Origin of the sequence: Roseibium sp. (assembly GCF_048260565.1) — a bacterium.
Lineage (GTDB): Bacteria > Pseudomonadota > Alphaproteobacteria > Rhizobiales > Stappiaceae > Roseibium.
On sequence record NZ_JBLXGP010000013.1, the window covers coordinates 112,784 to 170,454 of the forward strand.

The 57,671-nt window shown below is 62.1% G+C and carries 46 protein-coding genes (2 of these 46 running past the window's edge); 35 read left to right on the forward strand and 11 right to left on the reverse strand.

Annotation, left to right across the window (positions count from 1 at the left end):
* The 9 genes in view from ACN0SO_RS22030 to ACN0SO_RS22070 are tightly spaced (at most 24 nt apart) and all read left to right on the forward strand, a layout consistent with a single transcriptional unit that may run on beyond the window.
* Positions 1 to 765, forward strand: partial view of an alpha/beta fold hydrolase gene (locus tag ACN0SO_RS22030; RefSeq protein ID WP_417681135.1) — the 3' portion only. It extends 51 nt beyond the left edge of the window; the window shows 765 of its 816 coding nt (coding positions 52-816); its start codon lies beyond the left edge, outside the window; its stop codon occupies positions 763 to 765.
* Positions 766 to 789: 24 nt separating this feature from the next.
* Positions 790 to 1,704, forward strand: coding sequence for a VOC family protein (locus ACN0SO_RS22035; RefSeq protein WP_417681137.1), 915 nt, complete (start codon positions 790 to 792; stop codon positions 1,702 to 1,704).
* Positions 1,704 to 2,492, forward strand: a complete 789-nt coding sequence (locus ACN0SO_RS22040) for an SDR family oxidoreductase (protein WP_417681139.1) — start codon at positions 1,704 to 1,706, stop codon at positions 2,490 to 2,492. The genes ACN0SO_RS22035 and ACN0SO_RS22040 overlap by 1 nt, the downstream gene beginning before the upstream one ends.
* A gap of 10 nt (positions 2,493 to 2,502) precedes the next feature.
* Complete coding sequence (locus ACN0SO_RS22045; RefSeq protein ID WP_417681141.1) at positions 2,503 to 4,176, forward strand: thiamine pyrophosphate-binding protein; 1,674 nt, start codon at positions 2,503 to 2,505, stop codon at positions 4,174 to 4,176.
* Positions 4,177 to 4,179: 3 nt separating this feature from the next.
* Complete coding sequence (locus ACN0SO_RS22050; protein ID WP_417681143.1) at positions 4,180 to 5,004, forward strand: aspartate dehydrogenase; 825 nt, start codon at positions 4,180 to 4,182, stop codon at positions 5,002 to 5,004.
* A 10-nt stretch (positions 5,005 to 5,014) separates the two neighbouring features.
* Positions 5,015 to 6,511 (forward strand): aldehyde dehydrogenase, encoded by a 1,497-nt coding sequence (locus tag ACN0SO_RS22055; RefSeq protein ID WP_417681144.1) that lies wholly within the window; start codon positions 5,015 to 5,017, stop codon positions 6,509 to 6,511.
* Positions 6,508 to 7,764 (forward strand): FAD-dependent oxidoreductase, encoded by a 1,257-nt coding sequence (locus tag ACN0SO_RS22060; RefSeq protein ID WP_417681146.1) that lies wholly within the window; start codon positions 6,508 to 6,510, stop codon positions 7,762 to 7,764. The genes ACN0SO_RS22055 and ACN0SO_RS22060 overlap by 4 nt, the downstream gene beginning before the upstream one ends.
* Entirely contained in the window at positions 7,761 to 8,228 is a 468-nt protein-coding gene (locus tag ACN0SO_RS22065) for a flavodoxin domain-containing protein (protein ID WP_417681148.1), read from the forward strand. Before ACN0SO_RS22060 ends, ACN0SO_RS22065 begins: the two co-directional genes overlap by 4 nt.
* On the forward strand, positions 8,228 to 8,827 hold the full coding sequence (locus ACN0SO_RS22070) for a pentapeptide repeat-containing protein (protein WP_417681150.1): 600 nt from the start codon (positions 8,228 to 8,230) through the stop codon (positions 8,825 to 8,827). Before ACN0SO_RS22065 ends, ACN0SO_RS22070 begins: the two co-directional genes overlap by 1 nt.
* Before the next feature lie 12 nt (positions 8,828 to 8,839).
* Here ACN0SO_RS22070 and ACN0SO_RS22075 read toward each other — a convergent pair whose 3' ends face one another.
* From ACN0SO_RS22075 to ACN0SO_RS22085, 3 genes are all read right to left on the reverse strand, one after another.
* The gene (locus tag ACN0SO_RS22075) at positions 8,840 to 9,658 is read right to left on the reverse strand and encodes an IclR family transcriptional regulator (protein WP_417681152.1); all 819 of its coding nucleotides are present in this window, start codon (positions 9,656 to 9,658) and stop codon (positions 8,840 to 8,842) included.
* 113 nt (positions 9,659 to 9,771) lie between these two features.
* Positions 9,772 to 10,914, reverse strand: coding sequence for an FAD-dependent monooxygenase (locus ACN0SO_RS22080; protein WP_417681153.1), 1,143 nt, complete (start codon positions 10,912 to 10,914; stop codon positions 9,772 to 9,774).
* Between the two features lie 153 nt (positions 10,915 to 11,067).
* Positions 11,068 to 12,015, reverse strand: a complete 948-nt coding sequence (locus tag ACN0SO_RS22085) for a cupin domain-containing protein (RefSeq protein WP_417681155.1) — start codon at positions 12,013 to 12,015, stop codon at positions 11,068 to 11,070.
* Between the two features lie 131 nt (positions 12,016 to 12,146).
* Between ACN0SO_RS22085 and ACN0SO_RS22090 the strand changes: the two genes are divergently transcribed.
* Together ACN0SO_RS22090 and ACN0SO_RS22095 are read left to right on the forward strand one after the other, a co-directional pair.
* Positions 12,147 to 12,947, forward strand: coding sequence for an IclR family transcriptional regulator (locus ACN0SO_RS22090; protein WP_417681157.1), 801 nt, complete (start codon positions 12,147 to 12,149; stop codon positions 12,945 to 12,947).
* Positions 12,948 to 13,149: 202 nt separating this feature from the next.
* Positions 13,150 to 13,941, forward strand: a complete 792-nt coding sequence (locus ACN0SO_RS22095) for a sulfite exporter TauE/SafE family protein (RefSeq protein WP_417681241.1) — start codon at positions 13,150 to 13,152, stop codon at positions 13,939 to 13,941.
* A gap of 73 nt (positions 13,942 to 14,014) precedes the next feature.
* Here ACN0SO_RS22095 and ACN0SO_RS22100 read toward each other — a convergent pair whose 3' ends face one another.
* From ACN0SO_RS22100 to ACN0SO_RS22125, 6 genes are all read right to left on the reverse strand, one after another.
* Entirely contained in the window at positions 14,015 to 15,343 is a 1,329-nt protein-coding gene (locus ACN0SO_RS22100; protein WP_417681159.1) for a TRAP transporter large permease, read from the reverse strand.
* The gene (locus ACN0SO_RS22105) at positions 15,340 to 15,903 is read right to left on the reverse strand and encodes a TRAP transporter small permease subunit (protein ID WP_417681161.1); all 564 of its coding nucleotides are present in this window, start codon (positions 15,901 to 15,903) and stop codon (positions 15,340 to 15,342) included. The genes ACN0SO_RS22100 and ACN0SO_RS22105 overlap by 4 nt, the downstream gene beginning before the upstream one ends.
* Positions 15,904 to 15,993: 90 nt before the next feature.
* Positions 15,994 to 17,049, reverse strand: coding sequence for a C4-dicarboxylate TRAP transporter substrate-binding protein (locus tag ACN0SO_RS22110; RefSeq protein ID WP_417681163.1), 1,056 nt, complete (start codon positions 17,047 to 17,049; stop codon positions 15,994 to 15,996).
* Positions 17,050 to 17,096: 47 nt separating this feature from the next.
* Entirely contained in the window at positions 17,097 to 19,478 is a 2,382-nt protein-coding gene (locus ACN0SO_RS22115) for a xanthine dehydrogenase family protein molybdopterin-binding subunit (protein WP_417681165.1), read from the reverse strand.
* A complete protein-coding gene (locus tag ACN0SO_RS22120) occupies positions 19,475 to 19,975 on the reverse strand; it encodes a (2Fe-2S)-binding protein (RefSeq protein ID WP_417681167.1) in 501 nt (166 codons plus the stop codon). Before ACN0SO_RS22120 ends, ACN0SO_RS22115 begins: the two co-directional genes overlap by 4 nt.
* The gene (locus ACN0SO_RS22125) at positions 19,972 to 20,805 is read right to left on the reverse strand and encodes an FAD binding domain-containing protein (RefSeq protein ID WP_417681169.1); all 834 of its coding nucleotides are present in this window, start codon (positions 20,803 to 20,805) and stop codon (positions 19,972 to 19,974) included. The genes ACN0SO_RS22120 and ACN0SO_RS22125 overlap by 4 nt, the downstream gene beginning before the upstream one ends.
* Positions 20,806 to 20,956: 151 nt before the next feature.
* Between ACN0SO_RS22125 and ACN0SO_RS22130 the strand changes: the two genes are divergently transcribed.
* The 12 genes from ACN0SO_RS22130 to cysG all read left to right on the forward strand — a co-directional run bounded on the left by ACN0SO_RS22130 (position 20,957) and on the right by cysG (position 38,017).
* A complete protein-coding gene (locus ACN0SO_RS22130) occupies positions 20,957 to 21,586 on the forward strand; it encodes a TetR/AcrR family transcriptional regulator (protein ID WP_417681171.1) in 630 nt (209 codons plus the stop codon).
* A gap of 210 nt (positions 21,587 to 21,796) precedes the next feature.
* Positions 21,797 to 22,384, forward strand: a complete 588-nt coding sequence (locus tag ACN0SO_RS22135; RefSeq protein ID WP_417681173.1) for an ANTAR domain-containing response regulator — start codon at positions 21,797 to 21,799, stop codon at positions 22,382 to 22,384.
* 62 nt (positions 22,385 to 22,446) lie between these two features.
* Entirely contained in the window at positions 22,447 to 23,631 is a 1,185-nt protein-coding gene (locus ACN0SO_RS22140; RefSeq protein ID WP_417681175.1) for a CmpA/NrtA family ABC transporter substrate-binding protein, read from the forward strand.
* Between the two features lie 357 nt (positions 23,632 to 23,988).
* Entirely contained in the window at positions 23,989 to 25,371 is a 1,383-nt protein-coding gene (locus ACN0SO_RS22145) for a CmpA/NrtA family ABC transporter substrate-binding protein (protein WP_417681177.1), read from the forward strand.
* Positions 25,372 to 25,459: 88 nt separating this feature from the next.
* The gene (locus tag ACN0SO_RS22150; protein WP_417681179.1) at positions 25,460 to 26,542 is read left to right on the forward strand and encodes an ABC transporter permease; all 1,083 of its coding nucleotides are present in this window, start codon (positions 25,460 to 25,462) and stop codon (positions 26,540 to 26,542) included.
* 10 nt (positions 26,543 to 26,552) lie between these two features.
* Positions 26,553 to 28,313, forward strand: a complete 1,761-nt coding sequence (locus ACN0SO_RS22155) for an ABC transporter ATP-binding protein (protein ID WP_417681181.1) — start codon at positions 26,553 to 26,555, stop codon at positions 28,311 to 28,313.
* A gap of 27 nt (positions 28,314 to 28,340) precedes the next feature.
* On the forward strand, positions 28,341 to 30,791 hold the full coding sequence (nirB, locus tag ACN0SO_RS22160; RefSeq protein WP_417681183.1) for a nitrite reductase large subunit NirB: 2,451 nt from the start codon (positions 28,341 to 28,343) through the stop codon (positions 30,789 to 30,791).
* A 5-nt stretch (positions 30,792 to 30,796) separates the two neighbouring features.
* Positions 30,797 to 31,114, forward strand: a complete 318-nt coding sequence (gene nirD, locus ACN0SO_RS22165) for a nitrite reductase small subunit NirD (RefSeq protein ID WP_417681243.1) — start codon at positions 30,797 to 30,799, stop codon at positions 31,112 to 31,114.
* Positions 31,115 to 31,198: 84 nt separating this feature from the next.
* Positions 31,199 to 32,044, forward strand: coding sequence for a formate/nitrite transporter family protein (locus ACN0SO_RS22170; RefSeq protein ID WP_417681185.1), 846 nt, complete (start codon positions 31,199 to 31,201; stop codon positions 32,042 to 32,044).
* A gap of 65 nt (positions 32,045 to 32,109) precedes the next feature.
* Positions 32,110 to 33,843, forward strand: coding sequence for a protein kinase domain-containing protein (locus ACN0SO_RS22175; protein ID WP_417681244.1), 1,734 nt, complete (start codon positions 32,110 to 32,112; stop codon positions 33,841 to 33,843).
* Positions 33,844 to 33,852: 9 nt separating this feature from the next.
* Positions 33,853 to 36,546: a molybdopterin-dependent oxidoreductase gene (locus ACN0SO_RS22180; protein WP_417681187.1), complete on the forward strand. Its 2,694-nt coding sequence runs from the start codon at positions 33,853 to 33,855 to the stop codon at positions 36,544 to 36,546.
* The gene (cysG, locus tag ACN0SO_RS22185) at positions 36,521 to 38,017 is read left to right on the forward strand and encodes a siroheme synthase CysG (RefSeq protein ID WP_417681189.1); all 1,497 of its coding nucleotides are present in this window, start codon (positions 36,521 to 36,523) and stop codon (positions 38,015 to 38,017) included. Before ACN0SO_RS22180 ends, cysG begins: the two co-directional genes overlap by 26 nt.
* A gap of 132 nt (positions 38,018 to 38,149) precedes the next feature.
* Here the strand turns inward: cysG and ACN0SO_RS22190 are convergent, their stop codons facing one another.
* Complete coding sequence (locus ACN0SO_RS22190; RefSeq protein ID WP_417681191.1) at positions 38,150 to 38,848, reverse strand: cyclic nucleotide-binding domain-containing protein; 699 nt, start codon at positions 38,846 to 38,848, stop codon at positions 38,150 to 38,152.
* 258 nt (positions 38,849 to 39,106) lie between these two features.
* On the opposite strand from ACN0SO_RS22190, the gene ACN0SO_RS22195 reads away from it, so the two are divergent.
* The 9 genes from ACN0SO_RS22195 (at position 39,107) to can (ending at position 50,868) form a co-directional block, all read left to right on the forward strand.
* Positions 39,107 to 40,474 (forward strand): MFS transporter, encoded by a 1,368-nt coding sequence (locus ACN0SO_RS22195; protein ID WP_417681193.1) that lies wholly within the window; start codon positions 39,107 to 39,109, stop codon positions 40,472 to 40,474.
* A 62-nt stretch (positions 40,475 to 40,536) separates the two neighbouring features.
* Entirely contained in the window at positions 40,537 to 41,931 is a 1,395-nt protein-coding gene (locus tag ACN0SO_RS22200; RefSeq protein ID WP_417681195.1) for a NarK family nitrate/nitrite MFS transporter, read from the forward strand.
* A 33-nt stretch (positions 41,932 to 41,964) separates the two neighbouring features.
* Positions 41,965 to 45,720: a nitrate reductase subunit alpha gene (locus tag ACN0SO_RS22205; RefSeq protein WP_417681197.1), complete on the forward strand. Its 3,756-nt coding sequence runs from the start codon at positions 41,965 to 41,967 to the stop codon at positions 45,718 to 45,720.
* Positions 45,717 to 47,255: a nitrate reductase subunit beta gene (gene narH / locus ACN0SO_RS22210; RefSeq protein WP_417681198.1), complete on the forward strand. Its 1,539-nt coding sequence runs from the start codon at positions 45,717 to 45,719 to the stop codon at positions 47,253 to 47,255. Before ACN0SO_RS22205 ends, narH begins: the two co-directional genes overlap by 4 nt.
* On the forward strand, positions 47,255 to 47,968 hold the full coding sequence (narJ, locus tag ACN0SO_RS22215) for a nitrate reductase molybdenum cofactor assembly chaperone (protein WP_417681200.1): 714 nt from the start codon (positions 47,255 to 47,257) through the stop codon (positions 47,966 to 47,968). Before narH ends, narJ begins: the two co-directional genes overlap by 1 nt.
* Before the next feature lie 11 nt (positions 47,969 to 47,979).
* Positions 47,980 to 48,699 carry a respiratory nitrate reductase subunit gamma gene (gene narI / locus ACN0SO_RS22220; RefSeq protein ID WP_417681202.1) on the forward strand — a complete coding sequence of 240 codons (720 nt, stop codon included), beginning with the start codon at positions 47,980 to 47,982 and terminating at the stop codon, positions 48,697 to 48,699.
* A 4-nt stretch (positions 48,700 to 48,703) separates the two neighbouring features.
* Positions 48,704 to 49,621, forward strand: a complete 918-nt coding sequence (locus ACN0SO_RS22225) for a peptidylprolyl isomerase (protein WP_417681204.1) — start codon at positions 48,704 to 48,706, stop codon at positions 49,619 to 49,621.
* 16 nt (positions 49,622 to 49,637) lie between these two features.
* On the forward strand, positions 49,638 to 50,219 hold the full coding sequence (locus ACN0SO_RS22230; RefSeq protein WP_417681206.1) for a hemerythrin domain-containing protein: 582 nt from the start codon (positions 49,638 to 49,640) through the stop codon (positions 50,217 to 50,219).
* Entirely contained in the window at positions 50,200 to 50,868 is a 669-nt protein-coding gene (gene can / locus ACN0SO_RS22235) for a carbonate dehydratase (protein WP_417681208.1), read from the forward strand. The genes ACN0SO_RS22230 and can overlap by 20 nt, the downstream gene beginning before the upstream one ends.
* Positions 50,869 to 51,112: 244 nt before the next feature.
* Here can and glp read toward each other — a convergent pair whose 3' ends face one another.
* A complete protein-coding gene (glp, locus tag ACN0SO_RS22240; protein WP_417681210.1) occupies positions 51,113 to 52,378 on the reverse strand; it encodes a gephyrin-like molybdotransferase Glp in 1,266 nt (421 codons plus the stop codon).
* Positions 52,379 to 52,842: 464 nt separating this feature from the next.
* Between glp and ACN0SO_RS22245 the strand changes: the two genes are divergently transcribed.
* The 3 genes in view from ACN0SO_RS22245 to ACN0SO_RS22255 are tightly spaced (at most 29 nt apart) and all read left to right on the forward strand, a layout consistent with a single transcriptional unit that may run on beyond the window.
* Positions 52,843 to 54,999 (forward strand): 4Fe-4S binding protein, encoded by a 2,157-nt coding sequence (locus ACN0SO_RS22245; protein WP_417681212.1) that lies wholly within the window; start codon positions 52,843 to 52,845, stop codon positions 54,997 to 54,999.
* 29 nt (positions 55,000 to 55,028) lie between these two features.
* Positions 55,029 to 56,939: a TAT-dependent nitrous-oxide reductase gene (gene nosZ / locus ACN0SO_RS22250; RefSeq protein ID WP_417681214.1), complete on the forward strand. Its 1,911-nt coding sequence runs from the start codon at positions 55,029 to 55,031 to the stop codon at positions 56,937 to 56,939.
* A gap of 2 nt (positions 56,940 to 56,941) precedes the next feature.
* Positions 56,942 to 57,671, forward strand: the 5' portion of a protein-coding gene (locus ACN0SO_RS22255; protein WP_417681215.1) for a nitrous oxide reductase family maturation protein NosD. It continues 560 nt past the right edge of the window; 730 of the gene's 1,290 nt are visible here — the first part of the coding sequence; the start codon lies at positions 56,942 to 56,944; its stop codon lies beyond the right edge, outside the window.

Sequence of the window (57,671 nt, forward strand, 5' to 3'; positions counted from 1 at the left end):
GGGCAGAGCGACGACCCGGTTCTGGTGCTGCTCCACGGCATCGGCAGCAATGCGACGTCGTACGAACCCTTTCTCGATCACATCGCCCCGGACTTCCGGGTGATCGTCTGGAATGCGCCGGGCTATGGCGGATCGGAGCCTCTGGCAAAGGACTGGCCTCAGGCCGCCGATTATGCCGAGGCTCTGAAGAGCCTTCTGGACCGTCTCGGACTGGACCGGGTGCTGCTCGTCGGCCATTCGCTCGGAACCCTGATCGCTGCGACCTTTGCAACCGCTCATCCGGACCGCGTGGCGCATCTGCTGCTGGCATCGCCCGCTCTCGGTCACGGCGTAACGCCGGGGAGCCCTTTAAGCGCGGCGGCCCAGAAGCGGCTGGATGATCTTGCCGCACTTGGGGCCGAGAAATTCGCCGAAGCGCGCGCTGCCCGGCTGGTGTTCGAACCGGATGCCAATCCGGATCTGGTCGCCCGTGTCCGCGATGCCATGTCCCGGGTCTCCAGCCCCGGCTACGACATGGCGGTGCGCATGCTGGCATCCGGCCGTCTGCTCGACGATGCCTCCCGGCTGGCCGTACCGACCGATGTGATTGTCGGGTCGGAAGACGTGGTGACGCCGCCGGAAGCCGCCCGCAAGACCTATGCCGCCATTCCGGAAGCCGTACGCGGCACGTTTACGGAAGTGCCGTCGGCGGGACACGCCCTTTATCAGCAGGCGCCTGAGGCTTTCGCCTTGGCGCTGGCTTCAATGACTTCGCCCGTATCGTGACGGGCCGGAACAGGAGACTGGAAAATGTCTGATCCGATACGCGTCGGCGCTCTGCGCGGCATCATGATGCGCGGACCCGGTATAACCGAGACGCTGCCGTTCTACGAAGACATGTGGGGTCTCGACCTGTCGCACAAGGGCAATGACGAGGTTCTCCTGCGGGGTACCGGCACCGAGCCTTTCCTCTACGGCCTCAAGGATGCCCCGGTCTACGGCATCGAATATGTCCACTTTTCCATGCCCGACCGGGCCTCGATGGACGCCCTCCATGCCCAGGTCACGGCAGCGGGTGCTTCCGTTGTCGGCGATCCGGCGCCTTTCCCGGATTTCTGCGGCGGTTATGGCTTTGAGGTGCTCGATCCGGACAACCGCCGCCTGCGCTTCCGCACCGAGGCCAAGGAACTGGAGCCGAAGAATGACTGGGCGCGTCCGCGCAAGGTGAGCCACGTGGTGCTCAACACGCCGGACATGGAAGGCGTTCAGGACTGGTACTGCAAGGTGCTCGGCTTCCGGGTGTCCGACTATTCCGCCGACCAGATGGTCTTCCTTCGCTGCAACACGGACCACCATTCGATCGCCCTGGTGCGCGCCCACTATCCGAGCGTCAATCATGTCGCCTTCGAGATGCCGACGCTGGACGAGTTCATGCGCGGCATCGGCCGGATGAAGCAGAAGGGTCATGTCCCGACCTGGGGACCGGGCCGGCACGGACCGGGCAACAATCCTTTCGCCTATTTCGTTTCTCCGTCCGGTTTCGTGATCGAGTTCACCTCCGAGCTGCAGCAGATCGACGAGGCGACCCATGAAGCCAAGGTCTGGCCGCGCACCGATCCCGAAGCGATGGACCGCTGGATGACGGCCGGCCCGCCAACCCCGGCGCAGCGCGCGGTCATGCAGGGCCGTCCCGATCCGGGCTTTCCGGAACTGAGGAAGAACTGATGCATTACGGCTACGACGGCCGGGTCGCGGTGGTGACCGGCGGATCTTCAGGCATCGGGTTGGCGACGACGCGCCTGCTTCTGGCAAGCGGTGCGAACGTGGCGATCTGTGCCCGCAATGAAGAGCGGTTACAGAAGGTCGCTTCGGAACTGACCGCCGAATTCGGTGAGGGCCGGGTGCTCGCCAAGGCGCTGAACGTGCTCGACGAGGCCGATGTCCAGGCCTTCGCGGTCGACGTTCAGGACCGGTTCGGCCGGTGCGATCTGCTGGTCAACAACGCCGGACAGGGCCGGGTGTCGACCTTCGCCGAAACGTCCGATGAGGACTGGCGCGCCGAATACGAGTTGAAGGTGTTCAGCCAGGTCCGCCCGGTGCGCGCCTTCAAGGCGATGCTCACGGAAGCGAACGGCTCCATCGTCGTGGTCAACTCGCTGCTCGCCTATCAGCCGGAGGCGCACATGGTGTGCACGTCTTCCGCGCGGGCCGGCGTTCAGAATCTGGCGAAATCTTTGAGCGTGGAACTCGCGCCGAAGGTTCGGGTCAATTCCATCCTGCTCGGCCTGGTCGATTCCGGCCAGTGGCAGCGCCGGTTCGAAGCCCGCGAGGACAAGAGCCAGAGCCGCGAAGACTGGTACGCCGATCTCGCTTCTAAAAAACGTATCCCGCTGGGACGGCTGGGGCAGCCGGAGGAGGCCGCCGCGGCGATCTGCTTCCTGGGCTCGCCCGCCGCCAGCTACATCACCGGCGCACAGATCGAGGTCTCGGGCGGCGTCTCCCGGCATATCTGAGGGAACAAAAATGAAAATGGAAAAGATCACGATCACTGAAACGGTCGGTGACTTCATCGCCCGCTACCTCGCCGAAATCGGCGTCACCACCGTGTTCGGGGTCATCTCGATCCACAATATGCCGATCCTCGACGCGATCGCCCGCCAGGAGCGCATCCGCTTCGTGCCGGCGCGTGGCGAGGCCGGCGCCATGAACATGGCCGATGCCTATGCCCGCGTGTCGCAAAGCCTTGGCGTGGTCATCACCTCAACAGGCACGGCCGCCGGCAATGCAGCCGGCGCACAGGCGGAAGCGCTGACCGCCGGGTCGCGGGTCCTGCACATCACCACCCAGGTCGATATCGAATTCGCAGACCGGGACCGCGCCGCCATTCACGACGTGCCGCGCCAGCCGGATATGCTCAAAGGCGTCTCCAAGGCCTATTTCCGCATGTGGGACGCGCGCAATGCGGTCGGTACCCTGACGGCGGCCGTTTCCTCTGCGTTGAGCGCGCCGACGGGTCCGGTCAGCCTGGAAATCCCGGTCGATGTCCAGCGCACCCAGGCCTGCGAGACCGGAGCGATCCACGCACCGGTGCCGATGACGCCGCGTGCGCCCGATGCGGTCGTCGAGGAAATCGCCGAGCGGATCAAGTCGGCAAAGCGTCCGCTGCTGTGGCTCGGGGGCGGTGCCCGTGGGGCTTCCAAGGAAGCAAGTGAACTGCATCGTCGCGGCCTCGGCATCGTCACCAGCACCAACGGTCGCGCCATCGTCTCCGAAGAACAGCCGGGCAATCTCGGCGCCTTCAACATGACGCCGGAGGCCCAGGAGCTTTACCGTAAATCCGACCTGATGATCGTCGTCGGCTCGCGTCTTCGCGGCAACGAGACCCATAACAACGCGATGGTCCTGCCGTCGCCGCTGGTCCAGATCGACGCGGACGCCACCCAGGGCGGCCGCAACTACCCGGTCGAGATCTTCGCCCACGGTGATGCCGCCGACACGCTCGGCCGGATCCTCCAGCTGCTGCCGGAAAAACTCGATGTCGATCCGAACCAGGCCTTCGATATTGCCACGGCGCGCGCGACCGCCGAAGGGCGCATGCGCGACGTTCTCGGCCCCTATCGGGTCATCGCCGACGAACTGGCAGTTCGGGTGTCCGATGGTAAACATCCCTGGGTGCGTGATGTCACCATTTCCAATTCCACCTTCGGCAATCGATATGTCCGGATCGCAGAGCCCCGGCACGGTGTTCACGCCCTCGGCGGCGGCATCGGTCAGGGCGTGGCCATGGGCATCGGCGCCGCCCTGGCTTCGCCCGAGGCCAAGGCTGTGACCCTGCTTGGCGACGGCGGCACCATGCTCGGCATCGCCGAGATGATCACGGCAGTCGAAGAAAAGGCCGGCCTGGTCTACGTTCTGATGAACGACAAGGCCTATGGCGTCATCCAGAACATCCAGGATGCGCAGTATGACTCCCGCCGACACTATTCCGCTCTGGCGACGCCGGATTTCGCCACCTTCTGCGCTTCCATCGGTATGCCGCACCGGGTCGTCGGCTCGGTGGACGAGTTCGCGGACGCCTTCGAGGAAGCCGTTTCCGTCGAAGGGCCCAAGGTGATCGAGGTCGACATGTGCGCCATCGGTCCCTTCGCCCAGGCCTTTTCCGGTCCGCCCGCGGGAGCCGCAGGAAACAGGACCTGATCCATGCGCCTGGGACTGATCGGATACGGCAATATCGCCGGGACGCTGCTGCGGCTGATTGCGGAAACCCCGGAAATCAGGCTGGAAGCGCTCACGGTGCTCGGACTGCCGGAGAAAACGGACGCATTGGTCCAGGACCTTGAAGCCACTCATGGCGGTCTGGGCTGCAGCTTTGCGGCTGTCTCCAGCGCCGAAGGTCTGCTTGCGGCCAAGCCCGATCTGGTTATCGAATGTGCCGGCCATCAGGCCGTCGTCAGCCATGTGCCGACGATCCTGAGGGCCGGTGTCGATGTGGTGCTCGTGTCGATCGGTGCCTTTGCGCACCGGGAGCTGGAAGCCGAGCTTCGTGCAGCAGCCGAGGACGGTGGAGCGCGGATCGTGCTGCCGGCCGGTGCGGTCGGCGGGATCGATCTGCTGGCCGCCCTGCGCCCGGCCGGACTGACATCGGTCATCTACCAGGGCTGCAAGCCGCCTGCGGCCTGGGCCGGAACGCCCGCGGAAGCCGCGGTCGATCTCGATGGGCTCACGGAAGCCACGGTGTTCTTCTCCGGCTCGGCCCGCGATGCGGCCGCGCAATATCCGAAGAATGCAAATGTGGCGGCGACCATCGCGCTTGCCGGACTCGGCTTCGACGACACCAAGGTCGAGCTGATCGCCGACCCGGCCGCGTCCGGCAATACCCACGAATTCACCGCGGTTTCCGGCGTCGCACGCACGTCGATCCGCATCGAGAACCTGCCGTCGCCCGGCAACATCAAGACGTCCGTGACCACGGTGTACAGCGTTCTGCGCGAGCTGCGGAACCGCGTCGCTCCAGTCGCGATTTGAGGAGACCCGGATGATCGACCTTCCTGAAGGCAAACTTTTCGTCGGCGGCGTGTGGGAAGAGGGCACGGGCCCGGAAATCACCTCGATCTTTCCAGCGGACGGCACGGTCAACCGCGTGTTGCGCGGCGCGTCGCAGGCCGACGGTCTGCGCGCCATTGAGCGCGCCCGCGCAGCACAGGCCGATCCGGCCTGGCGCAATCTGAAAGCCCATGATCGGGCGAAGTACCTCTATGCCATCGCAGACGGCATTGAAGCGAATGCAGATCGGATTTCCTTTATCCAGACCCGCGACACCGGCAAGACCCTGAGGGAAACCAAGGCGCTGGCGATGTCGGCGGCCGGAACCTTCCGCTACTTCGGCGCGGTTCTGGAAACCTCCGACGAGGCGCTGACCGTTCAGCGCGGCGACGCCCTGACCCTGTCGGTCTACGAGCCGCTCGGCCTCGTCGGTGCGATCACGCCATGGAATTCGCCGATTGCATCGGACGCGCAGAAGGTGGCGCCCGCCCTTGCCGCCGGAAACGCGGTTCTGCTCAAGCCCGCGTCGTGGTCGCCGCTCGTCAGCCTGGAACTGGCGCGTATCGTGGAAGCGGCCGGTCTGCCGAAGGGATTGTTCTCAGTGCTGCCGGGTGCCGGCCGAGAGATCGGCAACCTGCTGGTCGATCACCCGGACATCGCAAGGGTCAGCTTCACCGGCGGTACCACCACCGGCCGCCAGCTTGCCCGTCAGGCGGCGGAAAAACTGATGCCGGTGTCGCTGGAACTGGGCGGCAAGTCGCCGACCATCGTCTTTGCCGATGCCGATATCGACCAGGCGATTGCCGGTGTCCTGTTCGGCATCTTCTCCTCCACCGGTCAGAGCTGCATCGCCGGCGCGCGCCTGTTCGTCGAGCGCCCGATCTACGACCGGTTCGTGTCCCGTCTGGTGGACGTCACCAAGCGTCTCAAGGTCGGTAATCCGTTCGAGGCGGACACCCAGGTAGCGCCGCTGATCCACTTCGATCACCGCGAGAGCGTGGCCGAACACGTGGAGGCCGCCCGCGCCGACGGCGGCGAGATCCTGTGCGGCGGCAGGGCCCCGGAAGGCGCGGACTACGCCAAGGGCGCCTATTACCTGCCGACGATCATTGCCGGCCTGCCCAACACCGCACGCCTGTGCCGCGAGGAAGTGTTCGGGCCGGTTCTGGCCGTGCTTCCCTTCGACAGCGAAGAGGACGTGATCGCCCAGTCCAACGACAACAGCTACGGCCTTGCCCTGGGTCTGTGGACCCGGGACTTCCCGAAGGCCTGGCGTGTCGGCCGGGCCATCAGCACCGGCACGGTCTGGGTCAACACCTACAAGCAATTCTCTATCTCTACCCCGTTCGGCGGCGAGAAGGACAGCGGCATCGGCCGCGAAAAGGGCAGGGAAGGCATGCGCGCCTATATGGCGCAGAAATCGATCTACCACGACCTCTCCGGCAAGCCGCATCCCTGGGCCCTGCCGGCCATGGAGGGAGCCGCATGAGCGCATCCGTTGCCATTATCGGGGCCGGACCGTCCGGATGTTTCCTGGCACAGGCCCTGCTCAAGGCCGATCCGGAACTCAAGGTCGACCTGATCGACCGCCTGCCGGTGCCTTATGGTCTGGTGCGTTACGGCGTTGCCGCCGATCATCAGGGCACCAAGGGCATTACACGCCAGTTCGAGCGGGTCTTCGAACGCATGGGCGCGACTTTCATCGGCAACCTGGCCATCGGCGAAGATGTGTCCCTGGACGACTTGCGTGCCTGTTACGATGTCGTCGTTCTGGCGGCCGGCCTGCCGGGAGACCGGTCGCTCGGTATTCCGGGCGAGGATCTGGACGGCGTGATCCGCGCCGGCGATCTGACCCGTGCGCTATACGAACATCCCGATGCCCACCCCTTGCCGAAGCTTGGCAAAAGAGTCGTCATCATGGGCAACGGCAATGTCGCCATCGACCTGCTTCGCATCCTCGGAAAGACGCCCGACGAATTGGCCGGATCTGATTTCGGTGCCGGGCCGAGTGAATGGCTTGCGGCCAACGACATCGAGACCATCGATATCGTCGGTCGTTCTGCGGCCGAAGCCGCCAAGTTCGATCCGGTGATGATCAAGGAGCTCTCCAAGCTCTCCGGCGTAACCATTCGCGTCGAAGAAATGGGATCTGCCGAGAGCGACAACGGTCAGAAGAAGCTGGACGCGTTGGCGACGGTTGACGGTCACGGCACTGGTCCGCGCCAACTGACGTTCCGCTTCGGCCTGACGCCTGAGGAGATCACGGGCGAGGGCGGCAACGTGACCGGTGTCCGCTTCCGGAATGCAAGTGGCGAAGCGGTCGAACTCGCCTGCGATAGCTTCATCACGGCCGTCGGGTTTGCCGCGGCCGGCCATTTGGGCCGGGACGATCTGGTTGCCTCGGCCGAAGACGTGGAGGCAGGCGCCCTGGCGCCGGGTCTCTATGCGACCGGCTGGTTCCGGCGCGGCCCGCGCGGCACCATTCCGGAAAACCGTGCGGACGCGCAGGCGCTTGCCACCCGTATATTGGCGGATCTTGACGCGGCCGGCGCGGATGCCGGAAAAGGCGAGCGAGACGGACTGACAGCCGGACGCGCCGATCTGGTCGACTACGCCGGCTGGAAGCGGATCGACGAAGCCGAAACGGCCGACCTGCCGGCGGACAGGACCCGCCGCAAGATCGCCTGCCGGCAGGACATGCTGGCTCTGGCCCTGCAAAAATCTGAGGAGATCAACGGATGAAGATCACTGTTCTCTACGGTACCGAAACCGGGAACGCCGAGATGCTGGCGGAGGACATCGTCTCCAGCCTGGAAAGCAACCACGAGGCCGAAGCCGTCAACCTGTCCGATTTCGCGCCGGACGACTTCGAGGCGGGCGGGTTCTATCTCGTTGTCTGCTCCACCTATGGCGACGGCGAACTGCCGGCCTCGGCGAAGCCTTTCGCGGAAGCCATGGCTCAGTCCGATGCCGATCTTTCCGGTGTTAGTTTCTCCGTCTTCGGCCTCGGCGATTCCGAATATGATGAGACCTTCAATCACGGCAGCAAGCGCATTGCCGACCTGCTCGCCAAACACGGCGCGACCCAGCTCGGCGATCGGCTGACCCATGATGCGTCCGGCAGTGACATGGCCGACGATCTGGCTCTGCCTTGGGCAGAGGAAATGGTTGCTCTCGCCGTAAAACAGGCTTCAGAGGCAGCCTGATGCTCGCCCGGGAAATCCGCGACCGTCTGTCGACGCCGTGGCATCACGGCGAACGCATCGATCTCACCGGGATCGAATGCGAAGGCCGGCTCGATCTGTCCGGCCTTGAACTTGCTGGCGTCGACTTCCGGAACGCGCGGTTTCCCGACGGCATCGATGCCCACGACGCGGTGTTCCAGGGCCTGTCCTGGTTCGGCGGAGCGATCTTCGGCGGGGAGGTCTCCTTCTCAGGCACCTCGTTCCGCAACGATGCACGGTTCGAGCAGGTAACCTTCTCCCGCAAGGTGTCCTTTGCCGGTTGCGAATTCCGCGGCATCGGCAATTTCAACGGCGCCGTTTTCGAAGGCGATGCGGAGTTCGCGGGCGTTGTCGCCTATGGCAACTTTTCGCTGGAAGGCGCGAGCCTGCGCCAGCAGGCGGATTTCTCCGGTGCCGAGTGGCTGGGCGGGCTCTGGTGCGATGGTGTCCGGCTTCCGGAAAACGCCGATTTCACCGACACCCAGATCCACGGCCGCCTGTGGCTGCGCCGGGCCCTGACCGGCAACAGACCGCTGACCGCGGACCGGTTCGGCCTGTCTTTCGGTTATACCTACGACTGATTTTTTCGAAATTTAGGCCCTGCGGGCGGTGCGCGACGTGTGACCGAGCGCTTCGGAAATCCGGTTCGCGGCGGTCTTGATCGCGCGTTCGATCACGCCGGCCTCGTCCGTGCCCGGCGTGAACACGCTGTCCTGCCCGGTCACGTTGATGCCGCCGACAGCGCGGCCTCGGTCGTCGTAAACGGCGACTGCGCAGGAGCCGATCCCCGGCTCGAAGTTGGCGACGCTCCAGGCAATCCGGCCCTTGCGGTCTTCGGCAAGCTGGGCTTCCAGTTCCTCCAGGGAGGTTCTGGTCTTGTCCGTATAGGCATCGAGTTTCACGTGGTCGTAAAGCTTGTGCAGCGCCTCGGGAGCGAGTTCGGACAGCAGAATACGCCCGATGGTGGTCGCATGCGCCGGCAGCCTGGTGCCGACGCGCACGTTGCTGACCAGATAGGAGTTCGGCGTTTCCCGGGCCAGGTAGACGATCTCGAGGCCGTCGAGAATGCCAAGGTGCGCCGACAGGTTGAGTTCGGCTGCCAGGTCGGCAAGGATCGGCCGGGCGATCTGGACCACATCCCGGTCGGCGATGGCTTCGGAGGCGAGTGCGATCAGCCCGGTTCCGAGCCGGTAGCCGGCGCCTTCGTCGATCTCCTCGATCATGCGCTCGTCTTCCAGCGTATGAATGAGGCGGATCAGGGTGGTGCGGTTGATGCCCAGTTCCTTGGAGGCCGAAGAGATGTTGCGGCAGCGGTTGCCGGCTCCGATATAGCGCAGGAGCGCGATCGCCCGCAGAACCGGCGGAACCGAATAGCCCGTCTGTTCCGCGTCCTTGTCGGATGCCAACGTCATGCTGCCCCCTGATCCAGGTCTCATACTTTCAAACGAAATCGGGATGATTTCAAAAAGCTGATCTAATGTGAACGATATGTCACATATTGATCATTTTCTCAATCGTCGTTTCGTCACGCAGCCAGGTCGTCCAGACCCACTTCCCAGGCATGATAGCCATAGACCCAGTCGGCATTGCCGCGGTCTTTCAGCCATTCATTGGCAAGGGAACTTTCCTGGACGTGGGCGGTGCGGGGCTTTCGTGCGGTCTCGTAGGTTTCGAGTGCGGCCGGCACCTCTGCGGGTGTCTTGCCGTCCAGAGAACGCGCCAGAACGACGGCGTCTTCGATCGCCATGCACGCGCCCTGGGCCATGAACGGCACCATCGGGTGGGCGGCATCGCCGAGAATGGTGATCCGGCCCTTCGACCAGTGTTCCATCGGCGTGCGCACATGCAGGGCCGAACGGGTCACGGTCTCGCAGGCCTCGAGCAGGGCACGGGCCTGCGGATGGAAATCCTTGTAGACCGCGCGCAGCTCTTCGATGTCGCCGGGCAGGGTCCAGCCTTCCTCGGCCCAGTCGTTCTGCGGCGTGGTCGCGAAGACGAAGATCTCTTCGCCGCGGGTCAGCGGGAAGGTGACGATCTGGTAGTCGCTGCTCGGGCCCCACCATTTGGTGAAGGCGTCGAGATCCGGAATGCCGGCGCCCTTGGAGCGCGGGAAGACCGCGCGGTAGGACACCAGCCCGGTGAACTTCGGGTCGTCCTTGCCGAACAGCGCGGTACGGACGACGGAATGGATGCCATCGGCGCCGACGACAACGTCGAAGTCGGCATGACTGCCGTCCGCGAAGCGGATGGTCGCCTTGGTGCCGTCCTGTTCGACACCGGTGACTTTGCAGCCGAAGAGAATCCTGTTGGCCGGAAGGCGATCGGTCAGGGCGTTGAGAAGGTCGGCCCGGTGGATGGTCAGCTGGGGCGAGCCGTAGCGTTCCTCGGCGGCCGTGCTCATCGGCAGGCGGGAGGTTTCTTCGCCACTGTCCCACTGGCGGCTGATCCGGTGCGTGGGCCGTGCCGCGGTTTCGCGCAGCCGCTCGCCGACACCGAGCCGGTCGAGGGCATGGACGGCGTTCGGGGTCAGGTTGATATCGGCGCCGACGCGGCCGAACTCGGAAGCCTGTTCATAAATCGTCACGTCGTGGCCCATGTCGGTCAGCGCGATTGCCGCGCACAGACCACCAACACCGCCACCGCAGATCCCTACCTTCAAAACGGCCATTTCAGTCCCTCGGAAAGATCATATTTGAACTATTCGTTCAATTGTTGTCGTTTATGGATTGCCCGTCAACCGGATAACTACGTAATCGGGGGCGTTTCGGGCTCTATGGAGATGAAGGAGGCGAAGGCCGCCCCCTTCATGTGCTTTGCGGCATCAGGCCTTTTCGAACTTGACCGTTTCCGGCTCGGCGGAACCCACCACATACCAGACGGTTGCAGGCGCGGCGCTGTTGTTGCGGAACCAGTGCTTGCGGCCGGCCGGGGTCTTGATCAGGTCGCGCGGTCCGAGTTCGACTTCGGTGGTTTCACCGTTTTCTTCCCATCCGACAGTCAGGGAGCCCTCAAGCACGAAGAAGGCGTCTTCCACGTCCCGCGTGAACGGTTTGACGCCGACCTGCGACGGAATGCCGAGCATTTCCTTGCGGCAGGTGTCGGTCTCCACGCCGCCCGGGCCGCAGTAGACCTTGCGGGTGAAGCCGGCATCGTCCCAGGTCGTTTCCAGCTCGTTGTGGCGCGCGACGTATTTCGCCATCAGCTTTTGCAGAGGATGGGAGCCGTTCGGGTCGAACGGCATGGTCTTGCCCGGCTGGGCGCCGAAGCTGCGGGCCAGTTCCGGCGCATGTTCCTTCGGGTGGTAGTGGTAGACCGGTGGCAGCGGCTTGCCGACGTCAACGGAAATCGACATCAGGACCGGCTCGACGCCGTCGACGCGGAAACCATGGCCGATCTCGCGGGCGTTCAGGATCATGTCCTTCGGGCCGAGGTTGACTTCAACCACTTCGCCGTCCTTTTCCCAGCCGACGATCAGGCTGCCGTCGATGATCAGGAAGCTTTCCTCGATCTCATGGCTGTGGCAGGCGGCGTATTTGCCCGGCTCTTTGTAGATCAGCGACAAGGTGAAGTGATCCGGCTTCAGGGTCGAGGTGTCGCCGACCTTCGGCGAACCGCCGGCGCCGATATAGCGCATCTGGGCGCGGGAGAGGTCGGGAAAGCCGATGTTCGACGGGAAGGCTTCCCAGTCGAAGCGCTTGTCGACAAAGCGGCCGGTATTGGCCTTCAGAGCTTCCTTGAGGGTTTTGAATTCCTGGTTCTCGATGTTCATGTCGGCGTCTCCGTCCTCATACGCGATTGAAGTGAGCCGATCCTAGACCCATCTTGTTTTACGGGTGAGGCTGCGTTTTACTGGTGAAACGCAAACCGATTTTACTCCGGGGAACAGGAAGATGAGAGAACATGGCGGCTGACGAGGATCGATACCTGGTCCCGGGCCTCGTGCGCGGATTGAAGGCGTTGCAGTGTTTTACCCCGGAAACGCCGAACCTTTCCCTGAAAGACATATCGGAACGTCTGGGGATCACGCGCTCCGCAGCGTTTCGTACGGTCTACACACTAGCTGAGATGGGATGCCTGATCCACGACCAGCGTACCAACACCTACTCCGTCGGTCCCGGTATCCTGCGGCTCAGCTACGGTTATCTGGCCACGCGCGAGATCGTCGAGATCGCCCAGCCGGAACTGGAACGCCTGCGCGACGAACTGAACTGGTCCGCCCATATGGGCGTGCTGGACGGCACTTCCGTTCTCTATGTCCTGCGGGTGCCTGCGCATTATGCCGATGCCTCCATCGTTCACGTCGGCAGTCGCCTGCCGGCGCGCAACACCGCAATCGGCCGGGTGATGCTCGCCGACCTTGGAGAAGACAGCCTGCTGAGCCTGTTTCGCAGCGACAATGCCGGCGTTGGCCAGACGGCGGCCAATCCTGCGGAGGTTCTTGCGCAGGCGAGGGCGGATCGTGGGGCGGAGGCAATCGTCCACGCCGGTCATTTCGAGGCCGGCATCGCGTCGGTCGCTGCCCCGGTCCGCGACATGACCGGTCATGTCGTCGCCGGGATTAACGTCACGGCGCCGATTTCCGAACATCGGCTCGACGAGTTGAACGGCCCGGTACGGGCGAAACTGATCGAGACCGCGAGCAGGATCTCCAGACTGCTCGGCTGGCAGGTGCCTGAGGGCGGCGGTACGAACGAGCGCTGAATTCCCGGAAACGCGGTGTGCCGGACGGCCGGCACGGCCCGAAAATGATCATATTCATATTTCATATTGTATGAATGTAGTCTGCCGACTATGGTCCGGCCGGAAAGCGACGACCGCGTTGCGGGGCCGCCGAAGAGCGCCTTAGGCGACTGGTGTCGAACAGAACAGGTGGACCGGCCGAAAAACGGTCGGCGAACAGATGATGTATCTTGATCCGGTACAATACGGTCTCGGGGTTCTCTCGGGCGGACTTGTGGGTTTCACGCTCGGCATGTTCGGCGGCGGCGGGTCGGTTCTGGCCGTGCCCTTGATGGTGTATCTCGTCGGCGTTCCCAGCGCCCATCTCGCCATCGGAACAAGTGCCTTCGCCGTCGCGGCCAACGCCTTTGCCAATCTCCTGAGCCATGCCCGGCTCGGCAACGTCAAATGGCGGTGCGCGGCCGTTTACAGCGTCGCCGGTATTGTCGGCGCCTTCATAGGCTCCAGTGTCGGCAAGATCGTCGACGGACAGAAACTCCTCCTGCTGTTTGCCCTGCTCATGTTCGTGGTCGGCGGCCTCATGTTCCGCAAGCGCGGGGCGGAGGGAAATCCGGGGGCGCAATGCTCCCGCGAGAACGTGCACAAGGTTCTGGGCTTCGGCGGCCTGACAGGCATTTTCTCCGGCTTTTTCGGAATTGGCGGGGGCTTCCTGATCGTGCCGGGCCTGCTTGCGTCGACCGGCATGCCGATCCTTTTCGCGATCGGTTCATCGCTTGTCGCCGTCACCGCATTCGGGCTGACGACGGCCTTGAATTACGCCTTTTCCGGCTATGTGGACTGGGTGCTTGCGGCGGTCTTCATCGGCGGCGGTGTGTTCGGCGGTCTCATCGGCGGAATGCTCGCCAAGCGCCTGTCGACACGAAAAGGCACGTTGAACACCCTGTTTGCCGGCCTGATTTTCGTGGTCGCCAGCTACATGCTCTACCGAAGCATCGGCCAGATGTTGCAGTCCTGAAGTGCTGATCGTGGAAACCGCTGTCCGGTCTTCCTTATCGAACCGGCCATCGGTCCGGATTTCGGTCCCGCGATCACAGGAAGACGGTTGCGATCCCCGGGATCAGAATGACGAGCAGCAGGACACACAGCATCACCCCGATAAACGGCAGCGTGCCGGCAAAGATCTGCTCGACCGACACGGCCGGATCGTTGAGCGTGTTGTGCACCGTAAAGACCGAGATCCCGAAGGGCGGCGTCAGCAGGCCGATTTCCACCGCGATCACGATCGCGATGCCGAACTGACTGAGGTCGATCCCCATGCTTTGCGCGATCGGGGCTGCGATGGGAACCATGATCAGAAGGATCGACGTGCTGTCCAGGATCATGCCCATGAGGAGGATGAGGCCGGCACAGAGCACCATGAAGCCCATCGGACCGAGACCGCTCTGGTTGACCAGGCCGGCAATCGCGTTGGGCAGCCCTGCAATCGAAAGCATGCGCGAATAATAGCTCGCCGCGATCAGCAGGAGCAGGATCGAAACCGAGATCACGCCCGTCTGCTTCATCACCTGCCAGAGATTGTGACGGTCGAGGGAGCGCCGCGACAGGGCGACAAGCAGCGCGCCGAAGGCGCCCACGCCACCGGCCTCGGTCGGAGTGAAGAAGCCCGAGTAAAGGCCGCCGAGAACCAGGATGACGAGCAAGATGATCGGCACCAGCTTGGCGATCATCCGCCCGACCGGCATGGTTTCGAAGTCGCGGTCCAGCCGGCGCATTTTCGCGGCTTCCGGATCGGTCATCACGAAACCGGGAAAGAGCAACGTCACGGAGATCAGCATCGCCACGAACCCGCCCGCGAGCAGCAGGCCGGGCACGATGCCGGCGATGAACATGCCGCCGATGGAGACTTCCGCAAGCACACCGTAGATGATGAGCAGGAGGCTTGGCGGGATCAGCATGCCAAGCACCGAGGAGCCGGCGACTGTCCCGGCTGAAAACGCGGAGCGATAGCCGTGGCGTTTCATTTCCGGAACGGCGACACGGGTAAAGACCGCGGCCGACGCAATGGAGACACCGGTCACGGCGGCAAAGATCGTGTTGGCGGCGACGGTCGCGACACCAAGTCCGCAGACGACGCGGCGAAGCAGTTCCTCGGCGACTTCGAACGTGTCGCGCCCGACGTTCGAGACGCTGACCAGAAGCCCCATCAGCACGAACAGCGGGATGGTCGCGAAAAGATAGTCCGCAATCCCGCTGTAGGCGGTCAGTTCCAGCATGCGAAAGGCGAGATCGAGATTGTGGCGGATGATCCAGATGCCGGCGAAGGCCACCAGGAACAGCGCATAGGCGATCTGCATCCCGAGCAGGACAAGAAGGATCAGCGCACCGACTAGCAGGAGCCCGATGGTGAGGGTCGTCATGGAAGGCTCCGGAACTTGCGGATTTCATCTTGCGCGCGGTAGAGCGCTGCGAGGACCGCTGCCGCGGACCCCAGGACAGTGATGCCCCTGAAGGGCCATGTCGGTATGGTGAAAACGCCCTGGACGCCGAAGAATTCCGATGTCGCCCAGGCGCTCGCAAGCTTCGGCCAGGACGCCCAGACGATCAGGGCGAATACGATCATCCCGGCAATGCAAAACAGCGCTTCGACCAGGCAAACGCCCTTTGGCGAAACGCCCTGAAGACGACGGATCAGAAAATCGGCGCGGGTCAGCCGTTTCTGCAAGATCGCGGCGGCTACCTGCAGGAAGACGATGGCGACGACGGCACGTCCCGCGATTTCCGCCACACCGGTAATCGGTGCGTTGAAGAAGTTGCGTCCCAGAACATCGGCCACGATGAGCACCATGAGCGCTCCGATCGCGAGCGTGCCGATCGATGACATGATCGCGGCTAGACTGCCGAGGGCCGCGCCGAAGGGCGCTTCCGAGAAAGCCGGGACGTATGCGTCATCGCTTTCGGCATTGGTGTCATCGGTCATCTTCGCATCCACTTCGATCTGCAAACACCCGCCCGGACGGACCCCGGGCGGGTGGAGAGTGCTGTTATCGCCTAAGGCGCAAGGTCGATCCTAGAGGCCTTCGTCCCATGCCCTCAACGGCTCGGCTCCGCGAGCGCGCAGCGCATCGAAATAGGCCTTCAGGACCACGCGCCCGGCATCGCCGGTCTGTTCCAGCCACGGCTCCACGATATTGGGCAGGCCGTTGACCCAGGCAGCCTTTTCCGCTTCCGGCAATTCGTGGATCGTCAGGCCCGCAGCCTGCATTTCGGTCAGCGCGCGCTTGGCAAGATCCTCCACATACTGGCCATGGGCCTGGGAGGTTGCCTTGGCCGCTTCACGGAAGGCTTTTTGGACCGGCTCCGGCAGGCCCTCGAAGAAATCCTTGTTGGCCGCGATGCCGCCGAAATACATCGAGCCGATGCCCACGCGGGTGAGTTCCGGCGCGACTTCGTAGACACGCGTCGGCAGAATGCCGGACGCAAACGACAGTGTGCCTTCGGTCACGCCCGTCTGGATGTTCGTGTAGTAGGTGGTGAGCGCGCCATCGACCGGCGTGGCACCCGTGCCGCGCAGCCAGTTCGCCGACGTTCCGGGTGCGTTCAGCTTCCGGTTAGCGAGGTCACCCATCGAATTGACAGGGAAGGTCGCGTAGATGTCGTAGCTGTCGGTGATCAGCGACGAAAGGTGAACCATGCCGTTTTCGGCCCAGCTGTCGCGAAGCTCGGGCAGGTTTTCGGAAAGATCATCGAAAATCTCGATGATCATCTTGTGGTCTTCGGTGGCGAAGGGCGTGAAATAGGTCACGTTCTGGAGCGGCATGTTGGCGCCTTCCCAGACTGTGCCGACCATGCCGACGTCGACGATGCCGTCCATGACGGCTTCACGGGTATCGGTGAACTTGTAGAGCGTGCCGCCGTAGGATTCGACCCAGTTGATCTTGTACTCGCCCGCGGCCTCCAGGATGCGGTTCACTTCCGGTTCGAAGGTGTTCTTCATCGCATAGACCCAAATGTTCTGTTCCGGGTGCGATGAGCCGATATTGACCGTGATGGTCTGTTGCGCGGCGGCGAAGCCGGCGGAACAGGCGACGATGGCCGTCGCGGTCGCCAAGGTAATGAACTTCATGATTTCCTCCCAGGTTACGGGGCTCTTCCTCCAAAGCCCCATTCGGTTCAGTCCTCCAGGGCCCCAAGTGCCCGAAGGATCCGTTCAGGCGTGAACGGCATCTCGGTGACCTGCGCGCCCATGGGCCGCAAGGCATCGTTGATTGCATTCATGACGGCAGCCGGAGACCCGGCCGTTCCGGCTTCCCCGGCGCCCTTGGCGCCGAGCAGGCTTTCCTGCGTCGGGGTCTCCACGTGACCGATGACCATGTCGGGCATCTCGGCCGCCATGGGGACCAGATAATCCGCCATGGATCCGTTCAGGAGCTGGCCGTCGGCGTCATAGTGGATTTCCTCAAACAGCGCGCCGCCCAGCCCCTGGACGATCCCGCCGCGGATCTGTTCGTCGACGAGCTGCGGGTTGATCACCCGCCCGCAATCCTCGACGCACCAATGCTTGAGAAGCTTCACGATCCCGGTGTCGGTATCGACCTCCAGATAGGAGGCCTGAATACCGTTGGTGAAGGCAAACGGATAGTCGGAGGTGATGTAGTGCCGGGTCTGGACCAGCTCGCGCGGCAGTCCCTTCGGCAGCGTATCGCCGCGGAAATAGACGATCCGGCCCAGTTCCTCCAGCGGCATCCGTGCCTCGCCCGTCGCACTGTCGACCACGGCGCCATCCCGGATATCGAGCTTCGATTGTTCCGCCTGGAGCATAGCCGCCGCCACTTCGAGGATCGAGTCGCGAAGCGCTCGGGCCGCCTGCAGGGCGGCCTCGCCGCCGATGCCAGCCCCGCGCGAGGCCCATGTTCCGCCGCCGTAGGGCGTGACCTGGGTATCGCCGGTGATCACGCGGACCCTGGAGGGCGATACACCAACTCCCTCGGCCACGACCTGGCTCAGCATCGCCTCGGTTCCCTGTCCCTGTTCGGTCACGCCGGACAGGGCCACGATTGAACCGTCGGGATCCATCCGCACCGTGCATCCGTCCTGTGCGGAGATCCGCGCGCCGCCGATGCCGTACATGAACGGGGAGGGGTTGGTCAGCTCGATAAAGCTGGCAATGCCGATCCCGCGATGGATGCCCTGCTTGCGCAGCTCCGCCTGCTCGGCCCTAAGACCGTCGTAATCCATCAGCTCCAGGAGCTTGTTCAGCGAGGCGTGGTGCGACAGGCCCTCGAACCGCATGTTGGCGGGCGAGGTCGCCGGATAGGCGTCGTCCCGGAACAAGTTGCGCCGGCGGATTTCGACCGGGTCCATCCCGATCTCCGCAGCGGCCATGTCGACAAGCCCTTCCGTGATCGCAACCGCGATCGGATGTCCCACCGCACGGTACTGGCAGGTGGGTGTCTTGTTCTGGAAGACGACCGTCGTCTTCGCGCGGTAGTGCTTGAAATCGTATGGGCCGCCGCAGAGGTTCACCACCTGGTTGCCCTCGATGGCGGAGGTGCGCGGATAGACCGAATAGGCGCCGATCGCCGTCCAGTCGTCCACGTCCATGGCGACGATCGTGCCGTCTTCCTGGACCGCGATCTTCGCCTCGATTTCGTGATCGCGGGCGTGGATGTCGCTGGTAAAGCTCTCCAGCCGGTCGGCCACGAACTTGACCGGTCGGCCCATGATCTTTGCAATGGCAGCGGTTGCCACTTCGTCCGGATAGACATGGACCTTGATGCCGTAGGATCCGCCAACATCCTCGCAGATGACCCGGACACGGCCTTCCGGCAGGCCGAGATGTTCCGCCAGAACCGTCTGGATCATGTGCGGTGCCTGGGTCGCATGATAGGCGGTCATCTGTTCTTCGGCCGGGTTCCAGTCGACAAGGATGGAGCGCGGTTCCAGGGTCACGCCCGTGTGCCGGCCGGTGACGAACCGTGCCGATATCACCTTGTGGGCGGACTGCATGGCCGCATCGACATCGCCTTGCTCGTGCAGGCGCTGGAAGGCGAGGTTGTCGCCCATGTCCGCGTGCAGCACGGGGGTATCGGCATCGAGCGCGCTCATCATGTCGGTCACGACCGGAAGCGGTTCATAGTCCACGTCGATCAGGGCGGCGCCGTCTTCGGCGGCGGCGCGCGAGGTCGCGACCACGGCCGCCACGGGCTCGCCCACCCAGCAGGCCCGGTCGAGAGCGATCGGATATTCGGGCGGGGACTTGAGGCCTTTCAGGTGCGCGAGAACCGCCACCCAGGGCGTGCACACCTTTGCAATGTCCTCCCCGGTGAAGACCCGCAGAACGCCCTTCACGTTCAGGGCCTCGGCGGCATCTATGCCGTTGATCTTGGCATGCGCAAACGGGGAGCGGACGAAGGCGACGTGGACCAGACGGGGCAGCACGATGTCGTCCACATATATGCCGCGTCCCTGCACGAGCCGCTTGGCGTTCGGACGGGGAACCGTCTTGCCGATGTAGGAATTGGGCCGGTCCGGATTTCCGAATTGAATGGTCATGCCGCCCCCCTTTCGGCGCGCGCGCGCGCCACGGTCTCGACCGCATCCACGATCGCTTCATATCCCGTGCAGCGGCAGTAGTTCCCGGACAGGTGTTCCCGGATGTCGGCGCGGGAGGGGACGCCTCCGCCTGCGAGCAATTCTTTCGCCGCGACAAGCATTCCAGGGGTACAGAACCCGCACTGGAGCGCATTGCGTTCCACGAACGCCTCTTGCAGATCGTTGATTTCGGCCGTGTCGGACAGGCCTTCCACGGTCCATACCTCGGAGCCGTCGGCTTGCGCGGCAAGCATCAGGCAGCCGCGCACCGCCTTGCCGTCGACCTGCACGGTGCAGGCGCCGCAAACACCGTGTTCGCAACTGGCATGGGCCCCGGTCAGGCCGAGTGACGTGCGCAGGAAGTCCACGAGATGCTGGCCGGCCGGGACGCGTGCCTCGACCGGTTCGCCGTTCACCGTGAGGCCGATATCGACCTTGTCCCGAAACATGTCCGTCATTCACTTTCTCCCCGGATCGATGCCGCGGCGCGGCGCAGCAGGATGCCGGCAAGATGACGGCGATAGGTGGCGGTTGCCTGTGTGTCGGACGACGGATCGATGTCTGCCTGCAGCGCGCGGACAGCGCCTTCGATGTCGCCCCGGTCGAGTTCCGCCATCGCCTGCACGGCCAGAACCGGTTTGGGAGCAACGGAAAACAGCGAAAGCCTGTGTTTGCCCGAGCGCTGTACCAGGCAGACGCCGGCAAGCGCGTAATCGCCGGACCGGCGGGCGACTTCGGTGATCGTCTGCCGCTCGTCCGGCCCGGCCTTCGGGATCGAGAGGCCCGTCAGGATTTCACCGTCCTGGATGGCCGTTTCGAAGAGGTCATGGAAGAAATCTTCAGCCGGGATGTCGCGGCGTCCATTCAATCCTTCCACATGAAGGGTCGCGCCGAGCGCAAGCACGCAAGCCGGAAACTCCGCGGCCGGATCCGCATGGGCGAGCGCCCCTCCGATCGTGCCGCGGTTGCGGATCGCGGCATGGGCGATAAACGCAACGGCCTGGGAAAGGAGAGGGGCGTGATCCCGGATCAGGGCGTTGCGCCCGATCTCCGCATGGGGCGTCAGCGCCCCGATCCAAAGGCTGTCGGACGTTTCCCGGACACCGGCCAGTTCTCCGATCCGCGAGATATCGATCAGGATGTCGCCTGTGGAAAGCCGCATGTTCATGGCGGCGATCAGGCTCTGGCCGCCCGCAAGAACGCGACCGCTACCATCGCTGGCGGCAAGCATTTCCAAGGCCTGCCGCACGTCGGATGCACGAGCATAGCCGCCCGCCGATGCCTTCATGGCGTCTCCCTCCCTTGTTGCGACGCCTCCTCGCGTCGCTTATTGAGCAGATGCTCACTATTATTGAGCAAATGATCTATAAAAAGCGAGAGATTGCAAGTAGAATATTGCGTGACGTATGACGGGGCGCCGAAAGAGGGATGCGAACGGAATGGCAAAAGTCGATGAATGTGACGAGCGGTCGAGCCGCCGGAGGTTGCCTCCCGGCGAGCGCCGCCAGCAGATCGTCGACGGTGCCGTCGCCTTCTTCGCGGAGGTCGGACTTGAGGGGAATACGCGCGACCTCGCCAAGCGGCTCGGGGTGACACAGTCGCTTCTGTTCAACTATTTTGCGACCAAGGACGACCTGATCGAGGCGGTTTACGAGCAGGTCTATCTCAACCGCCTGTCGCCCGACTGGCCCGCTCGCCTGACCGACCGCTCGGTCTCGCTCAGGCAGCGGCTGCTCGACTTCTATACCGAGTACAGCACGCTCATCTTCCAGTATGAGTGGATGCGGATCTTCATGTTTTCCGGTCTCTACGGCGCGCAGCTCAACCGCCGCTATCTCAAGCATCTGGGCGACGTGATCCTGCGGCCGTTGCTTGGCGAAATCGAGTTCGCGGCGCAGTCGGACGAAGTTCCGGTGATGGAAGACATCTGGAACCTGCACGGCGGCATCGTCTATATCGGCATCCGCCAGCACATCTACCGCATGCCGTGCCCGGACGACCCGTCCGAGGCCATATCGAGAGCTGTGGACCGTTTCCTGTTGTCGTTCGGGGTCGAGCACGGCGATTGATCCGACCGGCGCGAAACGAGCGCTCCATCGCGGAGGTGTTTTGTACCTGCAATCCGTACGTGCCGCAGTGGCGGATTACCCATGCGGATCGAAGCGGTTCACGGCCGGATTCGAAAGGGATGCTAATCGTTTGTTGTTTTTTGCCGGTAGAGAGGTTACCGCAGTGCAATATTGATTTGCACAAAATATGAACATGCGCATAATTACGCCATGAGCCCTTCGCTTTCCATTCTCGTGATCGACGACAACAGGATCCGTGCCTCTATCATCGAGCAGGGGTTGCGCGATGCCGGGCACGATAAGGTCATTCTGATCGATCAGATGGATGGCCTGGTGCGCCAGATCACCGATATCGATCCGGATGTGATCGTTATCGACCTGGAAAATCCGAACCGGGATCAGCTTGAGCATATTTTCCAGATTTCCCGCGCCGTTCGGCGGCCCATTGCCATGTTCGTCGACAAATCCGAGAGCGGCTCCATCGAGGCAGCGGTCGACGCGGGTGTGTCGGCCTATGTGGTCGACGGTCTGAAGAAAGAGCGCGTGAAACCCATTCTCGATATGGCGATCAGTCGTTTTCGCGCCTTTTCCCGGCTGACGGATGAACTGGAGGAAGCCAAAAACGAATTGGCCGACCGCAAGACGATCGACCGGGCGAAGGGCATTCTCATGAAATCCAGAGGCATATCGGAACCGGAGGCCTATGACCTCCTGCGCCGGACCGCCATGAACCAGAGCCGCAAGATCATCGATGTGGCCCAAAGTCTGATAATCGCGAGCGGATTGCTCGAAGGGTAGGCCGTTGTGACCGAAAGAAAAAAGATGGGTTGGTTGCGCCAGGCGAGACGGGATAGGGGCAAATGACCTCTACATCCGCAAAAACAGTGATTGCCGGCTTCATTCCCCTGCTGGACAGCGCCTTGCTGGTGGCCGCCGCCCGGTTCGGGTTTGCCGAAGAGGAGGGCATTGAGCTCAAGCTGGTACGGGAAACCTCCTGGGCAAACATCAGGGACCGGATCTCCATCGGTCACTTCGATGTTGCTCACATGCTGGCGCCCATGCCGATCGCGGCAACGCTCAATCTGACTTCCCTGGCGGTTCCGATGCTGGCGCCGATGACCCTTGGACTCGGCGGCAATGCCATTACGGTTTCCCTGTCGCTATGGGTCGAGATGAAGGGGGAAGGTTCGGATGGCGCGGGAGATCCCGCGTCCACCGGTAAGGCGCTGGCAAAGGTCATTTCCATCCGTCGGTCCAGGGGAAAAGAACCGCTCCGGTTCGCCGTGGTGCACCCCTTTTCCGGTCATGCCTATGAATTGCGCTATTGGCTCGCCGCCGCCGGGATCGATCCCGATCAGGATGTGGAAATCACCGTCTTGCCGCCGCCCTTGATGCCGGACGCATTGGCGGCCGGGCGGATAGACGGATATTGCGTCGGCGAGCCCTGGAACACGATTTCGGTTCAAAAAGGTCAAGGACGCATCGTCACCTTCAAGGATGCGATCTGGCCGTCCAGTCCCGAAAAGGTCCTCGGCACGAGCCAAAGCTGGGCGGATAGCAATGGGGAGACGCTGCAGGCATTGATCCGCGCCCTGGTGAAGGCTGCCGGCTGGTGCGCGAATTGGGATAACGCGGAGGAGTTGGCACGTCTGCTGGCCGATCCGGAGTATCTGGATTGCTCTCCCGAAACCTGTATTCCCGCTTTGACGGGCAAGCTGCAGTTGGAGGCGGACGTCTCGCTGGATGTGCCGCGGTTCATGTCTTTCGCCGCCCCGGATGCTTTGTGTCCGGTAAGTGCCGATGGCCTGTGGTTCTATTCCCAGATGGTTCGGTGGGGACAGGCTGTCTATTCGAAACGGGACGCTGAGAAGGTTGTCGGCACATTCGATGACGGGCTCTACAGAAAGGCGCTGGGGGGCGAAGGTTTCGGCTCTCGTGCGTCACAGGCGCCAAAACAGTTTTTTGACGGGGTCGAATTCAATCCCGTCGATCTCGGTAGATATATCGAATCCTTCCCGACCCATTCACGCCGAACCGAAGTCTAGGTTTATTGTGCATTGCGCAATTTTTCATCAGATTGATTGCATGCTGCGCTGAAAATTAGAGCAGCGTCCGGAAACGATGAAGATTCAGAATTTTGATAAGATGCTGAAATAAAATAATAAAAAGCGAAACAACGAAACTGGCACGCTCCCTGCAGGGTTGGTAGCGAGCCAAAGATGGCCTTCCAGAGAGTTACGTCCGACGCAGGACGTTCAGGCAAAGCCGCCGATGCGACCGAAACATGCACCTCCCGCATGTAGGTCCGTCGGCGGCTTTTTTTGTTTTTCGACATGGCCCTGAGAAGGGTGCTTGCCAGATAGAGGGATCAGCAAGTGACCAGGAAACAGCAGACATTGACGATGACCCGACGCGCCGCACTGGGTGTGCTGGTCGCAGCAGGCCTGACCGGGGTGTCGGGTGCGGCTCAAGCCGACATGCTCGACGTGGAAAAGGACGAACTGAAATTCGGCTTCATCAAGTTGACCGATATGGCCCCGCTCGCCATTGCCTATGAGAAGGGCTACTTCGAGGACGAGGGTCTTTATGTGACCCTGGAACCGCAGGCGAACTGGAAAGTCCTGCTCGACCGGGTGATCACCGGCGAGCTCGACGGTGCGCATATGCTGGCCGGGCAACCGCTGGCGGCCACCATCGGTTTCGGCACAAAGGCGCATATCGTCACCCCGTTCTCCATGGACCTCAACGGCAACGGCATCACCGTTTCCAACGAGGTTTTCGAGATGATGAAGCCGCACCTGGAAATGGGCGCGGACGGCAAGCCGGTCCATCCGATCAAGGCAACCGCCCTGAAGCCCGTGGTCGACAAGTTCAAGTCCGAAGGCAAGTCCTTCAACATGGGCATGGTGTTCCCGGTCTCCACCCATAACTATGAGCTGCGCTACTGGCTGGCATCCGGCGATATCAATCCCGGCTTCTATTCCAAGACCGACATTTCCGGGCAGATCAAGGCGGATGCACTGCTGTCCGTCACGCCGCCGCCGCAGATGCCGGCAACGCTCGAGGCCGGCACGATCTACGGCTACTGCGTTGGCGAGCCGTGGAACCAGCAGGCCGTGTTCAAGGGGATCGGCGTCCCGGTGATTACCGACTACGAGATCTGGAAGAACAACCCGGAAAAGGTCTTCGGTCTCACCAAGGAGTTCACCGAGGAATATCCGAACACCACGCTGGCGATCACCAAGGCGCTGATCCGGGCGGCCAAATGGCTGGATGAGAACGACAACGCCAACCGTATGGAAGCGGTCGAGATCCTGTCGCGCTCCCAATATGTCGGCGCGGACAAGGAAGTCATTGCCAACTCCATGACCGGGACCTTCGAATACGAGAAGGGCGACAAGCGTGACGTTCCCGACTTCAACGTCTTCTATCGCTACTTCGCGACCTACCCCTACTACTCGGATGCCGTCTGGTATCTGACCCAGATGCGCCGTTGGGGCCAGATCGGCGAGTACAAGCCGGACAGCTGGTACGACGAAGTCGCCAGGTCCGTCTATCGCCCGGAGATCTACCTGCAGGCCGCGAAGATGCTGGTCGAGGAAGGCCTCGTGGACGAGGCGGACTTTCCCTGGGAAACCGACGGTTACCGCGATCCGACACCGGCGTCCGACATCATTGACGGCATTCCCTACGACGGTCGCACACCCAACGCCTACATCGACAGCCTGCCGATCGGCCTGAAAGGCAACCAGATGGTCGACGGCAACCAGGTGGTCGGCGGCTAAGGCCGCCGGCAGCAGGGGCGGCGGGCAATCCTCACAGTCTGCCGCCCCCCCGATCCGACTTTTGGTTTCAAGACAAAGGACCATCTCCATGGCCAATGCCGATACAGCCGCCACGCAGGAGATTACCCGCGCCGAGCGCCGCGAACGGCTATTCACGCGGATCAACAAGGCTTCGGGCTGGCTGGACGCACTCGGGTTTTCCTGGCTTGTCCCGCTCCTGAAAATAGCCGCCGGCGACAGCGTCCGCGAACAGATGCATGAGTTGAAGCGCGTGCTGCTGATCCCGCTGATCGGCATCGCCGCCTTCCTGGTTCTCTGGGGCGTCCTGGCTCCGCAGATCCAGACCTCTCTCGGCGCCGTTCCGGGGCCTGCGCAGGTCTGGACGCAAACGGTCAATCTGTGGAAGGACCACGTCCGTGAGCGCGAGAAAGCCGCCGCTTTCTACGAGCGCCAGGAAGATCGCAACGCCAAGCTGGAAGCGGCGGGCAAGACCGATCGGGTCAAGTGGCGCAGCTATACCGGCAAGCCGACTTATATCGATCAGATCGGCACCTCGCTGAAAACCGTCGGCCTCGGTTTCCTGATCGCGACCATCATCGCGGTTCCGCTCGGGATCGCCTCCGGCCTGTCGCGCAGCTTCAACGGCGCGATCAATCCGCTGATCCAGATATTCAAACCGGTTTCGCCGCTCGCCTGGTTGCCGATCGTGACCATGATCGTATCCGCGCTCTATGTCGATCCGGTTGATTGGCTGTCCAAGTCCCTGCTGATCTCAGCCGTCACGGTGACGCTGTGTTCCATGTGGCCGACCCTGATCAATACCGCGCTCGGTGTGGCCTCTGTCGACAAGGACCTGATGAATGTCGGCCGGGTGCTGCAACTGCCGACAATGAAGACCGTCACCAAACTGGTGCTGCCGTCGTCGTTGCCGCTGATCTTCACCGGCCTGCGTCTGTCGCTCGGTGTGGGCTGGATGGTGCTGATCGCCGCCGAGATGCTCGCCCAGAATCCGGGCCTTGGAAAATTCGTCTGGGATGAATTCCAGAACGGGTCCTCCCAGTCGCTCGCCAAGATCATGGTCGCCGTCTTCACCATCGGCATCATCGGCTTTGCGCTCGACAGGCTGATGTATGCCCTGCAGCGCGCCTTCACTTTCTCGGCAAACCGGTAGGGAGAGGCAGATGGCGTATCTCGAAATCTCCAATATCTCCAAATCTTACGGTGAAGGTGCGAGCCGCACCGACGTCCTGGACGATATCAACCTGAAAGTGGAAGACGGCGAATTCATCGCCATCGTCGGCTTTTCCGGCACCGGTAAAACGACGTTGATTTCCCTGCTGGCCGGCCTGATCGAACCGGATACGGGCGGTATCGTCTTCAAGGGAAAGGAAATCGACGGCCCGAGCCCTGAGCGCGGCGTCGTATTCCAGTCCTATTCGCTGATGCCGTGGCTGACGGTTGCCGGCAACGTCGGTCTCGCCGTCGATGCGGTTTTCAAGAAGAAGCCGGCGTCCGAGCGCAAGGCCATCGCCGACAGGTATATCGAGATGGTCGGTCTGGCCCATGCACGGGACCGCAAGCCGGCGGAACTCTCAGGCGGCATGCGCCAGCGGGTTGCGGTGGCCCGGGCACTGGCCATGCAACCGGACCTTCTCCTGCTCGACGAGCCGCTGTCGGCGCTGGACGCGCTGACGCGGGCCAAGCTGCAGGATGAGTTCGCCGCCATTTGCGAGCAGGAAAAGAAAACCATTTTCCTGATCACCAATGACGTGGACGAAGCGATCCTGCTCGCCGACCGGATCATCCCGTTGAAGCCGGGCACCAAGGCGACCCTGGGTCCGGAATTCAAGGTGCCGTTTGCCCGGCCGCGCGATCGGTCCGAGCTTAATCACGACGACGATTTCATCAGGCTGCGGGCCGAAGTGACCGAGTATCTGATGGAAGTCGGTGCCGAGCGCGGTGCGGATCTCGAACGGGATATCGTGCTGCCGAACATCGTGCCGATCACGCAAAAACCTTCGAAAAAGGATGACAGACTTCCTGAAGCCTACGAGCGTGTCGCCCAGTCGCCGATCGAGGACCGTTATCTGGATTTCAGCCAGTTGAAGAAGGTCTATCCGACACCGAAGGGGCCGCTCACGGTCGTCGACGGTTTCGATCTGAAAATGAAGAAGGGCGAGTTCGTCACCCTGATCGGCCATTCCGGCTGCGGCAAGTCGACGGTTCTTTCCATGGTGGCCGGGCTCAATCCGATCACGGAAGGCGCGATCGTGCTGGATGGCACGCATGTCACCCAGGCCGGTCCGGACCGCGCGGTGGTCTTCCAGGCGCCGTCCCTGATGCCCTGGCTGACGGCTTACGAGAATGTCGAGCTTGGTGTCGACAAGGTCTATCCGGATGCGTCGAAGTCCGAAAAGAACGATGTCATCGAGTATTACCTGTCGAAGGTCGGCCTCGGGGATTCCTTGCACAAGCCGGCGGCGGACATGTCCAACGGCATGAAGCAACGTGTCGGCATTGCCCGCGCCTTTGCCCTGTCGCCGAAACTGCTCCTGCTCGACGAGCCCTTCGGCATGCTCGACAGCCTGACCCGCTGGGAACTGCAGGACGTGCTGATGGACGTCTGGACCCGCACCCAGGTGACGGCCGTCTGCGTCACCCACGACGTGGACGAGGCGATCCTGCTCGCCGACCGGGTGGTCATGATGTCCAACGGTCCGAACGCGAAGATCGGCAACATCATGGACGTGGACCTGCCGCGTCCGCGCTCGCGCAAGGCGCTGCTCGCCCACGCCGACTACTACGCTTATCGCGAGGAACTGCTCGACTTCCTCGAAGCTTATGAGGGCGGGGCAAACCCGAGCGAAACACAACTCAAGTCCATTCAGGAAAAGCGCGCCACGCGGCTGGCCCGCCAGAAGGCCGGCTCTGCCGCCGCCTGAAAGCGACACCCTCTCAGGGAGAACGAAATGACAAAACAAAAGCTGGTCATCATCGGCAACGGAATGGCTCCCGGGCGGATGCTCGAACATCTGCTGGAAGCCGCACCCGACGCCTACGACATCACCATTTTCAATGCCGAACCGCGGGTCAATTACGACCGGATCATGCTGTCGCCGGTGCTGTCCGGTGAGAAATCCTACGAGGAAATCGTCATTCACGGCGATGGCTGGTACATCGAGCACGGCATCATGCTCTACAAGGGGCACAAGATCGTCGGGATCGACCGGGAAGCCAAGACCGTCACCTCCGATCATGGCGAAGTCGCCTCCTACGACAAGCTGGTGATTGCGACCGGGTCCGTACCGTTCATCATTCCGGTGCCGGGCAAGGACCTGCAGGGCGTCCTGAGTTATCGCGACCTGGACGACGTCAACGCCATGCTGCTGGCCGCCCAGAGCCGGGAAAGGGCGGTGGTCATCGGCGGTGGACTGCTCGGGCTTGAAGCCGCAGCCGGCCTGCAGGCCCGCGGGATGGAGGTTACCGTTCTGCATCTGATGCCGACCCTGATGGAACGGCAGCTTGATCCGTCCGCGGGGCACCTGCTGGAGAAGGCGCTGGAAGCCCGCGGCATCAAGGTGATCACCAAGGCCAATACCAAAGCGATCCTCGGTGATACGAAAGTCGAGGGCGTTGAGCTTGAGGACGGCACGGTCATTCCGGCCACGCTTGTGGTGATGGCGGCCGGGATCCGCCCGAATGCCTGGCTTGCCACGGAAGCCGGTCTGGAGGTCAACCGGGGGATTGTCGTCGGGGACGGCATGCAGACCAGCGATCCCGATATCTATGCGCTTGGCGAATGCGCCGAGGTTGGCGGTCAGGTCTACGGCCTGGTCGCACCCCTTTATGAGATGGCGCGGGTTGCCGCGAACCATCTGGCCGGCGAGGGGACGGCCTCTTTTGTCCACGCCGACACGCCGACCAAACTCAAGGTCACGGGTATCGACCTGTTCTCTCTAGGAGATTTCGCCGAAGGCGAGGACCGGGAAGAAATCGTGCTCCGCGATGCGGCCGCCGGCGTCTACAAGCGCCTGGTTCTGCAGGATAACAAGATCATCGGCACGGTGCTCTACGGAGAAACCGCCGACGGTGCGTGGTTCAACGATCTGAAGAAGAAGGAGACGGACGTCTCCGACATGCGCGATACCCTCATCTTCGGCCAGGCATATCAGGGGGGCGAACCCCTGGACCCTACGGCGGCCGTTGCAGCCTTGCCGGATGATGCGGAAATCTGCGGCTGCAACGGCGTATGCAAGGGCAAGATCGTCGGCGCGATCAGGGAAAAGGGCCTGACAACGCTCGACGACGTGCGTGCACATACAAAGGCATCCGCTTCCTGCGGCACCTGTACCGGGCTTGTCGAGAACCTGATGCTGGCAACGCTTGGCGATTCCTATAATCCGGCCGCGGTCAGCCCCATGTGCGGCTGTACGCCCCTCGGGCACAACGAGGTTCGCCGGCTGATCAAGGCCAAGGAACTGAAGACCATTCCGGATGTCATGCAGGCGCTCGAATGGAAATCCTCCGGCGGTTGCGCCAAGTGCCGGCCGGCGTTGAACTACTATCTCGTCAGCGACTGGCCGGATGAATATGCCGACGACTACCAGTCCCGGTTCATCAACGAACGCGTCCACGCGAACATCCAGAAAGACGGCACCTATTCGGTCGTTCCGCGCATGTGGGGCGGCATGACCTCGTCCACGGAACTGCGCGCCATCGCCGACGTGGTCGACAAGTACAACATCCCGGCGGTGAAGTGCACCGGCGGCCAGCGCATCGACATGTTGGGCATCAAGAAAGAAGATCTGCCCGCAGTCTGGGCCGATCTCGGCAAGGCCGGTTTCGTGTCGGGTCATGCCTATGCCAAGGGGCTGCGCACGGTGAAAACCTGTGTGGGATCCGACTGGTGCCGGTTCGGAACTCAGGATTCCACTGGTCTTGGTGTCCGGCTGGAGAAGTTCCTCTGGGGATCCTGGACGCCGGCCAAGGTCAAGCTCGCCGTCTCCGGCTGTCCGCGCAACTGCGCGGAAGCCACCTGCAAGGATGTTGGCGTCATCTGCGTCGACAGCGGTTTCGAGATCCATTTCGCCGGAGCCGCCGGCCTCGATATCAAGGGCACGGAAGTGCTTGGCCAGGTGAAGACCGAGGACGAGGCCGTCGAATACATCACCGCTTTGATCCAGATGTACCGCGAACAGGGCCATTACCTGGAGCGGATCTACAAGTGGGCCAAGAGGATCGGTTACGACGAGGTCCGCCGCCAGATCATGGATGATCCGGACAGGCGCAAGGCCTACTACGACCGTTTCGTCTTCTCCCAGAAATTCGCTCAGGTCGACCCGTGGTCGGAACGCGTGTCCGGCAAGGACAAGCACGAGTTCAAGCCCATGGCGACGCTTCTTCCGGAGGCTGCAGAATGAACGCGATGACAGGAAGCTGGGTCGCCATCGGCTCGATCGAAGACGTTCCGCGCCAGGGCGCGCGGTGTGTGAAGAACGGCGACATGACCATCGCGATATTTCGCACCGCGGACGATCGGGTCTTCGCACTTGAAGACAAGTGTCCGCACAGGAACGGACCGCTGTCGCAAGGGATCGTCCACGACGGTTGCGTCACCTGTCCGCTGCACAACTGGGTCATCAACCTGGAAACGGGCGCAGCCCAGGGGGCGGACGAAGGCGAAACACGGGCATTCCCGGTGAAGCTGGAAGGCGAGACGGTTTTTCTCGCTCTCGGGGCCTGATCCCGGGCCGAGTTCAGGAGGAAACGCCCGAGGGGGCAGCATAAGCCGATAACGGCCATCACCATTCAGTCAAGGGGCTAACAGATGTCATATGTAACGCCACAAGAATTCGCCACAAAGATGATCGACGCCGGCGAGTCGAAGATTTTCATGTCCACGAAGGATACGCTGATCCGTGCCTACATGGCCGGCGCCATCCTGGCCCTTGCAGCCGCCTTTGCGGTCACGATTGCCGTGAATACCAGCGACTTTCTCGTGGCGTCGATCCTCTTTCCGGTCGGCTTCTGCATGCTTTACCTGCTTGGTTTCGACCTTTTGACCGGGGTTTTCACCCTGGCGCCGCTGGCCGTGATCGCCAAGCGTCCCGGCTGCACCTGGGGCGGTGTGCTCCGTAACTGGGGCCTGGTGTTCTGCGGCAACTTCGCCGGGGCCCTGACCACGGCCGTCTTCATGGCGATCATCTTCACCATGGGCTTCAGTCAGGAGCCGAATGCCATTGGCCAGAAGATCGGCAAGATCGGTGAAGCACGGACCCTCGGTTATGCCGCGGCCGGCTGGGCGGGTCTGCTGACCGTCTTTATCCGCGCCGTGATGTGCAACTGGATGGTCTCCACCGGTGTGGTGGCCGCGATGATGTCCAACTCCGTCTCCGGCAAGATCATGGCCATGTGGATGCCGATCCTGGTGTTCTTCTACCTTGGTTTCGAGCACTCGATCGTGAACATGTTCCTGTTCCCCTCCGGGATCATGCTCGGCGGCAACTTCACCTGGTTCGATTACTTCGCATACAATGAAATTCCCGTTGTGGTCGGCAACCTTGTCGGCGGTCTGACCTTCGTAGGCGGCATGATCTACGCAACCCATTACAAGACCTCCCCCAAGCGCAACGTCGGCTACGAAACCGCCAAGGTATCCGCGCCGGCTGAATAAGCCTTCGATCAAGTCGGTTCCGCCATACAGGCGGGACCGGCCCCAAAGGGATGACTTCCGTGCTGATGCAAGTCCTAAGTCCAAGACTGTCTGTTTCGATCGGCCAACATTCGTCGCCCGGACGGAAGGCATCGAACCAGGACTTCTGTGGAGCAATGGTTCCGGTCGGGCAGCCGCTTGTTCTCAAGGGAGCGGCTCTCGCGCTGGCGGATGGAATATCAACGAGTGACGTCAGCCGGTTGGCCGCGGAAACGGCGGTCAAATCCTTCCTGGACGATTATTATTGCACCTCGGATGCATGGTCGGTCAGGACGGCGGCTACGCGCGTCATATCCGCCGCCAATTCCTGGCTTCATGCGCAGAACGATCCGGATCTGCCGCAGGACCGGGGCCATGTGTGCACCTTTGACGCCATCGTGTTCAAAGGCCGCCGGGCTCATCTCTTTCATGTGGGCGACGCACGTATTTGGCGCATTTCCGGCGACACGCTGGAACAGCTGACCACGGATCACCGGATTCAGGTCTCTGAAGGGACAAGCTATCTGGCGCGCGCCATCGGGCTCGGCGGTATGCTCGATATCGACTACCAGGACCTGAACCTGTCGACCGGCGATACTTTTGTTCTCACCACCGATGGCGTGCATGACTTTGTGGCGCCGAAAACCATCGCGTCCCTGATCGCGGCAAATGACGATCTGGATGACGCGGCGAAAGCAGTTGTCCAAACTGCATTGGACGCCGGCAGCGATGACAATCTGACCATTCAGATCGCCCGGATCGACCGATTACCTGACGTCGATGCAACCAACATTCTGGAAGGGGAAGACACCCGTCCGCCGGCGCCTCTGTTGCAGGCATCTTCGGACTTCGAAGGCTATCGCATTCTCCGCGAGCTGCATGCCAGCAGCCGCAGCCATATTTATCTCGCTGCCGACGAAGAGACAGGCGTCAACGTCGCCCTCAAGGTGCCGTCCATAGACCTGCGTGGCGATGCCGGGTACCTGCGTCGCTTCGCCATGGAGGAATGGGTCGCGCGGCGCCTGAATTCGCCGCATGTGCTGAAGGCTGTGCCCGTTACCCGTGACCGGGAACATCTGTTTGTCGTCACGGAGTATGTCGAGGGCCTGACCCTGCGCCAGTGGATGACGGACAATCCTCAACCGGACCTGGAAACCGTTCGCGGCATCATCGAACAGATCGCGGCGGGCCTGCGTGCCTTTCACCGCCAGGGCATGTTGCATCAGGACCTGCGACCGGAAAACATCATGATCAGTTCGGACGGAGTGGTGAAGATCATCGACTTCGGGTCCGTTCTGATTGCAGGCGTTCTGGAAGCTGCGCCCGGTCTGGACGACAGGGAAATTCTTGGAACCCATCAATACAGCGCCCCGGAGTATTTCCTCGGGTATCGGGGCACGGAACGGTCCGACCAGTTCGCGCTCGGCGTCGTCGCCTATGAAATGCTGACCGGCAGACTTCCCTACGGAGACAAGGTCTCCAGGGCCACCAGCCAGAAGGCGCAGAATGCTCTGGTCTACCGGTCCGCGGCCTCCCAGACGGCGAGGGTGCCGGATTGGGTGGATGGTGCACTGGCGCGCGCCGTGCACGTCGATCCCGGCAAACGCTACGAGGCGTTGAGCGCATTTCTTGAGGACATTCGCCGGCCGAACGCAGGTCTCCGTCCGGACAGAATGGTTCCCTTTGCAGAAAGGGACCCGGTGCGCTTCTGGCAAATCATCTCCGGGGTCATGGCGATCCTGTGCATCGCGCTCCTTTTTCAACTTCTGGGCAAGTCATGAGGCAATCGGATGACCAAGTCTGAAAACCAGATCAAAACGACATGCCCCTATTGCGGCGTTGGCTGCGGTGTCATTGCGACGAAAAAGGCCGATGGCACGGTGACGATCAAGGGTGATCGAAATCACCCGGCAAATTACGGCCGGCTGTGCTCCAAGGGCTCTGCACTTCACGAAACCCTGTCGCTTGATGACCGTCTTCTATATCCCGAAATCGATGGCGAGCGGGCCGCCTGGAATGAAGCGCTTGATCTGGTGGCGGAAACCTTCTCCGCCACGATTGCCGAACACGGTCCGGACAGTGTCGCCTTCTACGTTTCCGGCCAGATCCTGACGGAAGATTATTACGTCGCCAACAAGCTGATGAAAGGCTACATCGGCTCGGCCAACATCGACACCAATTCGCGTCTCTGCATGGCCTCTTCCGTCGCGGGGCATCGGCGCGCCTTCGGTTCCGACACGGTTCCGGGCACCTACGAGGATCTGGACCAGGCTGATCTGGTCGTTCTGGTCGGGTCCAACCTCTCCTGGTGCCATCCGGTGTTGTTTCAGCGTATCGAGGCAGCCAAGGCTCGGAATCCGGCCATGCGGATCGTCGCGATCGATCCGCGCCGTACCGCCACCTGCGAACTGGCAGATCTCCATCTGGCCTTGGCGCCGGATACGGATGTCGCACTTTTCAATGGCCTGCTCGCCTTCTTGCGGGAAACCAATGCCATCGACAGCACCTACATCGAGCGTCACACCAAGGGGTATCAAGATGCCCTGAAAAGCGCCGGGCCCTGCGACATTTCGAAGATTGCCCGGATCACGGGCCTGTCCCGTCAGGACATCGCAACCTTCTTTGCAATGGTGGCGCGGACGGAAAAGACGGTCACCGTCTACAGCCAGGGCGTCAACCAGTCGGTGTCCGGTACGGACAAGGTCAATGCGATCATTAACACCCATCTGGTGACCGGGCGCATCGGGCGACCGGGAATGGGGCCGTTTTCCGTGACCGGTCAGCCAAACGCCATGGGAGGCCGCGAGGTCGGCGGCCTTGCCAACATGCTGGCCTGCCACATGAATATCGAAAATCCGGATCATCGAAATCTGGTGCAGAGGTTCTGGAACAGCCCGGCCATGGCCGAGCGCGCCGGGCTGAAAGCCGTCGACATGTTCAAGGCCGTGCGCGATGGACGGATCAAGGCGATCTGGATCATGGCCACCAATCCGGTCGACAGCCTTCCCGATGCGGATGAAGTGGCTCTGGCCTTGAAGTCCTGCCCCTTTGTGGTTGTCTCGGACGTTACGAAAGAAACCGATACGGCAGCCTATGCCGATGTGCTTTTGCCGGCCGCCGCCTGGGGTGAGAAGGACGGCACGGTCACCAATTCCGAACGCCGCATCTCCCGGCAAACGGGTTTCCTGCCGCATCCCGCAGCGGCAAAACCGGACTGGTGGATTATCGCCGAGGTCGCCAGGCGCATGGGCTTTGCGGAGGCCTTCGACTATTCGGGCCCGCACGGGATCTTTTCCGAATATGCAGCCTTGTCGGCCTATGAAAACTATGGCTCGCGCGATTTCGACATCGGCGCTTTCGCAGGGATCGACGCGGAAGCCTATGACAGGCTTGAGCCGGTTCAATGGCCGCGTCCAGCCGGCGAAACCGCCCGTGACAAACGCTTCTTCGCCGGTGGCGGGTTCTACACCGAAGACCGCAAGGCGAATTTCGTCGCGGTCGAGTTCACCGAACCGCGCAAGCTGGCGCGCAAGTTTCCCTTCGTGCTGAACACCGGGCGGATCCGGGACCAGTGGCACACAATGACCCGAACCGGCAAAACGCCGCGCCTGTTCGCCCATATCGCGGAACCCTATGCCGAACTGCATCCGGAAGACGCTCAGGCGATCGGTGTTCGGGATGCGGAACTGGTTGAAGTCGCAAGTCCGCACGGCAAGATCGTGGTACGGGCCCTGATCAGCGAAAAGGCGAACATGGGCTCGGTCTTCGTACCCATGCACTGGACCGATCAATTCGCTTCCAATGCGCGGGTGGATGCGGTCGTGGCGCCGGAAACCGACCGGTTCTCCGGGCAGCCGGGATCGAAGTTCACCCCGGCCGCAGTCAGCAAGGTCGAGTGTGCCTGGTATGGCTTTGCCATTTTCAAGGACAAGCCGGGTACTATCGGCACGGATTATTGGGCGCTCGCACAGGCTGACGGTGGTTGGCGGCTGGAGCTGGCGGGCCTTCAGCGCGGTGATTTCGAAGACCTGTGTCGCTCGCTTTGTCCGGGCGCGAGGGATAACGAAACAGACCTTTTGAGTTACGTCGACGAGCGTGGTGGGTCCGCCCGTTATGCCATCTGGCAAAACGATCAACTGATCGCGGCCTTCTTCTTCGCGTTATCCCCGGTCGAAGTTTCCCGCCAATGGGCCTGTAACCATCTGGGCAGCAAGCCGGCCAACGCCGCCGACCGGTATCGCATCCTGGCGGGACGGCCATCCGCGGACCGGCCCGACTGCGGGGCCATCGTCTGCTCCTGTTTCCAGGTCGGGGTCAACCAGATCATCGAAGCCGCGAAAAACGGCGCAACCGGAGTTGCCGCGATCGGCGAAACCCTGCAGGCCGGGACCAACTGCGGCTCCTGCCGCTCGGAAATCAATTCTCTCCTGAATGACCTTGCCGCGAAAGGAGCGCACGATGACGACATCGCGAAAGCCGGTTGAGGTAAAACCCTCCCGCCAGCCGGCCCGAATGGGTGAACTCGCCTGCCTGCCGGTCTTCTTTCAGCTCCAGGCGCGAAAGGCGCTTGTCGCCGGCGGTACCGAAGCGGCAGCCTGGAAGGCGGAACTCTTGGGCGCGGCAGGCGCGGAAGTGCATGTCTACGCCGATACTTTGGACCCGGCGATGGAAAAGCTACTGCTCGCGGGAAGCGTCAGTGGTTCCTTCGTTCACCATGCCGAAAAGTGGAACGCGATCAGTTTCGTCGAAATGACTCTAGCCATCGCCGATGCGGAAACGGAAGAAGAGGCCAGGGCCTTTTACGATGCCGGTAGGGCGACCGGTGTTCCGGTCAATGTCATCGATAACCCGCCTTATTGCGACTTCCAGTTCGGCTCCATCGTCAACCGTTCGCCCGTTGTGATCGGCATTTCGACCAACGGCGTTGCGCCCATCCTGGGCCAGGCGATCCGCCGCCGCATCGAGACGCTTCTGCCTTCCGGTCTCGCCGGCTGGGCGAAACTGGCGGGCCGGGTTCGGGCCGGTGTCATGGAACGCCTGTCTCCCGGGCCGCAGCGTCGGCGGTTTTGGGAAGCCTTCACGGAGTTGGCTTTTTCCGAAAAGGCAGCTCCGGAAGCCGACGGCGGGATGGCCGACCTGATCGGCGAGACAGGTCTTGCCCAGCCGGTAAATCAGGGCCGGGTGACCCTTGTCGGCGCGGGACCGGGATGTGCGGAGTTCCTGACATTGAAGGCCGTGCGGGCATTACAGGGCGCGGATGTCATCCTGTTCGACGACCTTGTTGCCGACGAGGTCCTGGAACTTGCCCGCCGTGAGGCCAGGCGCATGCTGGTCGGCAAGCGTGGCGGCCGCGAAAGCTGTCGCCAGGAAGACATCAACGACATGATGGTGTCGCTTGCCAAACAGGGAAAGAATGTCGTTCGTCTGAAATCCGGAGATCCGATGATCTTCGGTCGGGCGGGCGAGGAAATCGAACGGCTGAAGACAGAAGGCATTCCGGTGTCCGTGGTGCCGGGCATCACCGCCGCCTCGGCCATGGCAGCCGAACTCGGCATTTCGCTGACACATCGCGATCACGCCCAGTCCGTGCGGTTCGTCACCGGACATTCGCGCAAGGGAGACTTGCCGCAGACAGTGAACTGGTCGGGCCTGACCGATCCGGCAACGACGACAATCTTTTACATGGGCGCGCGTATGGCTGGACGGATCAGTGCGCGGCTGATGAGGGAGGGCGCCTCAGCCGACTTGCCCGTTGTGGCTGTTTCGGGAATCTCCCGTCAGAGTGAACGGCGCTGGGCGGGGCGGCTTGAAGATCTTGCGGCGGGCGTGTCGACACTGGATACCGGTGAACCGGTGCTGATCGGTGCAGGAAGCGTATTCCATTCAAGTTTAGCGGCAATTGTCGAAGAAACATCCGCTCCCGTCATGGACAGCCCCATTCGCGTCAGCCGATAAACCTGCGCGCTGCTGAATGGAGGGGCCCCCTCGAGCCTGGCGGGAATCGCGACGCTTCACCCGATAAAACATGCACCTGCGGATGAAGGCCGGCTTAGGGATTGAGCGCCATGCTCGACTATAATAGCCCTGTCAGGTGGCTCGGTCGTCGATCAGCGGATTCGGTTTCGCCAGATTCGTCAGCGACGGCACATCCTTAAGGTGAATGGTGCCGCCGTCGACTTCGACGCCATAGGGTTTCAGGGTGTTGAAGGCGCGCGACAGATTCTCCGGGGTCATCGCCAGCATGGACGCAAGCCGGCGCTTGTCATGGGGCAGCTCGAGACTTCCCGTCGCCCCCTGGTCTTCGTGGTATCTCAAAAGCCGGTTGGCGAGCCGCTCCACGGCGGATCTGAGTTTCAGGCTCTTGTGTTCCTTGACGACGCCGCGATAGCAACTGGCGAGTTCCACGATGATGGCGCGGGCGAAAGCGGCGTCGTTTTCGAACGCTGTCCTGACGTTTTCCGCTGGAATAAGCAGGATCTTGGACTTGTCGCACGTGCGTGCCGACATGAGGTAGACCGCGTCCTTCAGCACCGCTGCCAGGATGAAGGTACCGACAGGACGGACCATGCCCATCGTGGCCGAGCGGCCGTTGGAGTTCGCATATAGCTCGACACAGCCTTCGATCACCACATAAAGAAAATCTGCCGGATCGCCCTCGGTGATCAGGTCGAGCTGGTTCGGAAAGGTCTGGAGGTAGGCAGCCTGCATCATGGAGGCGAAATTGGCGTCGGACATCGTGCTGAACAGTCGAAGGTCCCTGACCTCCGGCAAATCACTGGGTCGCATCCGCTTTTCCCTCCCCTCCAGGGCTTGATAAATATCAAGATTGCGTTTGCCGGTTTTAGCAATCCGGTTTCGGTTTCGCAAACGGCCTTTTGACCTAACGTTTCTCGCATCTTGATGGCACATGGAGCAACACTTGTTTGTATCCGGACCGCCTTTCCTTTTGATCGAAGTCAATCATGTCCGCGGCCGTGAGCGCATTCTCTCCTCACCTGAAACAGGTTCGGCACGGGGTTGCCGCCTAATCGAAGGGGTAGAAAAATGCATTCGCTGGAAGGAGTCACGCGCCCGGACCAATATAGGGCGCTCGGACTGAGCACCTTCGCCTTCACGGTGTGCTTCGCAGTTTGGACGATCTTTTCCATCATCGGTGTGAAAATCAAAGGCGAGCTCGGCCTGAGCGATACCCAGTTCGGCCTGCTTGTCGCCACACCTGTCCTGACCGGATCGGTCAGCCGTATCTTCCTCGGCGTGTGGACCGAACAGTTCGGCGGCCGGCTCATGTTCCCGCTGCAGATGCTTGTAACGGCCGTGTGCGTCTGGTTGCTGACGTCGGTCCGCACCTATGAAGTCTTCCTGGTGGCGGCTTTGGGTCTCGGCCTTGCCGGCGGATCCTTCATCATCGGCGTCGCTTATGTGTCCCAGTGGTTTGAAAAGGAACGGCAAGGGACTGCGCTTGGAATTTTCGGCGCCGGTAACGTCGGCGCAGCCGTCACGAACTTTGCCGCCCCTTTCCTGGTGGTTGCGCTCGGCTGGGAGGGCACGGCCCGCGTCTATGCCGTCGTCCTGGCGGCAACCGCCGTTCTGTTCTACCTGCTGAGCAAGGACGATCCGGCTCAGGCCGCGCGCAAGAGGACCGGTGCCCGGGCCGTTTCGGCAGCCGAACAGCTTGCCCCGCTGAAAAACATCCAGGTCTGGCGCTTTGCCACCTACTACTTTTTCGTCTTTGGCGCTTTCGTCGCGTTGGCTTCCTTCCTGCCGCGTTACTACGTCGGCGCCTACGGGTTGGAACTGACGACGGCCGGCGTCTTCGCCGGGCTCTATTCCCTGCCGGGATCCGTGTTCCGCGCGCTGGGCGGCTGGATGTCGGACAAGTGGGGAGCCCGCTTCGTCATGTACCTGACGTTCATCGTGTCGCTCGTCTGCCTGTTCATCATGAGTTATCCGCAGACCCACTACACGGTTAAGGGCATTTCCGACACGATCAACTTCGACTTCGGCGTCAGCGTGACCCTGTTCGTGGCCCTGACGGTGGTGCTCGGCTTTGTCATGAGCCTCGGCAAGGCCGCCGTCTACAAGCACATCCCGGTCTACTATCCGCATCACGTCGGCGCTGTCGGCGGTCTCGTGGGCATGATCGGTGGCCTGGGCGGTTTCTTCCTGCCGATCGCCTTCGGCATCCTGCTGGATGCCACCGGTGTCTGGACCGCTCCCTACATGCTGATGTTCGTGCTGGTCGCCATTTCGACCATCTGGATGCATGTCGCCATCCGCCGGATGGAACGCCAGCGCCATCCCGCTCTGGCAGAGGAAAAATACCTCTCCGACGTGCCCGAGCAGCCGATTGGCAAATCGCAAAAGACTGTTGGTCAGGTCAACACGGCCGAGCGCCCCAGTTTAGCCCAATGACCTGACCCGGCAGGCCGCCTTGGGCGGCCTGCCGCCCAAGTTTCCAACTCAAGGAAAAAACAATGGCAATCGCAACAGCACAGCCCGGCCAGAAAGGGCATGTATTGATAGACTGGCACCCGGAAGACCCAAAATTCTGGGAAAGCCGGGGCAGGGCAATCGCAAGCCGCAACCTCTGGATTTCCATCCCCTGCCTCCTGCTGGCCTTCTCGGTCTGGATGGTGTGGTCGGTCGTGGTGGCAAAGATGCCGGCCATCGGCTTCAACTTCACCGTCGGCGAGCGATTCTGGCTGGCCGCGCTGCCCGGCCTGTCCGGCGCCACCTTGCGCATCTTCTACAGCTTCATGATCCCGATCTTCGGCGGCCGGAAATGGACCGCCATTTCCACCGCATCGCTGCTCCTGCCGGCCATCGGCATCGGCTTTGCGGTTCAGGATCCGAACACCTCCTACATGACCTTCCTGATCCTCGCGCTTCTGTGCGGCTTCGGCGGCGGTAACTTCGCCTCCTCCATGGCGAACATCGCCTACTTCTACCCGAAGAAGACCAAGGGCAATGCGCTCGCTCTCAACGCCGGCCTCGGCAATGCGGGCGTGTCGGTCATGCAGTTCGTGGTTCCGCTGGTGATCACCGCCGGTGTCTTCGGATCCTTTGGCGGCGAACCCCAGACCCTGAGCGACGGCGGCCAGCTGTGGCTGCAGAATGCCGGCTTCATCTGGGTGCCGTTTATCGTGCTGTCGACGATTGCCGCCTGGTTCGGCATGAATGACATCGCCGATGCCCGTGCGAGCTTCAAGGAACAGTCGATCATCTTTTCCCGCAAGCACAACTGGATCATGTGCATCCTCTACACCGGCACCTTCGGGTCGTTCATTGGTTATTCCGCGGGCTTCCCGCTCCTGATGAAGACCCAGTTCCCGGATGTGGACGTGCTGCAATACGCTTTCCTTGGGCCCCTGGTCGGCGCGCTGAGCCGGGCGGCGACAGGCTGGATCTCCGACAAGTTCGGCGGCGGCCGGGTGACCTTCTGGACCTTCCTGGGGATGATCATCGCCGTCGGCGGCGTGCTCTTCTTCCTCGGCATCAAGGAACAGCCGGGCGCGTTCTGGGGCTTCTTCTCCTGCTTCATGGCCCTGTTCTTCCTGACCGGTGTCGGTAATGCCTCCACCTTCCAGATGATCCCCTCGATCATGCGCCAGGAAGTGCCGCGGCTGATGCCTCAGCTTGAAGGCGAAAGCCTGCTGAAGCAATCGGAACGCGAGAGCGCGGCCATTATCGCCTTCACCTCTGCGATCGCCGCCTACGGCGCGTTCTTTATCCCGAAATCCTACGGCACCTCGATCGCCATGACCGGTGGTCCCGAAGCCGCCCTGTGGACCTTCGGCGTGTTTTACGCGCTCTGTGTGGTGATCACCTGGGCCTTTTACTCCCGAAAGAACGCGCCTGTTCCCTGCTGAACCGGCGTGTGGAAAGGAGAGGAGAATCTCATCATGTCACATTTGCTCGATCGCCTGAACTTCCTGTCGGAGAAGAAGGAAACCTTCTCCGGCGGGCACGGCATCACCACCAACGAGAGCAGAACCTGGGAAGATGCCTACCGCAAGCGCTGGCAGCACGACAAGATCGTGCGTTCCACCCACGGCGCGAACTGCACGGGCTCGTGCTCCTGGAAGATCTACGTCAAGGGTGGGATCGTCACCTGGGAAACCCAGCAGACCGACTATCCGCGCACGCGGCCGGACCTGCCCAACCATGAGCCGCGCGGCTGTTCGCGCGGTGCCAGCTACTCTTGGTACATGTACTCGGCCAACCGGGTGAAATATCCGCTGATCCGTTCCCGCCTCCTGAAGCTGTGGCGCAAGGAGCGGGCGGTGAAAACGCCGATCGGCGCCTGGACGGCGATCCAGGAGGACCCGGCCAAGCGGTCCGACTACATCAAGGTACGCGGTCACGGCGGTTTCGTCCGGGCGACCTGGGACGAGGTCAACGAGATCATCGCCGCCGCCAACGCCTATACGGCGAAGAAATGGGGCCCGGACCGGGTGATCGGCTTCTCGCCGATCCCGGCCATGTCCATGGTCTCCTATGCGGCCGGCTCCCGTTACCTGTCGCTGCTCGGCGGCACCAGCATGTCGTTCTACGACTGGTACTGCGATCTGCCGCCGGCCTCGCCCATGACCTGGGGCGAACAGACCGACGTTCCGGAATCCGCCGACTGGTACAACTCCGGCTTCCTCATGCTCTGGGGCTCCAACGTGCCGCAGACCCGCACGCCCGACGCGCATTTCTATACGGAAGTCCGCTACAAGGGCACGAAGTCCGTGGTCGTATCGCCGGACTATTCGGAGGCCGCCAAGTTCTCCGATCTCTGGCTGCACCCGAAGCAAGGCACCGACGCGGCCCTCGCCATGGCCTTGGGCCACGTGATCCTGCGCGAGTTCCACCTCGACCGCCAGGCGGATTATTTCGAGGACTACTGCAAGCGCTACACCGATATGCCCATGCTGGTCCGGCTGGTCGCCAAGGACGGTCATCTGGTCCCCGAGCGTCTGGTCAGGGCGTCGGAATTCGCCCGTTCCCTGGGTGAAAAGAACAATCCGGACTGGAAGACGGTCGCCGTCGATTCCGCCACCGGCGATGTGGTCGCACCCGCAGGCTCGATCGGGTTCCGCTGGGGCGAACAGGGCAAGTGGAACCTGGAAGCCAAGGACGGCAAGGGCAAGGACGTCGATCTGAAGATGAGCCTTGTCCTCGACGAGGATCACGACGAGGTCGTTCCCGTCGCCTTCCCCTATTTCGGCAATCGCGAGCACGACTACTTCGAAGGCACGGATCATGACAGCGTGATCGTCCGCTCCGTTCCGGCGAAAAAGGTCAAGATGAAGGACGGCGAGGCCTTTGTGGCCACTGTCTTCGACCTGTTCGTCGCCAACTATGGTCTGGAACGCGGGTTCAAGGACCCGAATGCGGCGGATTCCTTTGATGACAATCTGCCCTACACCCCGGCGTGGGCGGAAAAGATAACCGGCGTGCCACGCGACCACATCATCACGGTCGCCCGTGAGTTCGCCTCCAATGCGGAAAAGACCAACGGCCGTTCCATGGTCATCCTCGGTGCCGGCCTGAACCACTGGTACCACATGGACATGAACTACCGGGGGATCATGAATCTCCTGATCATGTGCGGCTGTATCGGCCAGTCCGGCGGTGGCTGGAGCCACTATGTGGGCCAGGAAAAGCTGCGTCCGCAGACCGGCTGGCTACCGCTTGCCTTCAGCCTCGACTGGGGCCGTCCGCCGCGGCACATGAACTCCACCTCCTTCTTCTACGCCCACACCGACCAGTGGCGCTACGAGACCCTGAAGGTGGACGAGATCCTGTCTCCGACCGCTCCGGAAGGCTCCTGGGACGGCGCGCTGATCGACTACAATATCCGCGCCGAACGGATGGGCTGGCTGCCTTCGGCGCCCCAGCTCAAGACCAATCCGCTGGAGGTCGCAAAAGCCGCGGAAAAGGCAGGCGTGGACGCAAAGGACTATGTTGCCGATGCGCTCAAGGCCGGCACCCTGCAGATGTCCTGTGAGGATCCGGACGACGAGCACAACTGGCCGCGCAACATGTTCGTCTGGCGCTCCAACCTTCTGGGGTCCTCGGGCAAGGGGCACGAGTATTTCCTCAAGCACCTGCTCGGCACGTCCCACGGGGTGCTCGGCAAGGACCTCGGCGCGGAAGGCGTCGAACGGTCGAAGGAAGTGAAGTGGCACGACAAGGCGCCGGAAGGAAAGCTGGACCTGCTGGTCACGCTCGACTTCCGCATGTCGACCACCTGCGTCTATTCCGACATCGTTCTGCCGACGGCCACCTGGTACGAGAAGAACGACCTCAACACCTCCGACATGCATCCCTTCATCCATCCGCTGACGAGTGCGGCGGATCCGGCCTGGGAAGCCCGCAGCGACTGGGACATCTTCAAGGGCATCGCCCGGAAGTTCTCCGAAGTCGCCCCGGAAATTCTCGGCGTGGAAAAGGATGTGGTCATGGTGCCGATCCTTCACGACACGGCCGGCGAACTGGCCCAGCCTTTCGACGTGAAGGAATGGAACAAGGGCGAGACCGATCCGCTTCCCGGCAAGACCATGCCGACGGTCGCGGTCGTGGAACGCGACTACCCGAACCTCTACAAGCGGTTCACGTCGCTTGGGCCCTTGCTCGAGAAGCTCGGCAACGGCGGCAAGGGGATTTCGTGGAACACCGAGCACGAGGTTGAGCTGCTCGGCAAGCTCAACGGTGTCGTCACCGAGGAAGGCCCGACCAAGGGCCGTCCGAAGATCGACAGCGACATAGACGCGACGGAAGTCATCCTGTCCCTGGCCCCTGAGACCAATGGCGAAGTCGCGGTCAAGGCCTGGCAGGCCTTGTCCAATGTCACGGGGCGCGATCACACCCATCTCGCGATACCCAAAGAAGACGAGAAGATCCGCTTCCGCGACATTGTCTCCCAGCCGCGCAAGATCATCTCCTCGCCGACCTGGTCGGGACTGGAATCGGAGAAGGTCTGCTACAATGCCTGTTACACCAACGTCCACGAACTGATCCCGTGGCGCACGCTGACCGGCCGTCAGCAGCTCTATCAGGATCACCTTTGGATGCGGGCGTTCGGCGAGGCCTTCTGCGTCTATCGGCCGCCGATCGACACCAAGTCGGTCAATCCGGCGATCGAGGCCAGATCCGACGGCCAGAAGCACGTGATACTGAACTTCATCACGCCGCACCAGAAATGGGGCATCCACTCCACCTACACCGACAACCTGCTGATGCTGACGCTGAACAGGGGCGGCCCGGTGGTCTGGATCTCCGAGGTCGACGCTGCGCGCGCCGGTCTGGTCGATAACGACTGGGTCGAAGTCTACAACGTCAACGGTGCCCTGACCGCACGGGCGGTCGTTTCCCAGCGCATGAAGGAAGGCACGATCTTCATGTATCACGCGCAGGAGAAGATCGTGAACACGCCGGGATCGCAGATCACCGGCCAGCGCGGCGGCATTCATAACTCCGTGACCCGGGCGATTACCAAGCCGACCCACATGATCGGCGGCTACGCCCAGCAGTCCTACGGCTTCAACTATTACGGCACGGTCGGCTCGAACCGCGATGAATTCGTGGTCGTGCGCAAGCTGGAAAAGGTCGACTGGATGGAAGGCCCGTATCAGGAACCGGTCGCTCAGACCAAGGAGGCGGCAGAATGAAGATCCGCGCGCAAATCGGCATGGTGCTGAACCTCGATAAATGCATCGGGTGCCACACCTGCTCCGTAACCTGCAAGAACGTCTGGACGAACCGCGAGGGCGTCGAATACGCCTGGTTCAACAACGTCGAGACCAAGCCCGGCATCGGTTATCCCAAGGAATGGGAAAACCAGAAGAAGTGGAACGGCGGCTGGGTGCGCAAGAAGAACGGCAAGATCCAGCCCAAGGCCGGCGCCAAGTGGCGGATCCTGGCCAATATCTTCGCCAACCCGGACCTGCCGGAAATCGACGACTATTACGAGCCGTTCGATTTCGACTACGGCCACCTGCAGACGGCCAAGGAAAGCCAGACCATGCCGACCGCCCGTCCGCGGTCGGTGATCTCCGGCGAACGGATGGAAAAGATCGAATGGGGGCCGAACTGGGAGGAAATCCTGGGCGGCGAATTCTCCAAGCGGTCGAAGGACGTCAACTTCGAAGGGGTCGAGAAGGAAATCTACGGCCAGTTCGAAAACACCTTCATGATGTACCTGCCCAGGCTGTGCGAGCACTGCCTCAACCCGACCTGTGTCGCCTCCTGTCCGTCAGGGGCCATCTACAAGCGCGAGGACGACGGCATTGTCCTGATCGACCAGGAAAAATGCCGCGGCTGGCGCATGTGCGTCTCCGGCTGTCCGTACAAGAAGATCTATTACAACTGGTCTAGCGGAAAGTCGGAGAAATGCGTCTTCTGCTATCCGCGCATCGAGGCCGGCCAGCCGACCGTATGTTCGGAAACCTGCGTGGGCCGCATCCGCTATCTCGGCGTCGTTCTCTATGACGCCGACCGGATCGAGGAAGCTGCATCGGCCTATGACGAGAAGGATCTCTATGAGGAGCAGCTCAAGATCTTCCTGGATCCGAACGATCCGAAGGTGATCGAGCAGGCGCGCAAGGACGGCGTTCCCGAAGCCTGGCTGGAAGCGGCGAAGTCGTCGCCGGTCTACAAGATGGCCATGGAGTGGAAGGTCGCCTTTCCGCTGCATCCGGAATACCGGACGCTGCCGATGGTCTGGTACATCCCGCCGCTTTCGCCGCTCCAGTCGGCAGCCGAAGCCGGAAAGATCGGCATGGAGGGCGGAATGCCCGACGTCCGCTCCCTGCGCATCCCGGTTCGCTACCTCGCCAACCTGCTGACGGCCGGCAACGAACAGCCGGTCGTCCACGCCCTGGAACGCATGCTCGCCATGCGGAGCTACATGCGGGCCAAGACCGTGGACGGCGTCATCGACGAGGCGGTCGCCGAGAAGGTCGGCATGACCGGGCAGATGATCGAGGACATGTACCACGTGATGGCGATCGCCAATTACGAGGACCGTTTCGTCATCCCGACGTCCCACCGGGAAGTCAGCGAGGATGCCTACGACGTGCGCGGCTCCTGCGGCTTCTCCTTCGGCAACGGCTGTTCCAGCGGCTCGTCGGACCAGAACCTGTTCGGCGCCAAACGGACCAAGACCGTCCATACCCCGACGGATATCTTCAAGGAGCGTGTGTGATGCAAAAGACGCTGAAAATCCTCTCCCTGCTCCTGAGCTATCCGACCCGGGAGCTTCAGGACGCAGCGCAGGACCTGTCCCAGGTCCTGCACGACGAAGCCTGCCTGAGCGAGCGCCAGGAGCGGTTGCTGCGGTCGCTGATCGAGGACATCGCGGGCCTCGATCTCTATGACGCCCAGGAGCGCTACGTGTTCCTGTTCGACCGGACCCGCTCCCTGTCCCTGCATCTGTTTGAGCATGTGCACGGCGAAAGCCGGGATCGGGGGCAGGCGATGGTCGACCTGATGGCGACCTACGAGGCAAACGGCTTTGCGATCGATGCCCGGGAACTGCCGGACTACCTGCCGCTGTTCCTGGAATATCTCTCGCGGCGGCCCGAGGCCGAGGCGCGGGAGTTTCTCGGTCAGACGTCCCACATCCTGTCGGTCCTGAAGACCCGCCTGAAGAAGCGCGCTTCGATCTACCGCAATGCCTTCACCGTTCTGGAGGCCCTGGCGGAGGGGAAGCCTGACCGGTCGCTGGTCAGGGACCTGCTCGGCCTTGGCGAGGACGATCCCAATGATCTGAAAGCGCTCGACGAGATCTGGGAAGAAGAGGCGGTCACCTTCGGCGGCAATGCCGGAGAAAACGCCTGCGGACCCGACCGTCTGCAACGGCAAATCCGCGCGGCCGCCCGCAAACCGTCCGATCCCCCGGTCCAGACATCCCTTTAGGAGGAAACACCATGTCCGTTTACCTCAACACATTCCTGTTCGGGATCTATCCCTATATCGCGCTGGTGGTTCTCGCGCTGGGCACGATCATCCGCTATGACCGCGAGCCCTACACCTGGCGGTCGGGCTCGAGCCAGTTGCTTCGACGCAAGCAGCTTGTCTGGGGCTCGGTTTTGTTCCACGTGGGCGTGCTGGTGATCTTCTTCGGTCATCTGGTCGGTCTGCTGACGCCGATCGCCGTCTTCGACGCGCTCGGCATCAGCCACGAGGCGAAACAGATACTCGCCATCGTCGCCGGCGGCATCGCGGGCATCATGGCGATCGTCGGCGCCACGCTTCTGGTCCACCGCAGGCTCTACGATCCGCGTGTGCGCGCGGCGTCGAGCACGTCCGACACGCTGATCATCATCCTGTTGTGGATCCAGCTCGCGCTCGGCCTGCTGACGATCCCGGTGTCGTTGCAGCATCTGGACGGCCACGAGATGGTGAAGTTCATGAGCTGGGCCCAGGGAATCTTCACCTTCAAGGCGAATGCGTCCGCCTTCGTTGCCGATGCCTCGATCATCTTCAAGCTGCATCTGGTGCTGGGGCTGACGATACTGCTCCTGTTCCCCTTCACCCGACTGGTGCACATGCTGAGTGCGCCGGTCCGCTATCTGTGGCGTCCGGGTTACCAGGTGGTCCGCGCCCGCGAACCGCGTCCGTCCACCGTGCGTATGCCTGCGGAGTAGGATCATGGCAACAATCTATCAGAACCCGACGCTGAAACCCCACCCGGAGACATCGGGTGGGCAGCAGAGAAGCTATGACGGCTACGTCGAGCCGGATACACGGATCCCGCCGAAGGCCCGGCCGGTTTTCGAGGACGTCAGTGTCAACGGCGTCGTTATTCCGGAGGCGGATATTCTTGCAGAAGCGCAGAACCATCCTGCCGAAAATCCCGGCGAGGCGGTTCGAGCCGCCGCCCGCGCCCTGGCCATCCGCGAGCTTCTGCTTCAGGAGGCGCGGCGCCAGGGAATTGACGACGTCGACCTGGAGGAGGAAGACGGCCGCGCGGAAACTCAGGATGACGCCCGTATCCGCGTGCTGATGGAACGCGAAGTCCAGGCGCCGTCCGCGTCCGAAGAAGAATGCCGGCGCTTCTACGAGCACAATCGCGAGAGGTTCCGAAGCGCCCCGCTTTATGAAGTCCGGCACATTCTGCTGGCCGCCCATGAGGACGATGGCAGCGCCCGGGAAGCGGCGCGAAGGACCGCACAGGAACTGTGCGAAGCCTTGAACGCGGATCCGTCCGGCTTTGCCAATGCGGCTGCGGAGTATTCCGCCTGCATGTCGAGCGGGGAAGGCGGGCGTCTCGGTCAGGTGAGCCGCGGCGAAACCGTTGCGGAATTCGAAGCAGCACTTGAGGAGTTGGCGGAAGGTGAAATCTCCAAAGCGCCGGTTGCCACCCGTTTCGGATTTCACGTCATCGCGCTCGATCGGGCTATCCCCGGCAAGGACCTGCCGTTCGATCATGTTCATGAGCGCATCGCGGCCTGGCTGGAAGCCGCAAGCTGGTCCAGAGCCGTGTCCCAGTACATCGGCATCCTCGCTTCGAACGCGAAGATTTCCGGTGTGTCGTTCGAACAGACGGAAGGTCCCCTGGTGCAATAGGAGGGGAGGGGAGGAGATGGAGCGGTCGAAGGAAGAAAGACGGCTGGCGCTGGAGGCTCTGAACCATCCTCCACCACCGGCTCTGTTTGCCGAGCCTCTCAACTATTTCTTCGCGGAGCATTTCCGCCAGCGGACCCTGTGCAGCCTGCTCGATGACCTGGCCGAACACGCTCCGCCCGATCCCGATATCGTATCGGCGATCACGGCCTTCCTGCGTGGCGATTTCGGATTGCACGTCCGTGACGAGGAAGAGGACCTGTTTCCGCTCCTGCGACGGCGGGCCAGACCGGAAGACCGCATCGGCGACGTTCTGGGCGACCTAAGTCACGACCATGCGCTGGACGCCTTCGACGCCGAATCCATTCTGGAAGCCTTCAGGGGACACGAACCGTTCCCGGTCTGCGACGTGGAAACCCGCAATCTCCTGCTGCGATTTTCGAAAAACGAGCGGCGGCATCTGACTTGCGAAAACGCCATCATACTGCCGCTGGCACGGGCACGGTTGTTGCCCGAGGATCTCATCAATCTCGGACGCCGCATGGCGGCCCGTCACGGCGAACCCTATCCGGAACCGGAAAATGCTGACCGATCTTCTTAAACACAATCGCCGTTGGGCAACCGGTAAACGCCTTGAGGATCCGGACTATTTCAAGCGCCTGTCGGCCTTGCAGCGACCGGAATACCTCTGGATCGGCTGTTCCGACAGCCGGGTTCCGGCCAATGTCATCACCGGGCTGGAACCGGGCGAGGTCTTCGTCCACCGCAATGTCGCCAATCTCGTCCATCGCGCGGATCTCAATCTCCTGTCGGTGCTGGAATTCGCCGTGGAAACGCTCGGTGTGAGCCACATCATTGTCTGCGGCCACTATGGTTGCGGCGGCGTCAGGGCGGCGACCGACGGTCACCGCCACGGGATCATCGATCACTGGCTGCAGCCGATCCGCGACGTGGCCGATGACCGGAGCGGCGAACTCGAAGGCATTACCGATCCCGACATCCGGCTCAACCGCCTGTGCGAACTGAACATCGAGGCTCAGGTCGCCAGCCTGTCACGAACGCCGATCATCCAGTCCGCCTGGAAGCGCGGCAAGAAGCTTTCAATCCACGGCTGGGTCTATGGCCTGAACGACGGGCTGATCCGGGATCTGGAATGCGGACGAGCCGATTGCGGCTGCTCCCATCAAGGCGAAGGGCCGGAGGATTGCGAACAATCCCGCCGCCGCGACGAAGACGACCGGTCCGCCTGACCGGCGTTCCGCTACTTGGCGGGGCAATCGTATTTGATCGAAAGCGTCAGCGGCAGGCTCCAAGTTACCTCTCCCATTGGGAGAGGTCGGAGCGAAGCTCCGGGTGAGGGAGCAGACTTTTCCATAATTCTCCAACTTTTGAGCCCCTCACCCCCACCCTCTCCCAATGGGAGAGGGAGCTGGATCTTGCCCTATGCGATTGTCCTGCCAGCTGTTCGGGAGCATCGGCCGGTCGTCTCGAAAATTACAGCATCATCTGGCTTTTGAACGGGAAGAATTGCAGCCCGGAGCCCGGCTCGACCGAGCTGCAGGTGCTGTCGACCGCGCCAAGCCCATCGGCCTCGATCAGCGGCATCAACCGGGCAGAACCGGCCCTGCCGATTTTTTCAATCACCGGCAGGCCTTCGTCGGAAACGCCCACGACCGTTGCGGGAAAGAACTCCCGCCTGCCGGGGCGCCTTTCCCACGAGAAACCGGCCCGGGCGTTGCGGACGGACGGGAACGCGGTCGGCCGCCCTTCCAGGCTATCCAGAAGCGGTCTGCCGACCAGCAGGAAGTCGACGAAACAGGCAAGCGGATTTCCCGGAAGCCCCAGGAACACGGCCTTATCCAACCGGCCGAGGGTAATCGGCTTGCCCGGCTTGATCGCCATGCACCAGCTCTCGATCTGCCCGCCGGCATCGAGGATGGCCGGCTTGATATGATCCTCTTCTCCGACGGATACCCCGCCCGACGTGATGATCAGGTCGTGATGCATCGCAGCCTCTGCCAGGCAGGCGGAAATGACGTCCCGCTTGTCCGGTTTGATACCCAGATCGGTGATGTCGATCCGCTCTTCGGCAAGGAGCGCCTGCAGCATCGGACGGTTGGTGTCGAAGATGCTGCCCGGTCCCATGCCGACGCCGGGATCGCGCAATTCGTTGCCGGTCGACAGCAGCGCGACGCGCAGTTTCCGGCGCACCTCCAGCCCCTGGTAACCGCTGGCTGCCAGGATCGCCACATGCCGCGGATCGATCCGCGCACCGGCCTTCACGAGCGTGTCCATGGAGGAGACGTCTTCGCCCCGGCAGCGGATGTTGTCGCCGGCCGGGACGGCGAAGCCGGCGGTCACCTGATCGCCGGAGACCGTCACATGTTCCTGCATCACGACCGCTTCGGTGCCCGGCGGGACCGGCGCCCCGGTCATGATCCTCAGCGCCTGTCCCGACGACAGCCGCCTGGCCGCAGTCTCGCCCGCGGTCGTCCTGCCGACGACCCGGAAAGGCCCGGTGCCGGTTCCACCGAGGGCGTAGCCGTCGACGGCGGAATGGTCGCGAAGGGGCAGTTCCAGATAGGAGATGACATCAAAGGCGGCCGTCCGACCGATCGCCTGGGTGACGGGAACCACCTCCGTGCCCTCGATGGTGCCGCATAATCCGATCGCGCGTTCGATCGTCTGCTCGATCGTCGCAAGCGGCTTTTTCGTATCGGCTGCAGCGGAGCAGCAATCTGAATGGCGTGTATCTGGCATGGCCGTTCACTCTTTTGGGCTGGGAAATGGATGCATCTCTTGTTGGTTTTTGGACGTAACGGAAACTTTCACCCGCGTAATTGACAATAATCAATTAATCATGGGTTTTAGTTTGCTGGCATCGCATTTCATTGCCGGTCAGCGGTTCTGACCCCTCTTGGAGGGGAATATTTCGCCAAAGGTGGCGAGAACGTAACAAAACGCTAAGGCACTCAGTCAGGCAGTCCGGCTTTTGCAGAAAGGCGGGGAGTGATGCGCGTCAGGAGAATATAATTCTAACATTCGAAGATTATTGAATTATTATAACTTCTCAAATCTTGATCTTCGTCAATTCAGATATCGCCCATCTATGAAATGAATGCTCCGAAATTCAGACCGATCCGGACTTCGGAGCAGACAACTTGCCAATCTTCCCATCACAGAATCAGAACCGGTTTCGACTTCTCTGTCTGGCGCTCGTCTTTATGGCCGTCGCGTTGTCGACTGCTGGTGTTTCCGCGGCCGAACTGTCCAGGTTCCTTCCCGATACGCCGGTATCTGAACTTGTACCCGGCGCCGAGAGCTACGGCGAACCGGAAAAGGACGTTCCGGTCGTCCCGGCGCTCAAGGGCGGGGATACGGTCGGCTGGGTGTTTCTGACATCGGATTTCGTTTCCACCACCGGATATTCCGGAAAGCCGATCCACACGCTTGTCGGCATCGACAAGGATGCCGTGCTCACCGGAGTAAAGCTGGTCAAGCATTCCGAGCCCATCGTCCTGGTCGGGATTCCGGACAGCAAGATCAAGGCGGTGACGAAGAAATACGCCGGCCTCGACCTGAAGGCGGAGGCGGCCGCGTCCGGGTCCGCGCATGATCTGGACATCATCTCCGGCGCCACCGTGACCATCATGGTGATCGACGATTCCATCATTCGCGCCGGTCTCAAGGTCGCAAGGAGCCTCGGCCTCGGCGGTCTGAAGGAAGATACCGGTACCAGCGGTCCGAAGATGGTGATCGATCCCACCATTGACGAAACGGCGGACTGGCAGACCCTGACCGGGGACGGGTCGGTTCGGCGGCTGTCGCTCGACGTGGCCCAGCTCAACGAGGCCTTCGTCCGCGAGGGCGATCCCCGGGCGATCGCGCGCCCCGAAAAAGGGCCGGAAACCGATACCTATATCGACATGTACCTGACGCTCGCCGACGTGCCGTCCATCGGCCGGTCTCTGCTGGGCGATGCGGAATATGACAACCTCAAGGCCCGGCTGAAGGAGGGCGAACATGCGCTGCTGGTGATGGGGCGCGGCCGCTATTCCTTCAAGGGGTCGGGCTATGTGCGCGGCGGCATCTTCGACCGCATCCAGCTCGTCCAGAAGGATGTCTCCGTTCGTTTTCACGATCGCCAGCACCACAAGCTGGGGGAAATCGCCGCCGAAGGTGCGCCCGCATTCAAGGAGATGGATCTCTTCATCATTCCGGCCGACAGCGGCTTCGATCCGGCAGAAGATTTCCGCCTGCAACTGCTCGTCCAGCGGCCCGTCGGCGCCATCGACAAGGTGTTCCTGACCTTCGACCTGGGCTACCGGCTGCCGAAGTCCTATCTGATGCTCGATCCTTCGAGCCGGCAGGCAGCCGCTGCGGCAGCAGCCGGCACCCCGCAGGTAAGCGATAACCAGGCTGCCGCCCAGAAACTCTGGATGCGGATCTGGAAGACGCGCAAGGCCGACGTGCTTGTCCTTGCCGGCGCCATCGGTGTCCTGACGCTGGTCTTCTTCTTCCAGATGCAGGTGACCCGCAACGAGCGCTTCACTTTCTGGTTCCGCATTGGCTTTCTGGCTTTCACTTTGATCTGGCTGGGCTGGATCCAGAACGCGCAGCTCTCCGTCGTCAATGTGCTTGCTTTCTTTTCGGCGCTGACGACGGATTTCAGCTGGGATGCGTTCCTGATGGACCCTCTGGTGTTCCTGCTGTGGTTCTCCGTCGCCGCCGCGCTGATCTTCTGGGGCAGGGGGGCCTATTGCGGCTGGCTGTGTCCCTTCGGCGCCCTGCAGGAGCTGACGAACCGGATCGCCAAGCTGTGCCGCATTCCCCAGTTCGAGGTGCCCTGGGGCCTGCATGAGCGCCTGTGGCCGGTCAAGTACATGATCTTTCTCGCCCTGTTCGGGGTGTCGCTCTACTCGCTCGATCTCGCCGAGCATTACGCCGAGGTCGAACCCTTCAAGACGGCGATTATTCTGAAGTTCCAGCGCGCCTGGCCCTTCGTCGCCTTCGCCGTCGCGCTGCTGCTCGCCGGGCTGTTCGTGGAGCGGTTCTACTGCCGCTACCTGTGCCCGCTGGGCGCGGCACTCGCGATCCCGGCGCGGCTGAGAATGTTCGACTGGCTGAAGCGCTACCGCGAATGCGGCAACCCCTGCCAGCGCTGCGCGAAGGAATGCATGGTCCAGGCCATTCATCCGGAAGGAAACATCAATCCCAACGAGTGCCTGAACTGCCTGCATTGCCAGGTTTTGTATCAGCACGACCAGAAATGCCCCGTCTGCATCAAGAAGCTCGCCAAGCGCAAACGCTTCGAGGTCCAGACCGGCATCGCAAAACCGGATGCCAAGGCGGAAAAACCCGTCCCGGCGCCGGCCGAATGAACTCCGACGACGAGAGCAAGGAGAATGTCATGACGGAGAAAGTTACGAAATCGGGCGTATCGCGCCGCGATCTGCTGGGTGGTACGGCCAAGACGGCCGTGGTCGCCGGCATGGGGGCCGTCGCCCTGGGTGGTGCGAACCCCGCCTATGCGGCCGAAGGCGGCCAGAAGTTCGAAATGTCGCCGGGCGAACTCGACGAATACTACGGCTTCTGGTCCTCCGGCCAGACCGGCGAACTGCGCATTCTGGGCGTTCCGTCCATGCGCGAATTCATGCGGGTGCCGGTGTTCAACCGCTGCTCCGCCACCGGCTGGGGCCAGACCAATGAATCCCTGAAGATCCTGACCGAGGGTCTGACACCGGAAACCAAGGAATTTCTGGCCGCACAGGGCAAGGTCACCTACGACAACGGCGACCTGCACCACCCGCATATGTCGTTCACGGACGGCACCTATGACGGGCGCTACCTGTTCATGAACGACAAGGCCAACACCCGCGTGGCCCGCGTCCGCTGCGACGTGATGAAATGCGACAAGATCCTCGAGATCCCCAATGCGCACGACATCCACGGCATGCGTCCGCAGAAGTATCCGCGCACGGGGTATGTCTTCGCCAACAGCGAGCATGAAGCGCCGCTGGTCAACGACGGCAAGATCCTGGACGACCCTGCCCAGTACGTGAATATCTTCACCGCCATCGACGGCGACACCATGGAAGTGGCGTGGCAGGTGATGGTGTCCGGCAACCTGGACAACACCGACTGCGACTACCAGGGCAAATACGCCTTCTCCACCAGCTACAACTCCGAAATGGGTATGAACCTGGCCGAGATGACCGCCAACGAGCTGGATCATGTGGTCGTGTTCAACCTGAAGGAGATCGAAAAGGGCATCGCCGCGGGCGACTACCAGGAACTGAACGGCGTCAAGGTCGTGGACGGACGCAAGGGCTCCAACAAGAAATACACCCGCTACATCCCGATCCCGAACAGCCCGCACGGCGTCAATACCGCCCCGGACAGGAAACATGTGGTCATCAACGGCAAGCTGTCGCCGACCTGCACGGTCATCGACGTAAACAAGCTGGATGCCCTGTTCGAAACCGATGTGGATCCCCGCTCCGCCGTCGTTGCCGAACCGCAGCTCGGCCTGGGCCCGCTCCATACCGCCTATGACGGCAAGGGCAATGCCTTCACGACGCTGTTCCTGGACAGCCAGGTGGTGAAGTGGAACATCGACAAGGCCATCCGCGCCTATGCGGGCGAAGACGTCGATCCGATCATCTCCAAGGTGGATGTTCACTACCAGCCCGGCCACAACTCGACCTCCATGGGAGAGACAGCGGAGGCCGACGGCAAATGGCTGATTTCGATGAACAAGTTCTCCAAGGACCGGTTCCTGAACGTCGGTCCGCTGAAGCCGGAGAACGAGCAACTCATCGACATCTCCGACGACGGCATGACCGTGGTGCATGACAGCCCGACCTTCGCCGAGCCGCATGACAGCATCATCGTCCATCGTTCCAAGGTGAACCCGGTCACGGTCTGGGACCGCAACGACCCGATGTTTGCCGATGCGGTCGAGCAGGCCAAGGCGGACGGCATCGATCTGGAAGATGCTGCCGACGTCATCCGGGACGGCAACAAGGTGCGTGTCTACATGCACTCCGTCGCGCCGGTCTTCAGCCTGGAGAAATTCACGGTCAAGCAGGGGGACGAGGTCACCGTCTATGTCACCAATATCGATGATATCGACGACCTGACCCACGGCTTCACCATCTCCAACTACGGCGTCGCCATGGAAGTGGCACCCCAGGCGACAGCCTCGGTCACCTTCACGGCCGACCGGCCCGGCGTGCACTGGTTCTACTGCCAGTGGTTCTGCCATGCCCTGCACATGGAAATGCGCGGTCGTATGTTCGTCGAGCCGCGCGGAGCCTGATCATGAGACGCGTCGTCCCGCTTCTGTCGACGAGATCGTTTCTCGCAGCCTGCTGCATTCTCGCCGCGGCATTCGCTCCGGCCGGGGCGAAGGAGTGGCAGGTGACAGCGGGAGGGCGCAATCTTCAGGACGCTCTTGAAAACGCGCAGGCCGGAGATGTTCTCCGGCTTGCGCCCGGAACGCACCATGGCCCCGTCGTCATCAAGAAGAGCGTCACGCTCCGCGGTGCGTTGGCTGCCCGGGTTGTGGGTACCGGGACAGGCAGTGTCGTCACCGTCGAGGCACCGGCGGTGACGATAACTGGTTTGACCGTGACCGGCTCGGGCCTCTCCCAGGAAACCCTCGATGCCGGGATCAAGCTGACGAAAAAAGCCCGCGGCGCCGATATCGATCATAACCGGCTGCTGAACAACCTGACCGGCATTGACGTTCACGGCGCAAAGGAAGTGCGGATAGCCCGCAACCTGATCGAGGGCAGGCAGGATCTGCGCATGAACGAGCGCGGCAACGGGATTTATGTCTGGAACGCGCCGGGCCTGACCGCCGAATTCAACACCATCCGTCATGGCCGCGACGGTATTTTCGTCAATACCAGCCATAAGGACCGGTTTCTCAACAACCGCTTCGAGGACCTGCGCTTCGCCATTCATTACATGTACGGCAACAACGGCGAGATCTCCGGCAATGTCTCCGTCGGCAACGACATCGGCTTCGCCCTGATGTTCTCCAACG

Bases quoted from the DNA above. Each gene is read 5' to 3' on its own strand.
- ACN0SO_RS22035 (WP_417681137.1), top strand. From the start codon at position 790: ATGTCTGATCCGATACGCGTCGGCGCTCTGCGCGGCATCATGATGCGC.
- ACN0SO_RS22040 (WP_417681139.1), top strand. From the start codon at position 1,704: ATGCATTACGGCTACGACGGCCGGGTCGCGGTGGTGACCGGCGGATCT.
- ACN0SO_RS22045 (WP_417681141.1), top strand. From the start codon at position 2,503: ATGAAAATGGAAAAGATCACGATCACTGAAACGGTCGGTGACTTCATC.
- ACN0SO_RS22050 (WP_417681143.1), top strand. From the start codon at position 4,180: ATGCGCCTGGGACTGATCGGATACGGCAATATCGCCGGGACGCTGCTG.
- ACN0SO_RS22055 (WP_417681144.1), top strand. From the start codon at position 5,015: ATGATCGACCTTCCTGAAGGCAAACTTTTCGTCGGCGGCGTGTGGGAA.
- ACN0SO_RS22060 (WP_417681146.1), top strand. From the start codon at position 6,508: ATGAGCGCATCCGTTGCCATTATCGGGGCCGGACCGTCCGGATGTTTC.
- ACN0SO_RS22065 (WP_417681148.1), top strand. From the start codon at position 7,761: ATGAAGATCACTGTTCTCTACGGTACCGAAACCGGGAACGCCGAGATG.
- ACN0SO_RS22070 (WP_417681150.1), top strand. From the start codon at position 8,228: ATGCTCGCCCGGGAAATCCGCGACCGTCTGTCGACGCCGTGGCATCAC.
- ACN0SO_RS22075 (WP_417681152.1), bottom strand. From the start codon at position 9,658: ATGACGTTGGCATCCGACAAGGACGCGGAACAGACGGGCTATTCGGTT.
- ACN0SO_RS22080 (WP_417681153.1), bottom strand. From the start codon at position 10,914: ATGGCCGTTTTGAAGGTAGGGATCTGCGGTGGCGGTGTTGGTGGTCTG.
- ACN0SO_RS22085 (WP_417681155.1), bottom strand. From the start codon at position 12,015: ATGAACATCGAGAACCAGGAATTCAAAACCCTCAAGGAAGCTCTGAAG.
- ACN0SO_RS22090 (WP_417681157.1), top strand. From the start codon at position 12,147: ATGGCGGCTGACGAGGATCGATACCTGGTCCCGGGCCTCGTGCGCGGA.
- ACN0SO_RS22095 (WP_417681241.1), top strand. From the start codon at position 13,150: ATGTATCTTGATCCGGTACAATACGGTCTCGGGGTTCTCTCGGGCGGA.
- ACN0SO_RS22100 (WP_417681159.1), bottom strand. From the start codon at position 15,343: ATGACGACCCTCACCATCGGGCTCCTGCTAGTCGGTGCGCTGATCCTT.
- ACN0SO_RS22105 (WP_417681161.1), bottom strand. From the start codon at position 15,903: ATGACCGATGACACCAATGCCGAAAGCGATGACGCATACGTCCCGGCT.
- ACN0SO_RS22110 (WP_417681163.1), bottom strand. From the start codon at position 17,049: ATGAAGTTCATTACCTTGGCGACCGCGACGGCCATCGTCGCCTGTTCC.
- ACN0SO_RS22115 (WP_417681165.1), bottom strand. From the start codon at position 19,478: ATGACCATTCAATTCGGAAATCCGGACCGGCCCAATTCCTACATCGGC.
- ACN0SO_RS22120 (WP_417681167.1), bottom strand. From the start codon at position 19,975: ATGACGGACATGTTTCGGGACAAGGTCGATATCGGCCTCACGGTGAAC.
- ACN0SO_RS22125 (WP_417681169.1), bottom strand. From the start codon at position 20,805: ATGAAGGCATCGGCGGGCGGCTATGCTCGTGCATCCGACGTGCGGCAG.
- ACN0SO_RS22130 (WP_417681171.1), top strand. From the start codon at position 20,957: ATGGCAAAAGTCGATGAATGTGACGAGCGGTCGAGCCGCCGGAGGTTG.
- ACN0SO_RS22135 (WP_417681173.1), top strand. From the start codon at position 21,797: ATGAGCCCTTCGCTTTCCATTCTCGTGATCGACGACAACAGGATCCGT.
- ACN0SO_RS22140 (WP_417681175.1), top strand. From the start codon at position 22,447: ATGACCTCTACATCCGCAAAAACAGTGATTGCCGGCTTCATTCCCCTG.
- ACN0SO_RS22145 (WP_417681177.1), top strand. From the start codon at position 23,989: ATGACCCGACGCGCCGCACTGGGTGTGCTGGTCGCAGCAGGCCTGACC.
- ACN0SO_RS22150 (WP_417681179.1), top strand. From the start codon at position 25,460: ATGGCCAATGCCGATACAGCCGCCACGCAGGAGATTACCCGCGCCGAG.
- ACN0SO_RS22155 (WP_417681181.1), top strand. From the start codon at position 26,553: ATGGCGTATCTCGAAATCTCCAATATCTCCAAATCTTACGGTGAAGGT.
- nirB (WP_417681183.1), top strand. From the start codon at position 28,341: ATGACAAAACAAAAGCTGGTCATCATCGGCAACGGAATGGCTCCCGGG.
- nirD (WP_417681243.1), top strand. From the start codon at position 30,797: ATGACAGGAAGCTGGGTCGCCATCGGCTCGATCGAAGACGTTCCGCGC.
- ACN0SO_RS22170 (WP_417681185.1), top strand. From the start codon at position 31,199: ATGTCATATGTAACGCCACAAGAATTCGCCACAAAGATGATCGACGCC.
- ACN0SO_RS22175 (WP_417681244.1), top strand. From the start codon at position 32,110: ATGCAAGTCCTAAGTCCAAGACTGTCTGTTTCGATCGGCCAACATTCG.
- ACN0SO_RS22180 (WP_417681187.1), top strand. From the start codon at position 33,853: ATGACCAAGTCTGAAAACCAGATCAAAACGACATGCCCCTATTGCGGC.
- cysG (WP_417681189.1), top strand. From the start codon at position 36,521: ATGACGACATCGCGAAAGCCGGTTGAGGTAAAACCCTCCCGCCAGCCG.
- ACN0SO_RS22190 (WP_417681191.1), bottom strand. From the start codon at position 38,848: ATGCGACCCAGTGATTTGCCGGAGGTCAGGGACCTTCGACTGTTCAGC.
- ACN0SO_RS22195 (WP_417681193.1), top strand. From the start codon at position 39,107: ATGCATTCGCTGGAAGGAGTCACGCGCCCGGACCAATATAGGGCGCTC.
- ACN0SO_RS22200 (WP_417681195.1), top strand. From the start codon at position 40,537: ATGGCAATCGCAACAGCACAGCCCGGCCAGAAAGGGCATGTATTGATA.
- ACN0SO_RS22205 (WP_417681197.1), top strand. From the start codon at position 41,965: ATGTCACATTTGCTCGATCGCCTGAACTTCCTGTCGGAGAAGAAGGAA.
- narH (WP_417681198.1), top strand. From the start codon at position 45,717: ATGAAGATCCGCGCGCAAATCGGCATGGTGCTGAACCTCGATAAATGC.
- narJ (WP_417681200.1), top strand. From the start codon at position 47,255: ATGCAAAAGACGCTGAAAATCCTCTCCCTGCTCCTGAGCTATCCGACC.
- narI (WP_417681202.1), top strand. From the start codon at position 47,980: ATGTCCGTTTACCTCAACACATTCCTGTTCGGGATCTATCCCTATATC.
- ACN0SO_RS22225 (WP_417681204.1), top strand. From the start codon at position 48,704: ATGGCAACAATCTATCAGAACCCGACGCTGAAACCCCACCCGGAGACA.
- ACN0SO_RS22230 (WP_417681206.1), top strand. From the start codon at position 49,638: ATGGAGCGGTCGAAGGAAGAAAGACGGCTGGCGCTGGAGGCTCTGAAC.
- can (WP_417681208.1), top strand. From the start codon at position 50,200: ATGCTGACCGATCTTCTTAAACACAATCGCCGTTGGGCAACCGGTAAA.
- glp (WP_417681210.1), bottom strand. From the start codon at position 52,378: ATGCCAGATACACGCCATTCAGATTGCTGCTCCGCTGCAGCCGATACG.
- ACN0SO_RS22245 (WP_417681212.1), top strand. From the start codon at position 52,843: ATGGCCGTCGCGTTGTCGACTGCTGGTGTTTCCGCGGCCGAACTGTCC.
- nosZ (WP_417681214.1), top strand. From the start codon at position 55,029: ATGACGGAGAAAGTTACGAAATCGGGCGTATCGCGCCGCGATCTGCTG.